The following is a 57,274-nucleotide window of genomic DNA, read 5'->3' on the forward strand; positions in this document are numbered from 1 at the left end:
TGCGCCTCGCCGCCTTGCGTGCCGCCATCGCCTGGGTGCCGCAGGAGCCCTTCCTGTTTTCCGCGTCGATCGCCGACAACATCGCCCTGGCCCGCCCGGAGGCCAGCCGTGAAGAGATCATGGCCGTAGCCGAGCTGGCCGCCGTGCATGACGACGTGGCCGCGCTGCCGCAGGGCTACGACACGCTGGTGGGCGAGCGCGGCGTGACCTTGTCCGGCGGCCAGCGGCAGCGGGTGGCGATTGCGCGCGCCCTGCTGGCCGGCGCTCCGCTGCTGCTGCTGGACGACGCCCTGTCCGCCGTGGACAGCGGCACCGAAACCGAGATCCTCGCCCACTGGCGCGAGCTGCGCCAGCAGCATCCGGAGCGGAGCCTGGCGGTGGTGAGCCACCGGCTCTCGGCGGTGATGGATGCCGACGAGATCGTGGTACTCAAGCAGGGCCGCATCATCGAGCGCGGCACCCATGCCTCGCTGCTCGCCCTGGACGGCTGGTACGCCAGCCAATGGCGCTATCAACAACTGGAGGCCAGCCTTGACGCAGCCTGAGGCCCGGGACGGCGCGTCCGACGGGCAGACGCAAGAACATTCCCCCCGCGAGGCGCTGGCCCTGCTGGCGCAGGCCGCCGCGCCCGAACGCCGGGGCCTGATCAAGGGTCTGGGCTGGCTGACGGTGGCCGCGGCGCTGGAGGCCATCGGACCTATCCTGGGCAAGCACTTCATCGACAACCATGTGCTGCCGCGGCAGTTCGACCTCGGCGCCATGGCCGGCCTGCTGGCCGCGATGCTGCTGGCCGGCTGGGTGGCGAGCCTGACGCGTTATGCGCAGTTGCGCCGCATGGCGGCGGTGGCGCGACGCTCGGTGCTGCGGCTGCGCGAGCAGGTCTATGCGCATGTGATGGCGCAGCCGATGGCCTTCTTCGACCGCAGCATCACCGGGCAACTGCTCAGCCGCATCACCAACGACACCGATGCGGTGAACAACCTCTACCGTCAGGTGCTGTTCGTGATGCTGGATTCCAGCATCGTTGTGCTGGGCGCCCTGGTGGCCATGGCCTGGCTGGACTGGCGGCTGATGCTGATCGTGCTGGCGCTGGTGCCGGCCAGCTCCGGCATCATCTGGCTGTATCAGCGCGCCAGCAGCGGGCCGGTGCAACGGGCCCGTGCGCTGCGGGCCGACCTCAATGCGCAGATGGCCGAGAGCATGGCCGGCATGGCGATGCTGCAGTCCGCCGGCGCGACGGCCCGCTTTGCGCAGCGCTATGAAGCGGTGAACCAGGCGCAGCTGCGGGCGCGAGTGCAGGAGCTGCGGGCCAACGCCTGGCTGCTGCGGCCGGCGCTGGACCTGCTGAATGTGCTGCTGATCGTCACCGTGATCTTCGGTTTTGGTCAGCGGGAACTGTCCGGCGTGGAGGTGGGGCTGCTGTATGCGTTCCTGGCCTACATCGCGCGGGTGGTGGAACCGCTGATCCAGATCACCATGCAGTTCAGCCAGTTGCAGCAGGCGCTGGTCGCGGCTTCACGAGTGCGGGCGCTGCTGCGGGAACCGGTGCCGATGCAGGACCAGCGGGCCGAGCTGACGGTGCCGCACGGGGCCATTCATTTTGACCACCTGAGCTTTGGCTACAAGACCGACCATCTGGTGCTGCAGGATCTGGATCTGAAGATCGAGGCCGGCAGTTTCGTCGGCATTGCCGGTCATACCGGCTCGGGCAAGTCCACCCTGCTGGCGCTGCTGCTGCGCTTCTACACCCCGCGCACCGGACGCATTCTGGTGGACGGACAGCCGCTGGATCAGTTGCCGGACGAGGCCTTCCATCAGGCGGTGGGACTGGTGCCCCAGGAGCCGTATCTGGTGGCGGGCACGGTGCGGGACAACATCCGCATGGGCCGGGCCATCAGCGATGAGCGGCTGGAAGCAGCCGCCAAGGCCGCACGGGCGCATGAGTTCCTGGCCGCGCTGCCGCAGGGCTGGGACAGCCGCCTCGGGGATGGCGGACTGGCGGTGTCGACCGGCCAGAAGCAGCTGATCGCCCTGGCACGTGCATTGGCCGGTGATCCGCGGATCCTGCTGCTGGACGAGGCGACCGCCAACATCGACAGCGCCACCGAGGCGCAGGTCAGCGAGGCGCTTCGCGCGCTGCGTGGACAGGTGACGGTGGTGGCGATTGCGCACCGGCTGTCCACCATCCGCGATGCCGATCAGATTGTTGTGCTGAACCACGGCCGTCTGGCCGAGCGCGGCACCCATGACGCGCTGATGGGCATCGACGGCGGGATCTATCAGCGGCTGGTGCAGTTGCAGGCGCTGGAGGACTGAGCGGGCGCCGGGCTTCCGGTCCTGAATCCGGCGAGTCTCGTGGCGATCAGCGGGCGTTCGCCAGCACCCCATCAGAGGGAGATTGGTAGCCGGCATGCTCGACGAAACCACCTTCGGGACGTGCGCCCGTCAGGGCGTCGTCGGGTGTGAGGGGCTCCGGGTGTGGACGGCAGTGCCAGCGTGGGTGGGAAGTACCGGCGTGACGGAGACAGTGACCAACCCACCGGCCGCCGCCATGGTCAGCGTTCGCGGCTGCGCCTGCGCGGTCATGGCTTCGAGTTGGTGAAGTCGCGCGATGCGCTCGCTTTTGGCCCGGAACTCGGAGGGTTTCAGAACAGCCGTCAGCGCCGAGGCGGCTGCAGCGCCGACCAGCACCAAGCCCACCACATCCAGAAGCCGTTCACTCGACACGTAGCGCATGTCAAATCCCCCCCGCCGTGGAACGGCGTCTCCCGAGGTGACCCGAAGCCGCACCGGTCTTGCATGGCGCGGAATGACCGGGCACAGCGTTCAGCCAGCCCATGCGAGCACTGTAGGCGGGTGCGCGGTGGGAGGAAAGTCCGGGTCAGCCTGAATTGGCTGTGCAGCAATTGCCTACAAAGCGCGCAATCGGGGGGAGCCGGAACGGTCAGAGCAGCTTCGCAAGCGTCTCCAGCACCAGCACCGCGAAGGCGCCAATGCCGGCAATGACGGTCCACTTGACCAGCACGATGCCGCGCCAGCGCCACACCGGATTACGGGTGCCGACATAGACCGCAAAGCACACCAGCCCGGCAGCCAGCAGCAGGCCGATCACCAAACGGATGATGGTCATCGGACACCCGCCTGTTCAGCGGCCATCACGGCCAGGGTCCGTCTGCTCACCATGCCGGGGCGAGTTCCGCAAAGCCGACCGGCGCTTCCCGCTCATCCTCAAAAGTGACGATGTCGTAAGCCTCGGAGTCCTTCAGCAGCTCCCGCAGCAGCAGGTTGTTCAGGGCATGGCCGCCCTTGAAGGAGGTGTAGGCGGCCAGCAGCGGATGACCCACCACCTGCATGTCGCCAATCGCGTCCAGGATCTTGTGCTTCACGAATTCGTCGTCGTAGCGCAGGCCTTCCGAGTTCAGCACTCGGTAGTCGTCCACCACGATCGCGTTGTCCATGCTGCCGCCCAGGGTCAGGCCACGCGAACGCATCAGCTCGATGTCCTTGGTCATGCCGAAAGTGCGCGCCCGGGCGATCTCGCGCTTGTAGCCGCCGCTGCCCATGTCGAAGACATATTGCTGGCCGGTCGCGGCCACCGCGGGGTTGTCGAATTCGATCTCGAAGCTGAGCGTGTAGCCGTGGTGCGGCACCAGCCGCGCCCACATCAGGTTCTTGCCTTCGCCGCGACGCACTTCCACCGGTTTCTTGACCCGCAGGAACTGCTTGGGCGCGTCCTGCAGCTCGATGCCGGCCGACTGCAGCAGGAACACATAACTCGCCGCCGAGCCGTCCAGCACCGGGACTTCATCGGCGTTGATGTCGATCATCAGGTTGTCCAGACCCAGGCCCGCGCAGGCGGAGAGCAGATGCTCGATGGTCTGCACCTTGGGCTGGCCGGGATCGCCCTCCGGGCTGATGGTGGTGGCCATCCGCGTGTCGCAGACGTTGGTCGTGCGCACCGGAATGTCCACCGGCTGGGCCAGGTCCACCCGGCGGAAAACGATGCCGGTGCCGGGGGCCGCTGGCCGCAGGGTGATTTCCACCTTCTGGCCACTGTGGATGCCCACGCCGACGGCTCGGGTCAGCGACTTGAGGGTTCGTTGCTTCAGCATGCCGTCATTGTCCCAAAAGCGCGTCAACCCTGCTGAACCGAAGGTTCGGGTTCCGTGCGTTCTACTGGAAGCCGCAGGGTGACAACGGTGCCGTGGCCCGGACTGCTGTCCACCCGCAGGCTGCCGCCGAGCTGGCGGGCCCGGCGCTGCAGGCCGCGCAGGCCGCGTCCGGCGACGATGTGATTGACGTCAAAGCCTTCGCCGTCATCCTCCACCCGGATCTCCACCTTGCGGCCCAGATCCCGGGTGACCACCCGCACGCGAGTGGCGCGCGCATGTTTGAGGGCGTTGGTCAGGGCTTCCTGCATCAGGCGCAGCACATGCAGCGCATCGGGCGGCTCCAGCCATTCCAGCACCGGCAGGTCGTGCACGTCCCACTCCAGACGCAGGCCGCCCAGCTGCAGGCGTTTGCCCAGGCGGTAACGCATGGTGGCGAGCAGCGACACCAGATCGTGGCCGACCGGTTCCAGCGAATCGATGACCAGGCGCAGGTCATCCACGCATTCGCGCAGCACGGTGACCACCTGGTCCTGCGGCATGGTGCCCTGCTCGACGGCGACCATGGCCGAGAGCAGCGAGGAGCCCAGGCCGTCGTGCATGTCCTGCATGATGCGCTGGCGCTCGAGCAGCAGGGCCTGCTGGCGCTCGACTTCCCGCAGCTTGTCATGCTGAGCCTTGAGCTGCTGGCTTTGCTCGAGCAGACGTTTTTCCAGTTCCTCATTGGCTTCTTCCACGCCGCGCAAGGCCTGGATGTAGCGGTACTGCACCGCATAGAGGAAGCTGGCCAGAATCACCAGGGTGGCGAACGGCATCAGGTAGATGTGCTCGGGCCACCACCAGCCGGCGAGCAGGCCGAGGTCGTGGATGGCCAGACCGATGCCGATGACCAGCGCGACCGCGATGAGCTTGAGTTCGCGGCTGCCCTGACGCCAGGCGATGTGGGTGACGAAGGCGGTGCCTGCCAGACCGACCACCGCATTGCAGATGTGCATGAGCACCAGCATGTCCAGGCCGCGGCCCCACAGCGGCAGGGAGACGATGCTGGCCACCAGCACGAAGGCGGTGATGGTGCGCTCGAAGCGGTCGAAGCGACGGCGGGCAAAGCGCAGCGCAAAGAGGAAGGTCAGCAGCATCACCCAGGACATCGACGCGTGGGTGATCCACCAGAACCATTCGAGGGCGTCGCGGGTGCGGGGCAGGTCGAGGTGGTAGTGGAGATTGCGGACCAGCCAGGCGACGCTGGCCAGGGCGAAAAGCAGGTAGGCCGGGTCTTCGCGACGCTTGATCCAGAGGACCAGGGCGAAGAGGCCGAGGGTGACCAGGGTCAGGCTGGTGGCCTGGGGCACGCCGATCTGCAGGACCCAGCGGCGGTCGTGGCGGGGTTCGAGGTCTTCACGGGCGCCGAGCCAGACGCTGGAGACAGCGTAGTACAGGCCCTGCATCACCGGGACGGCAATGACGACTTCGATTTCGCGTTCGTCGCGGAGTTCGGTGAGCGCGGCGGGCAGGACGACCCAGAGGGGGCGGACCCATTGTTCGCGGGCGCCGGACTGGTTGTCGAACACGGGGCGCCAGCCGTTGTCCGTCTTGACGAGGACGGCGGCGGCCTGGGCCACCAGGCGCGGCATGTAGAGCGCCACGCTCGTGGGCCAGCGGCCCTGCGGGGGGGCGTATCGAATGCGGTACCAGCGCATCTGGTAGCGAGCCTTGCCGGGGAGCTCCTGGGTGGCTTCGCGTTGGCGGACGTCCGGGAGGGTGACGGGGGTCCAGGACGCTTCAGCGTCAGGCGGGAGCAGCGATGCGGGGAGCTGGCCGTTGCCGCCGTCCATGGAGCGGAGGGCGCCTCGCCAGGCTTGCAGTTGGTCGAGGGACCAGTCGCTGGTGGCCACCAACGCCTCGGTGGCGCGTTGGGCGCCAGGGCCGTCGACAACGCCCGGGACGCTGGCAGCGCGGTCGGGCTGGGCGCCGGCGCTGGCAGCAGGGGTGGTCTCGGAGGCGAGCACGCCCAGCATGCCAGGTGGGGTGCGGGCGCCGACGTCCAGGCCGGGGGCGGCATGGGCGAGGGATGTTGCGAGCAGCGCGAAGAGCAGGAGCAAAACGCCATGCAGCAGCCAGCCAGGTAGCCACAAGCCAAGCAGCAATCTGCCATGCAGCAATCCGCCATGCAGCCGCAGGGCCGGCAAGGTGCCGAGGCCAGCGGCACGACGCCCGTCGACGTCGGCGTGTGTCCGCTCGGGAGAATCACCAGCAGTGAGGCGGATCACCTTCATCGGGACAATTGGACTGGGGTGGTCATGGGATTCTTTTCGAGGCTGCTGTTGATTTGCTGTTTAAAGGTTTGACTGGTCGTTGATCGGGTGATCGTTGCTGTGGCAGGCGTTGCTCTGGCGGGGAAAAGAACAGCTTGTGCGGCGGGGGACATTCTTTGACTTCGCTCGCACTCCAGGCCTCCGGGGGGCATTTGCTTCATGTCATTCCTGTCCGGCTTCGCCGGCCATTCCCTTCTTTACTTCCGCAAATACCCCCCATCGGCCCTGCGTCACTCGAATCTTCCACCGTCGCCACGCCAGGCCCTGTGGTACTCGAACCTTCCGCCTGCGTTTCACCAAGGCCGCGTCACTTGCACCCCGCCGCAGACGCTTCAACCCTGCGGCACTCGTGTCTTCTACCTACGCCTCGCCACGGTCTGCACCACTCAAACCTTCCATCTTCGGCTCCAGAATCCACCTGCGCCTCGACGATCCGCAGGTCTGTCTCCGCCCCATCCGATCAAGCACTGCATCGCTCTCCCGTCGCGGCCTCGGGTCCCACACCTCATTGGGCCGTACCGCTGCCCGCTTGCACGAGCGGCGGCCGGAGAGGCGCTTTGCGCTTCAAAGGCGTGGCGCGGCAACTATGCCCAACTTCCGGGGGTCACACGAGCCCGGAATTGCAACAAGTCCTCGCCGGACACCGTCCAATCGCGGGGGACAGGACTTCACACCCGCCCAGCGACACGAAGTAGGCAAGCCAACATTCCCCCCTCAAGGCTCTTTTAACCTCAGCCTGCCGTGGTGGTCGAGAGAGGAACAGTCTGGGTACAGATGGGATCAAGGCTTAGGAACGGTGCATCACCGTCCACCACCCGATACGGCCCAGTTGCCGACTTGCGGCTGAAGCACATGACAGCGCCGGGTCGATGGGGGCCGGCACTGCCGGGTCGCAGAAGCGGGATTGGGGCTGCTTGGCGGAGAGGCAGGCGCGCGCTTGGCAGGGGCGTGTCGGCTCGTGGGGATCAATGGAACTGCGCGCAGACGAAAAAAGGCCTTGCCGGTCAGGCAAGGCCTTCAATCGCTGATGGCAGAGGCCAGGCGTCGGGAGGGGCGTGCCGCTCCCGGGCCGGGCCCGGTCGGGATCAGTCCGCCTGCTTGCGCAGGAAGGCCGGGATCTCGATTTCGTCCATGCCGTTGGACGAGAGAGCTTCCACCTTGGCAGCCGCAGTGCGGCCATGACGCCAGACGCTCGGCACGTTCATGCTGCCGAAGTCCTGCGCCGTCATGGTGGCTGCCGGCATGGAAGCGCCCGTGCCCGTGCTCGCCGATGCAGAACCCGGCATGACCACCGGCTGCGTCAGCACCGGCATGTTGTCCGTGCCCGTGCGCAGCGTCGTGGTCTGCTGGACCACTTGCAGCGGCTGCTGGGCACGGCCGCGCTGGCACAGGCCGGTGGCGATGACCGTCACGCGCAGCTGGTCGCCCAGGCTTTCGTCGTAGGCCGTGCCGTAGATGATGTGTGCATCTTCGGCGGCGTAACGCTTGATGGTCGTCATCGCGTTGCGGCTTTCGGCCAGCTTGAAGTTGGCGCGGCTCGCAGCAATCAGCACCAGCACCCCACGAGCGCCGGAGAGGTCGATGCCTTCCAGCAGCGGGCAGGCCACCGCCAGCTCCGCTGCCTTGGTGGCGCGGTCCGGGCCGGCAGCGACTGCCGTGCCCATCATCGCCTTGCCCGGCTCGCTCATGACAGTCTTGACGTCTTCAAAGTCGACGTTCACCAGACCCGGCATGTGAATGATGTCGGAGATACCGCCGACCGCGTTCTTCAGCACATCGTTGGCATGCGCAAACGCCTGGTCCTGCGTGACGTCGTCACCCAGCACCTCCAGCAGCTTGTCGTTCAGCACCACGATCAGCGAATCCACATTCGCTTCAAGTTCGGCCAGGCCCAGGTCCGCCGCCTTCGAACGGCGCGAACCTTCAAATTCGAAAGGCTTGGTGACCACGCCCACCGTCAAGATGCCCATGTCACGGGCAACGCGGGCAATGACCGGTGCAGCACCGGTGCCAGTGCCGCCACCCATGCCAGCCGTGATGAACAGCATGTGGGCGCCTGCGATCGATTCGCGGATGCGGGCTTCGGCTTCCTCAGCCGCGCTGCGGCCCACTTCCGGCTTGGCACCAGCACCCAGACCGGTATGGCCCAGTTGCAGGAGCTGATCTGCCTTGGAACGGTTCAGGGCCTGGGCGTCCGTGTTCGCAACGACGAATTCCACACCTTGCACACCCTGCGCAATCATGTGTTCCACCGCGTTACCGCCGCCGCCGCCGACACCGATCACCTTGATCTGCGTGCCTTGATCAAACTCTTCGATCATCTCGATGGCCATATCAAACCTCCTGTCCATATTGTGCAACTACCATCAGCGAAAATGAAGTGGCTTGGCCACATTTTTGACACTCGTTCCGGGGCCAAATCCCGACGACTGATCCGGAACAAGTCAGGAAAAACTAGAAATTCCCAAGGAACCAGTCCTTGGCGCGTCCAAACAAGGTCTTGACCGAGCCGGCCTGCTGCGCCGCCTTGAAACCCCGCGTCCGCGACAGGCGGGCCTCTTCCAGCAAACCCATGACCGTCGCCGACCGCGGGTTGGCCACCATGTCAAACAAGGCGCCGCTATAGGTGGGGTTTCCCCGCCTCACCGGTTTCAGGAAAATGTCTTCCGCCAGTTCCACCATTCCCGGCATCACCGACGAACCACCCGACAGCACAATGCCGGACGACAGCAGTTCCTCATAGCCGGATTCCCGGATGACCTGGTGAACCAGCGAGAAGATTTCCTCAACCCGCGGTTCAATCACGCCGGCCAAAGCCTGCTTCGAGAGCATTCGGGGGGCCCGGTCACCCAAACCAGGGACTTCCACCTGATCTGCCGGATCCGCCAGCAATTGCTTGGCCACACCGTGCTCGACCTTGATTTCCTCCGCATCCTTGGTCGGCGTGCGAAGCGCCATGGCGATATCGCTGGTAATCAGGTCACCGGCAATCGGAATCACCGCGGTATGGCGGATGGATCCGCCCGTGAAAATCGCCACATCGGTGGTGCCGGCGCCGATGTCCACCAGCGCCACACCCAGGTCGCGCTCGTCTGAAGTTAGTGCTGCCAAACTGGAAGCGCTCGGATTCAGCACGAGCTGCTCCACCTCCAGGCCACAGCGGCGCACACACTTGACGATGTTCTCAGCCGCGCTCTGGGCCCCGGTCACGATATGGACCTTGACCTCCAGACGCCCGCCGCTCATGCCAATGGGTTCTTTCACCTCATGGCCGTCAATGACAAATTCCTGGGGCTCCACCAACAACAGGCGCTGATCATTCGGGATATTGATGGCCTTGGCAGTTTCCACCACCCTCGCCACATCCACCGGCGTGACTTCCTTGTCCCGCACGATCACCATGCCGGTCGAGTTCTGGCCGCGAATATGGCTGCCGGTAATCCCCGTGAAAACCCTCGAAATCCGGCAGTCGGCCATCATTTCGGCTTCTTTCAGCGCCTGCTGAATCGACTGCACCGTGGCATCAATATTGACCACCACCCCACGCTTGAGTCCGTGGCTCGGCGCAACCCCCAGACCGGCAATGCGCAATTCCCCATTGCCCATCACCTCGGCCACCACCGCCATGATCTTGGCGGTGCCGATGTCCAAACCAACGACCAAATCCTTGTATTCCTTGGCCATGCCAGTCCTCAATTCTTCTTGGTAGCGCCCTTGGGCGCATTGGAAACGGTGGTCACCCCAGCCAGCCGTACCGCGTAACCCTGCTCATGGCGCAGGTCCGCGGAAATCATCGATGTCTGATAGCGCGCCGTGATTCGGGGGATGCTGTCCATGAATTGGGAATATCGCGCCACCACGTCCGCTTCCGTGCCGCGACCCAGTTCCACCACCCCACCCTTGTCCAGCGTCACTTTCCAGGAACCCCGGCCCGACAAATCCAGCCGGTCCACGCCTTCATTCAGCCTGGCCCGGCTGATCGGGTCCAGTTGCTTCCACATGGCGAGCATCGCGGCCGAGGTTTTGGCCGGGCCCGACAGGGTGGGCAGATCCTCGTCTTCCACATCCCCGAGGTTGGCTTCGAAGACCTCGCCGAAGGTGTTGACCAGACGGGTGTCCACCACCGCGTCACTGTCGGCGTCCGCGTTGTCGGCCTTGGTCTCCCAGTACGCCGCCGGCCGGTGCTCTTCCAGATGGACCAGCAGCCGCCGCGGCCAGACCCGCTGCACCGTCGCCCGCCGCACCCAGGGCACCGACTCGAACGCCTGCCGCGCGGTCTGCAGATTCATGGTGACGAAGTTGCCGCGCAGCCGGGGCAGTGCATTCGCCCTCAGCGACGCGGTGCTGTTGCGGGTGACATCGCCCTCCACCGTGATGGCGCCCACCGCAAAAAACGGCTGCTGCACCAGCCACTGCAGGGCCAGGCCGACGGCGCCCAGCGTCACCGCCACAAACAGCAACGCCGCGACGCCGTTCATCACACGGATGTCCGGCGGCACGGGTGGCGGGGTGTGGGTGAAGGTGGCGCCCATGATGGAAGGTTGTTCGCGTCCTGAGTCCTCAGACGGCCGGTGTCAGCGACTCGGGCTGGTCCAGCGTCGCCTGGGACAGCAACCACAGGCACAGCTGCTCGTAGGCGATGCCGATGGCGGCCGCCGCCTTGGGCACCAGCGAATGCGAAGTCATGCCGGGGGAGGTGTTCATCTCCAGCAGGAAGGCCTTGCCGTCGCTCTTGCGCAGCATCAGGTCGGCACGGCCCCAGCCGCGGCAGCCCAGTGAGCGGTAGGCCTTCAGCACCAGCGCCTGGATGTCGGCCTGTTGCTGCGCGGGAAGCTGGCCGATCAGATACTGCGTGGTGTCGGTGAAGTACTTGTTCTGATAGTCGTAGTTGCCCTGCTCGGCACGGATCTCGATCACCGGCAACGCCTGCGCGCTGTCGCCTTCGCCCAGCACGGCGCAGGTCAGTTCCTGACCTTCGATGAATTCTTCGCACAGCACTTCGCGGTCGTACTTCGCCGCCAGTGCCACCGCCGCCTGCATGTCCGAGTAGCCCATCACCTTGCTGGCGCCCATCGACGAGCCCTCATGCGGCGGCTTGACGAACAGCGGCAGGCCCAACTCGTCCGGAACGGTGATCACACGTTCGCGTGCCAGCTCCGAGGACTTGAGCGACACCCAGCGCGGCGTCGGCAGGCCTTCCGCCACCCACACCCGCTTGGTGGTGATCTTGTCCATCGCAATGGCCGAGGCCATCACGCCCGAGCCGGTGTACGGAATGCGCAGCAGTTCCAGCGCGCCCTGCACCGTGCCGTCTTCACCATGACGACCATGCAGCGCGATGAAGGCGCGATCAAACCCTTCGTCCTTCAGCGCCAGCAGCGAACGCTGCGCCGGGTCGAAGGCGTGTGCATCCACACCGCGAGCGCGCAGCGCTTCCAGCACGCCGGCGCCGGACATCAGCGAGACCTCGCGCTCCGCCGATTCGCCCCCGAACAGCACGGCCACCTTGCCGAGCGCCTTTACATCGATGTTGAGGTCCAGTGTCATGGCCGGCCCTTCCCTTGCGTCATCAGTTCCACGGTGCGGGCCGGCACGGCGGCAATCGAACCCGCGCCCATCACGATCAAGACATCCCCGGCGCGCGCCTGCGCGGCGAGCGCCTGTGGCAGTTGCTGCCAGTCGCCTACATAAGCGGCCGGGCAGCCGTGCCCGTTGACCGCCTGCGCCAGACTTTCTCCGCTGATGCCGGGCAGCGGCGCCTCGCTGGCCGCATAGATGTCGGTCAGCAGGACCGCATCGGCCTGCGCCATCACCTCGGCAAAGTCATCGAAGCAGTCGCGGGTGCGGGTGTAGCGATGCGGCTGGAAGGCCAGCACCAGGCGGCGTCCGGGGTAGGCGCCCCGTGCGGCCTGCAGCACCGCGTTCATCTCGACCGGATGATGACCATAGTCGTCGATCACCAGCGCTGTGCCGCCGTCGACCGGCTGCTCGCCATACGACTGGAAGCGGCGGCCCACGCCACCAAAACTCGCCAGGCCCTGCAGCACCGCCTCGTCCGGCACGCCCAGCTCCATCGCCATGGCGATCACCGCCAGCGCATTGAGCACGTTGTGCCGGCCGGCCAGGCGCAACTGCACCGGCAGCGGCGGCAGGTCCTGTCCCTCACCGGGACGCTGGCCTTGACGCTTGCGGCGCAGCGCGGTGAAGCGCATCTGGCCGCCGGCATCCGCCTGGATGTCGATGGCGCGCACGTCATGGCCGGCCTCCAGGCCGTAGAGAATCACCGGGCGGGACAGCATCGGCAGGATGCTGCGGATGCCGTCATCATCACCGCACAGCACCGCCGCGCCCCAGAAGGGCATGCGGTGCAGGAAGTCGACAAACGCCTGACGCAGACGGGCCATGTCATGCCCGTAGGTGTCCATGTGGTCCGCGTCGATGTTGGTGACGATGGCCAGTTGCGGCAGCAGATGGAGGAAGGACGCGTCCGACTCATCCGCTTCCACAACCATGTGAGGGCCACGGCCCAGCGCCGCATTGGCGCCGCTGGCCAGCAGTTGTCCGCCGATGGCATACCCCGGCTCCAGGCCGGCCTGCAGCAGGACGGTGGTGAGCAGCGATGTGGTCGTGGTCTTGCCATGGGTGCCGGCCACGGCAATTCCCATGCGCGGACGCATCAGTTCGGCCAACATCTGGGCGCGCAGCAGCACGGGGATGTGCTGCTGATGCGCCGCCATCAGCTCGGGGTTGTCCGCCTTGATGGCGCTGGACTTGACCAGCACCTGCGCGGCACCGACGTGGTCCGCCGCATGACCGATCTGAACGGTGACGCCGAGCGAGCGCAGGCGACGGGTCGTGTCGCTCTCACCCTGGTCGGAGCCGCTGACCTGATAGCCCTGCGCCACCAGCAACTCGGCAATGCCGCTCATGCCAGCGCCGCCGATGCCGGTGAAGTGGATGCGTTGCAGCGCGTGTTTCATGCGCGGCCCTCCCGCTTCACCACCAGGGCTTCGATTTCGTCGGCCACCCGGGCCGCCGCGCGCGGCCGCGCCAGACTGCGAGCCTTGCTGGCCAGACGCAGCCAGTGCTCGCGCGGAGCTTGCAGCAATTCATGCAGCTTTTGCGCCGTCAGCTCCGGCTGCGGCAGATGCACGCCGGCTTCATGCTGCGCCATGTAGGCGGCGTTGTCGCGCTGATGCGAGGTGGTGCTCACCACCAGCGGCACCAGGATGCTGGCCACGCCAGCGGCGCACAGTTCGGAGACAGTGACGGCACCGGCACGGCAGATCACCACGTCTGCCTGCGCGAGACGCTCGGCCATGTCGTGGATGAAGGGCACCACCTCCGCCTGCACACCGGCCTTGGCATAAGCCGCCTGCACCAGCGGGAAGTTGGCTTCGCCGGTCTGATGGGTCACCCGCGGACGCTCGGCTTCCGGCCACAAGGCCAGGGCCTGCGGCAGCACATCGTTGATGGCGCGGGCGCCCAGGGACCCTCCGACCACCAGCACCCGCAAGGGGCCGCTGCGTCCGGCAAAGCGCAGCTCCGGTGCCGGCAGGTCTTCGATATCGGCGCGCACCGGGTTGCCGGTGACCACGCTCTTGCGCTGCTGCGCCGCAGCCAGACCGTCAAAGCCGAAGGCAATCTTGCGGGCCACTGGTGCCAGCGCCTTGTTGGACAGCAGCAGCGCCGCATCCGCATTGACCAGCAGCAGCGGACGACGCATCAGCCAGGCCATCAGGCCACCGGGCAGGCAGACATAGCCGCCCATGCCCAGCACCGCATCCGCACGGCGTTCGCCCAGCACGTGCGCGCTCTGTGCGAGCGCACGGAACAGACGGCCGATACCCAGCACCGCATGGCGCAACCCCTTGCCGCGCAGTCCGGCAAAAGCCAGCCGGTCGATTGGCAGGCCGGACGGCGGCACGAGCTTGTTCTCCATGCCCGCTTCGGTGCCCAGCCAGGACACGGTCCATCCGCGACGCTGCATTTCCGCGGCCACGGCGAGACCGGGGATCACATGGCCCCCGGTGCCCGCAGCCATCACCACGAGGTGGCGCGTGCTCATGCCCGCCCTCCCCGCATCAACTGCCGGTTCTCAATATCAATACGCAAAACGATCGCCAATGCCACACAGTTCAAAACAGTTGCGGAGCCGCCGTAACTCATCAGCGGCAGGGTCAGGCCCTTGGTCGGCAGCGCACCCAGGTTCACGCCCATGTTGATGAAGGCCTGTCCGCCCATCCAGATGCCGATGCCCTGGGCATACAGCCCGGCAAACACCCGGTCCAGCGCCACCGCCTGACGGCCGATGTGGAACAGCCGGCGGGACAGCCAGAAGAAGGCGAAGATCACCAGCGCCACGCCGATGAAGCCCAGTTCCTCGCCGATGACGGCGAGCAGGAAGTCGGTGTGGGCCTCGGGCAGGTAATGCAGCTTCTCCAGGCTGGAACCCAGGCCCTGACCAAAGAATTCGCCGCGGCCGAAGGCGATCAGCGAATGCGTCAGCTGGTAGGCCTTGCCCTGCGCATACTTCTCGTCCCACGGATTCAGGTAGGCAAAGATCCGCTCGCGGCGGAAATCGCTGAAGGTGATCATCAGCACGAACGCGCCGATCAGCACCGCCACGCTGAGGAAGAACATTCGTCCATTCACGCCGCCCAGGAACAGGATGCCCATGGCGATGGCCGCGATCACCATGAAGGCGCCCATGTCCGGTTCGGCCAGCAGCAGCACACCCACGAAGGCCAGCGCACAGGCCATCGGCCAGACCGCCTGGAAGAAGTTCTCCTTCACCTCCATCTTGCGGACCATGTAGTTGGCCGCATACATGGCGATGCCGAGCTTGGCCAGCTCGGACGGCTGGAAGTTCATCACGCCCAGCGGCAGCCAGCGGCGAGCGCCGTTCACACCCTTGCCCACATGCGGAATCAGCACGATGACCAGCAGCACCAGGGCCACCACGAAGATCTTGGGCGCATGCCGCTCCCAGACATTCACCGGCACCATCACCGTCAGCCAGCCGCCCAGCAGACCCAGCACCATGAAGAAGCTTTGACGCACGAAGAAGTGCATCGGCGAATACTTCGCAAAGCGGGGGCTGTCCGGCAGTGCGATGGAGGCGGAATACACCATCAGCAGGCCCAGGCTCATCAGGCACAGCACAACGAACACCAGCGTCAGGTCGAAACCCAGGATGCGGGTGGGCTGGCCGGCGGAGGTGGAGACCCAGTCCCGCACCGGCACGTCCATGCCGCCCGCGCCTGCGCCCGCACCGGCGGTGCCGCGCTGGCGACGGGCCATCAGGCCGCGCATGCGGTCGCCCAGGGTGCTGAGGGTGCTGGCCACGGCGTTCATCCGATCAACCCCTGGTCCTGGGCCAGCTCATGCACCGTCTGGATGAACACTTCCGCGCGGTGGGCATAGTTGCGGAACATGTCAAGGCTTGCACAAGCGGGACTCAGCAGCACGCTGTCGCCCGCATGCGCCTGCGCCAGCGCCCAGCGGGTGGCCGCTTCCAGCGACTCATGACGCTGCATCGGCACGCCGGTGTCGGCCAGCGCCGCTTCAATCTGCGCGGCGTCACGGCCGATCAGCGCCACGGCACGAGTATGAACGGCAATCGGCGTGGCCAGCGGCGAGAAGTCCTGGCCCTTGCCGTCGCCGCCGAGAATCATCACCAGCTGCGCTGGAGCGCGGTCCACGCCCAGCCCGAGGATGGCAGCGACGGTGGCACCGACGTTGGTGCCCTTGCTGTCGTCGTAGAAGTCCACGCCCTGGATGGAGGTGACGAATTCGACCCGATGCGGTTCACCGCGATATTCACGCAGCCCGTGCAGCATCGGCGCCAGCGGGCAATCGATGCTGCTGGCCAATGCGAGGGCCGCCAGGGCATTGGCGGCGTTGTGACGGCCGCGCACCCGCAGCGCGTCAGCCGGCATCAGGCGCTGCAGGGAGATCGGTTCTTCTTCCTCGCCCTTGCGGCGCTTGACGCCCTCTTCCAGTTCGCGCGCACGCACCAGCCAGGCCATGCCGTTTTCGACGACGAGGCCGAAGTCGCCGGGGCGGCGCGGGGCATCCAGGCCGAAGCGGACGACGTGGCGCTCCACCAGCTTGCTGGGGCGGCCACGGCCCTGCTTGACCTGCACCGGCGCAGGCACCAGCGCTTCGACCTCGGGGTCGTCGCGGTTGATGACCATCACGGCCTGCTCGCCAAAGATGCGGCCCTTGGCACGGGCATAAGACGGCATGTCGCCGTGCCAGTCCAGGTGGTCCTGGGTAATGTTGAGCACCGCGGCGGCCGACGGTTCGAAGCCCACGACACCGTCGAGCTGGAAGCTGGACAGCTCCAGCACCCAGACCTGCGGCAGGACGTCGAAGTCCGGGGCACGCGGGGGTGGCGGCTTGATGGGCAGCGGCGCTTCGTCGAGAAGTTCCGCGACGGTGTCGAGGACGTTGCGAGTGTCCGGCTCGGCGGCGGCGGGCGTCTCAACGCTTGCAGCCGAAGCATTGGCACTCTGAGCAAGCGCATCGGCGGGCGGAGCAGGCTCCGCCGCTGTGGCGTCAATGTCGGCATCCGCAGCATCGTCCGGCTGCACGGGTGCAGGCACAGCGACGGAGGCACGAGACGCCGCGTCGCTGCTCAGGGCGGCGCTTTGGAGATCGGCGGCGCCGGGCGTTTCGCTGGTGGGTGTATTTGCAGCACCAACGCTGGTTGCACTCGGCGCTTCTGTCGCCACAGCCGTGTCCGAGGACGGCGCGACTTCACCGACGGGGGCCTGTTCCAATGGGTCGATCGACTCGGCGGAATCGCCAGACGGCGTTGCTGCCGGAGCCGACGACGCGGCCTCGGCGGCGCGATCAGCTCCGGAATCAGTCACGGGTTCAGTGGCCGCCTCAGCGCTCGCCAATGCCTCGCTGGCGTCACCTGGCTCTGCATCCGCCGACGGCTGCTGCGGCTGGGGCTCACGGTCCAGCGCGTCCGCCAGCGTGCCCAGCAGCGTCGGTCCGATGTTGCCGGCCATCGCCACACGCCGTCCGGCGCGCTCCGCCAGCAAGGCGGTCATGCTTGTGGTGGTCGTCTTGCCGTTGGTCCCGGTAATGGCCAACACGCCCGGCGCATAGCGATACAACTGCTTCAGTTCCGCCAGGGCCTGCGCAAACAGATCCAGCTCGCCCTGCACCCGAAGGCCCAGCGCAGCCGCGCCTTCATACACCGGCTTCAGGCGTTCATCCAGCGGCGACAGGCCCGGGCTCTTGAACACCAGAGCCTGCGCATCCAGCAGCCCGCTGACCGTCTCGGCCGACAGCGCGCCGTGAATGAAATCCGCCTGCGGCAGCCGCTCGCGCAGCGTGACAAGTTGCGGCGGTTGCTCGCGGCTGTCCCACACGGTGACGCGCGCACCCAGACGCGCCGCCCAGGCGGCCATCGCCAGGCCGGAGTCACCCAGGCCCAGCACCAAAGCCGTCCTGTCCTGGAAGAGCGCGGGGAAGTCCATGGTGGCGTTCTGTCGCTCAGCGCAGTTTCAGGCTGGCCAGGCCGACGAGGCACAGCAGCATGGTGATGATCCAGAACCGGACGACCACCTGGGTCTCTTTCCAGCCCGACTTCTCGAAGTGGTGGTGCAGCGGCGCCATCTTGAAGATGCGCCGACCCTCGCCGTACTTCCGCTTGGTGTACTTGAACCAGGTCACCTGCAGCATCACCGACAGCACTTCGGCGACGAACACGCCGCCCATGATGCCCAGCACGATTTCCTGACGGGTGATCACCGCCAGCGTGCCCAGGCCGCCGCCCAGCGCCAGCGCGCCGACGTCGCCCATGAAGACCTGCGCGGGATGGGTGTTGAACCACAGGAAGGCCAGGCCCGCACCGGCCAGCGCTGCGCAGAAGATCAGCAGCTCACCGGCGCCCGGGATGTAGGGGAACAGCAGGTAGCGGCTGTAGACCGACGAGCCGGTCACGTAGGCAAACACGCCCAGCGCCGAGCCCACCATCACCACCGGCATGATGGCCAGACCATCCAGGCCATCGGTGAAGTTCACCGCATTGCTGGTGCCGACGATGACGAGGTAGGACAGGCCGATGAAACCGAAGACGCCCAGCGGATAGCTGATCGACTTGAAGAACGGCAGCATCAGGTCGGCCTTGGGCGGCAGCTCGGTGGAGAAGCCGCTGGAGACCCAGCGGAAGAACAGCTCCACCACGCTGTAGAAACTGGTTTCCGACACGCTGAAGGCCAGGTAGATGGCGGCGATCAGGCCGATGATCGACTGCCAGAAGAATTTCTCCCGGCTGCGCATGCCCTCGGGGTCCTTGTTGACCACCTTGCGGTAGTCGTCCACCCAGCCGATGGCACCAAATCCCATGGTGACCAGCATCACCACCCAGACAAAGCGGTTGGACCAGTCGAACCACAGCAGCGTCGACACGCCGATGCCGATCAGGATCAGCACGCCGCCCATGGTGGGGGTGCCGCTCTTGGAGAGGTGCTGCTGCACGCCGTATTCGCGGATGGGCTGGCCGATCTTCAGTTCCGTCAGGCGACGGATGACCCACGGGCCGAAGGCCAGACCGATCAGCAGCGCCGTCAGCGCCGCCATCACCGCACGGAAGGTGATGTAGTTGAAAACGCGCAGGAAACCCATTTCAGGGAAAAAGGTCTGCAGCCATTGGGCCAGACTAAGCAGCATGGGTTTCTCCTCGACCGCCGGACTGCAGGGCGGCCACGATCTGTTCCATCTTCATGAAGCGCGAGCCCTTGACCAGAATGTTCTGGACCTGGGGGGCTTCGCCCAGCGCCTGGATCAGCTGATCCACGGTGTCGAAGGCGCGAGCACCGGCGCCATAGGCGGCGGCGGCATCCTTGGCGGCGGCACCGGCCGTCCACAACGCGGCCAGGCCTTGGTCGGCCGCATGGGCGCCCACCTCGCGGTGGAAGGCCGGCCCCTGTTCGCCGACTTCACCCATGTCGCCCAGCACCAGCCAGGAAGTGCCCGGCAGTTCGGCCAGCACGTCGATGGCGGCCCGCACGCTGTCCGGGTTGGCGTTGTAGCTGTCGTCGATGAGGGTGATGCGGCGGCCCTGCCAGACGGCCGTCTGCAAGGCGGAACGGCCCTTGACCGGCTGGAAGCGCTCCAGCCCTTCGCGAATGGCCGACAGCGGCGCACCGGCCGCCAGCGTGCAGGCCGCGGCAGCCAGCGCGTTGCGCAGGTTGTGCTGGCCGGCCATGGCCAGCGCTACCGGCACGTCGCCAGCGGGGGTGTGGATGTCCAGGGCCCAGTGGCCGGCGTGTGAGGGACGGCCCACCGTCTCGGCCGGGGCCGCGGCTGCGTCCACCGCACCGCCCGCATCCAACTCCGACGGCGGCACCCACTGCGCCCGGCCCATCACATCGGCCTGCCCCTGCAGGGCGAAGGTCAGCATGCCGCGGCCGGCCGCCAGCGCATGCCACACCGGCGCGCACGGATCTTCGGCCGGGAACACCGCCACACCGGCAGGACCGAGCGCGCGGATCACTTCACCGTTCTCACGCGCCACCGCCTCGATGGTGTGCATGAACTCCTGATGCTCACGCTGCGCGTTGTTGACGAGCGCGACCGTCGGCTGCGCCATTGCAGCCAGCGGCGCAATCTCGCCCGGATGGTTCATGCCCAGTTCCACCACTGCGGCGCGATGCCACACGGTGTCGTCCTGACGCAGCCGCAGCAGCGTCAGCGGCACGCCGATCTCGTTGTTGAAGTTGCCTTCGGTGGCCAGCATGCCGGAGCCGCCCAGCCAGGCTCGCAGGATGGACGCAATCATCTGCGTCACCGTCGTCTTGCCATTGCTGCCGGTGACGGCAATCACCGGCAGATGCTTGCCGGCACGCCAGGCTTGCGACAGCAGGCCCAGCGCCTGCTTCGCATCCGGCACCAGCAGGCCGGGCAGGCCGCACTCCGCCAGACCGCGCTCGGCGATGGCGGCTACTGCGCCCGCAGCGCGTGCCTGCGGCAGAAACTCATGCGCGTCGAAACGCTCGCCGCGCAGGGCGACAAACAGGTCGCCCTCGCGCAGCTGACGGGTGTCGGTGCTCACCCGATGGATCGGGGTGGCGGCGTCGCCCAGCAGTTGCACCTGCGGCAGCAGCGGCTGCAGCAGGGCATGGGCCTGGCCGAGGGTCATCACAGGCCGGCCCTTTCGATCAGCGCCGCGCGGGCCGCCTGCACATCGGAGAACGGACGGCGTTCGCCGCGGATCTCCTGATAGTCCTCGTGGCCCTTGCCGGCGATCAGCACCACATCACGGGCACCGGCTTCCCGCACGGCCGTCGCGATGGCTTCGGCGCGGTCGGCCAGCACCAGACGGGCGGACTGGGCCGGCAGCCCGGCTTCGATGTCGGCCAGGATGCGGGCGGGGTCTTCGTCGCGCGGGTTGTCGCTGGTCAGCACCACATGTGGCGCCAGTCGTGCGGCGATGGCGCCCATCAGCGGACGCTTGCCGGGGTCACGGTTGCCACCGCAGCCAAACACCACCCGCAGCTCACCGCCACGCGCAGCGGCCAGCGGTTGCAGCGCCTGCAGGGCTTTTTCCAGCGCGTCAGGCGTGTGGGCGTAATCGACCACCAGCTGCGGCAGCTCGCGGCCATTGCCGACGCGCTGCATGCGGCCCGGCACCGGCGTGACCTGGGCGGCCACGCGGGCGATGTCGTCCAGCGCATGGCCGAGCGCACGCAGGCCGGCCATCACACCGAGCAGATTGGAGACGTTGTAGTCGCCGATCAGGCCGGTCTGCACCGGCACCGATTGCGCGCCTTCCCGCAGGGTGAAGGCCAGGCCCTGCGCTTCGTGGCGAAGGTCTTCTGCCCACAGGCGAGCGTCGCTGCGGTTCAGGCCGTAGGTCCACACGTCCAGGCCCGGAGCGGACGCGTCGAGCGCCGAGGAAGCCGACAGTTCAGCCGCCAGTTCGGCGCCCTTGGCATCGTCCAGATTGAGCACCGCCGCCCGCAGGCCCGGCCAGCTGAACAGACGCCGCTTGGCCGCCCAGTAGGCGTCCATGCTGCCGTGATAGTCCAGATGGTCCAGGGTGAAGTTGGTGAACAGCGCGACCTGGATGCGGGTGCCCGTCAGCCGATGTTCCTCGATGCCGATGGACGACGCCTCAATGGCGCAGGCGCCAAAGCCGTCATCCCGCATGCGGCGGAACGCTTCCTGCAGGCGCACCGGATCGGGCGTCGTCAGACCGGTGGCTTCGATCGAGCCGTGGGTGGACGCCCCCGGCACCGGCGGCTGGCCCACGCCCAGCGTGCCCACCACGCCGCAGCGCGAGCCCAGCAGGGTCAGCGCCTGCGCGATCCACCAGGCGCTGGAGGTCTTGCCATTGGTGCCGGTGACGGCCAGCACCTGCAGCTCGCTGCTGGGTTCGCCGTAGAAGGCGGAGGCAATCTGGCCGCAGCGCGCCTTCAGGTCCGGCAGGGACGCAATGCGCGCGTCGACAAAACCATACTCGGCCACGCCCTGGTCCTCGACCAGGCAGGTCGCGGCGCCGGCCGCCAGCGCGCCGGCCACGAACTGGCGCGCGTCCTTGGCATACCCGGGCCAGGCGATGAAGGCGTCACCCGCACCGACCAATCGGCTGTCGGTGCGCAGCTGGCCGCTCGGAGTCCATTCCTGCAGCCAGCGGGCGGCTGCTTCGGGGGATTTCAGATGCATCAACATGAGGCTGCCCGCTCAAAAACTCTCGTCCACGGCCTGGAGCTTCTGGGCCGCGACGATCTGTGGCTTGACTTCCAGGTCCGGCGGCTCACCCAGCAGACGCAGGGTCTGAGCCACCACCTGGCTGAAGACGGGGCCGGCCACGGCACCGCCGAAATACTGGCCGTTCTTCGGCTCATCCACCATCACCGCCACGATGATGCGCGGCTTGGAAATCGGTGCGATGCCCACGAACCAGGAACGGTATTTATGGCTGGCGTAGCCCTTGCCTTCCTGCTTGTGGGCCGTGCCGGACTTTCCGCCGACGCTGTAGCCGGGCACCATCGCCTGCGGCGCGGTGCCACCGGGGCCGGCCGCCATCTGCAGCATTTCGCGGATCTGCGCGGCCGTCTTGGGCGAGAAGACCTTGATGCCGGTCACCGGCTCGTCCGGTGCGCGCTTGGTCATCGTCACCGGGATGATGTCGCCTTCCCGCGCGAACACGGTGTAGGCACGGGCCAGCTGCAGCAGTGAGGCCGACAGGCCGTAGCCGTAGCTCATCGTGGCCTGCTCGATGGGCCGCCAGCTCTTGTAGGGACGCAGCTTGCCGGTCACCGCGCCGGGGAAGTTGATCTGCGGACGCTGCCCCAGGCCAATGGCCGTGAACATGTCGTACATCTCCCGCGGCTGCATCATCAGCGCCATGCGGGCGGCGCCGATGTTGCTGGATTTCTGGATGACCTGCTGAACGGTCAAGTCCCCGTGCGGATGGGAATCCGTCGGGGACCAGCCGGCAATCACCACGCTGCGGGGACCGGTGCTGAGCACCGTGTCCGGCCGCACCCGCCCGGTCTCCAGAGCCAGGCCGGTGGTGAAGGGCTTCATGGTGGAGCCGGGCTCGAAGACGTCGGTGAGCGCACGGTTGCGCAGCTGCTCGCCGGAGAGGTTCGTGCGGTGGCCGGGGTCGTAGCTGGGGTAGTTGGCCAGGGCGAGGATCTCGCCGGTGTGCGCGTCCAGCACCACCACCGAGCCGGCCTTGGCATTGTTCTCTGCCACCGCATCCCGCACCCGCTGATAAGCGAAGAACTGGACCTTGGCGTCGATGGAAAGTTCGATGTCCTTGCCGTTCATCGCCGGCACCTGCTCGCCGATGTCTTCCACCACGCGGCCCAGCCGGTCGCGCACGACCGAGCGCGAGCCGTCGCGGCCCTGCAGGTCCTTCTGGAAGGCCAGCTCCACACCTTCCTGGCCGCGTTCTTCCAGATTGGTGAAGCCGACGATGTGTGCAGCAGCTTCGCCTTCCGGATACTGGCGCTTGTATTCGCGGTCCTGGAAGATGCCCTTCAGGCCCAGGTCCTTGATCTTGGCGGCGGTCTGGTCGTCGGCCTGCCGGCGCAGGTAGACAAAACGATTGGACGGGTCCAGGCGCTTTTCGAGTTCCGAATAGCTGATGCCCAGGATCTTCGCCAGCTGCTTGCGCTTCTCGGGATCGTTGTCGACGTCCTTGGGGAAGGCCCAGATCGAAGGCACGGCGACGCTGGCGGCCAGCACCTGGCCGCTGCGGTCACTGATCTTGCCGCGGCTGGCCGGCACTTCCATCTTATGGGCGTACCGGGCTTCGCCCTGGCGCTGGAAGAAGTCTTCGCCGATCAGCTGGATGTAGGCGGCGCGTCCCAGCAGGCCCGTGAAGGCCAGGCCCACCAGCGCCACCAGGAAACGCGAGCGCCACGGCGGCGTCTTGGACGCCAGCAACGGGCTGCTCGAGTAGCTGACGCTGCGCGAGGCGGCATTGGAACGCTTGCGGCCGATCATCGCGTCACTCCGGCCACCTTGGCGCCGCTGGCCGCCTGGGCCGGTGCGTCGGGGTTGAAGGTGATGGCGGGGCTGATGGGCCGCATCTTCAGACGCTCGCGCGCCACCTGCTCCACCCGCAGGTTGGTGGCCTGGGCCTGGCGTTCAGCCAGGAGGCGTTGATAGTCGGCATCCAGGCGCCGGGCTTCGCTCTGCGAGCGGTCGAGTTCGGTGAACAGCCGCCGCGCCTCATAGGCGCTGCGCACCATATAGATGCCAGACGCCAGGACGGCGATCATCAGCAGCAGGTTCAACCGGGTCATCCGCGCCGCCCTCCCCGGCGCTGCTTGCCGGTGGATTCAGGCACGGGCGGGGGCAACGGCGCATCGGTGCGCTCTGCCACCCGCAGGATGGCCGAGCGGGACCGGGGATTGGCCCGCACTTCGCCTTCCGACGGCTTGATGCGGGCAATTGCCTGCAGGGCCAGCGGCTTGGGCGCGGCGAAAGGCGCGCGGCGGTCCACTTCATCCTTGCTGTGGGCATTGATGAAGTTCTTGACGATGCGGTCTTCCAGCGAGTGGAAGCTGATGATCGCCAGCCGGCCGCCGGTCACCAGCCGCGCCAGCGCGGCATTCAGCCCCTGCTGCAGCTCTTCAAGCTCGGCGTTGACGAAAATCCGTAGAGCCTGAAATGTGCGCGTTGCAGGATCCTGGCCCGGTTCGCGGGTTTTGACCGCACCAGCCACGACTTGGGAAAGCTCGGCGGTTGTTCGTACAGGACGCCCGCTTTCCCGGCGAGCCACAATCGCCTTTGCAATCGGCACAGCAAACCGTTCTTCCCCATAGTCTCGAATCACCGTTGCAAGTTGAGTGACATCCGCGCGCGCCAGGAACTCGGCGGCGCTTTCGCCCCGCGTGGTGTCCATGCGCATATCCAGCGGGCCGTCGAAGCGGAAGCTGAAGCCCCGCTCCGGATTGTCGATTTGTGGACTGGACACACCCAGGTCCAGCAGCACGCCATGGACCTGAGTGATCTGAAGGGCATCCAGCTGCGCGGCCATGTCGGCAAACGGGGCGTGGCAGATGGTGAAACGCGGGTCGTCGACCCGCGTCTCGCCGGAGGTGGCGGCCGCGACGGCTTCCGGATCGCGGTCGATCGCGATCAGCCGCCCTCGCTCGGACAGGCGGGAGAGCAGCAGGCGGGAATGCCCGCCACGGCCGAAGGTGCCGTCGACATAGATGCCGTCGGGGGAATTGAGGACGCCCTCCACCGTTTCCTGCAGCAGGACGGTGGTGTGGGTGAATGGGGTGGCGCTCATCAGAAGCTGAAATCCTTGAGCGCATCCGGCAGTTCGGACTGCATGACGGCGGCTTCGTGGGCGGCATAGGCTTGCGCGTCCCACAGTTCAAAGTGGCTGCCCATCCCGAGCAGCATGACGTCTTTCTGGAGGCCTGCGGCCAGGCGCAGCTCGGGGGCGACGAGCACGCGGGCGGCGGAGTCGATCTCGACATCCTGCGCATTGCCCAGAAACACACGCTTCCAGCCGGCGGCGGACATGGGCAGTGCGGCCACACGATCGCGGAATTGCTCCCAGGCTGGACGGGGGAAGACCATGAGGCAGCCTTCCGGGTGCTTGGTCAGCGTGAGCTGGCCGCTGCACAGTGCCTGCAGGACTTCGCGGTGCCGTGCAGGGACGGTCAAGCGCCCCTTGGCGTCCAACGCCAAGGCACTCGCCCCTTGAAACACGACATTCGCCACTTTGCCCCACCGAAATGCACTTTCTCCCACTTTAATGGCGCTTGGTGCTCCGGTCAAGAAAATCTGGCGTTTTTCCCAATCAAATCAACTACTTAGCAGCCTTTCTCAACTGATCCTCAAAAAAGAAAGTCCTTCAAAATGAAGGACTTAAATAGGTCTATGCAAGTGATGGATCAACAAATCGGCGGGATGTACCTGCAAGAAACAAGGGACCCAAGCTGTGAATAAGTGCGCGCGATGCCGTCAGACCGGGCCCTGCCACCACGCCTGTGTGGGCGCTGGCTGACGGATATCCACAGGTGCGCCCATCACCGGCGTCACGACCTCCACCGAGCGCAGCCGGGCCAGCGACAGGATGCGCTCGAACGGGTCCTGCCAGCGGTGCATGGCCAGGTCGAAGGTGCCATTGTGGATCGGCATCAGCCGGCGGCCGCGCAGGTCGAGGTGGGCCTGCAGCGTCTGCTCCGGCTGCATGTGCACATACGGCCAGCGGGGGTCGTAGGCCCCGGTCTCCATCAGGGTGAGGTCAAACCCACCGAAGCGTTCGCCGATGGCCTTGAAGCCGTCGAAGTAGCCGGTGTCGCCGCTGAAGAAGATCCGCAGGTCCGGCAGCTCCATCACCCAGGAGGCCCAGAGGGTGCTGTTGCGGTCCCAGGGCGTACGACCGGAGAAGTGCTGTGCCGGTGTCGCGGTGAAGGTGATGCCGTTGACGGCGGAGGATTGCCACCAGTCCAATTGCTGCACTTTTTCAGCCGGCACGCCCCAATCGATCAGCCGCTTGCCCACGCCCAGCGGCGTCAGGAAATGGCGCACCTTGGGTGCCAGCGCTTTGACGGTCGCTTGGTCCAGGTGGTCGTAATGATCGTGGGAGAGGATGACGGCCTCGAGTTCCGGCAGGTCTTCCAGCGCAATCGGCGGCGCGTGGAAGCGCTTCGGACCGGCAAAGGAGAACGGCGAGGCCCGCTCTGAAAAAACCGGATCCGTCAGGAAGAAGCGCCCCTGCAGCTTGAGCAGAATGGTGGAGTGGCCCAGCCGGTAAAGCGTGCGGTCCGGAGCGGCCTGGAGCTGGGCCAACGTCAGCGGCTGCACCGGAACCGCCTGCGTTCCACTCGGCGCGGTGCCGGCCGGCTTGCGGAACATCACGTCCCAGAACAGGCCCACGGTTTTCCAGAACCCGGTTTTGGGCTCGGACACTGGATTGTGGAAGGTGCCGTCGGCGTCGCGCCGGTAGGCGGTCGCTGCGGCCGAGGCCGAGGCAGAGGCCGAGGAGGCTGAGGATGCCGCCGATGCGGCGGACACCGCAGGCGGCGCGGAGACATCCGCGCCCATCTGGGCATGAGCGGAACGGGTCACGGTGAGGGAAGCAGTCACAGCAGCAACTCCTGCGGAACAGATGAGGGCTGCCCACGCCATGCGATAGGCGGATGGGCGGGCAGGGGCACATGCGGAAGGGACGGAACGGGCTGACAGACGGACCAGCAAACGACGCATCACTTCCCCAAAAATTGCACTACACAGTGTAGTTTCGACGCAGTCTAGGCACGCCTGTCGAAAAAGTAAACTGCTGCGTGTAACATTGCTGCATGTGCCCTGACCTCCCTGCCTCCGCGTCTGCCTCTGCTGCTTCCCTCGTCACATCGGAGGCGATGTCCGCCTCCATGCCGGACGCCACCGCTGACTCGACGGCTTCAACCGGCACGACCGATGACAGCCCGCTGCGTCTGACCGACCGCAAGCGCCAGGCCATCGTTGACGCCGCCATCGCCGAATTCCGTGAGCACGGCTTCGAAGTGGCCAACATGGACCGTATCGCGGCGCGGGCGCAGGTGTCCAAGCGCACCGTCTACAACCATTTCGCCGGCAAGGACGCCCTGTTTGAAGCCATCGTGGAGCGGCTGTTCCAATCCACCCAGACCCAGACCGACCTGCCCTACCAGCCGGACCAACCGCTGCGCCCGCAGCTGATTGCGCTGCTGGAGCACAAGCTGGGCATGATGAAGGACGAGCAGTTCATCAACCTCGCCCGGGTGTTGATCGCCGAGGCCATTCATACGCCGGAACGCGCCCGGGAGATGTTGGCGCGCCTGGGCACGAAGGAGGAAGGGCTGACCGTCTGGGTGCGGGCCGCTGCGGCGGACGGCCGGCTGACGGTGACTGATCCGCTCTTCGCCTCCGCCCAACTGCAGGCGCTGGTGAAGGGCTTCGCCTTCTGGCCGCAGATCACCATGGGGCAGCCGCCGCTGAGCGAGGCCGACCAGAAACGGATTGCGGCGTCCACCGCAGATCTGTTCCTGCGGACCTACCAGCGCGAGCCGGACGTGCAGGGCTGAAAAACACAAGGGCGCCGAATGGCGCCCCTGGAATCAGCCCGCGTGATCAGCGGTTGGGGAACCCGCCCTGTGCGCCACTCTCACCGCTCAGGCGGAAGGTGCCCACCACATCCGCCAGCCGCTGCGCCTGTTCCTTCAGGCTCTCCGCGGCCGCCGCCGATTCCTCCACCAGCGACGCGTTCTGCTGGGTCACCTGATCCAGCTGGGCAATCGCCTGGTTCACCTGGCCGATGCCGTGACTCTGCTCCCGCGACGTATGGCTGATCTCACCGATCATCTGCGCCACCCGCTGCACGCTGCTCACCACGTCACCCATGGTGTTCCCGGCAGTGCTCACCTGACGAGTGCCGGTCTCGACCCGCTCCACGCTCTGGGTGATCAGCGTCTTGATCTCCTTCGCTGCACCGGCCGAGCGCTGGGCCAGCGCCCGCACCTCCCCGGCCACCACCGCAAAGCCACGTCCCTGCTCGCCGGCACGCGCGGCTTCCACGGCTGCATTCAGCGCCAGGATGTTGGTCTGGAAAGCGATGCCATCGATCACGCCGATGATGTCGCCAATCTGCCGGGAGCTTTCGCTGATGGACTGCATGGTGGACACCACCTGCCCCATCGCTTCGCCGCCCTGCTGAGCCACGCGGCTGGCCGTGTCCGCCAGATCGCGCGCCTGGTTGGCGTTGTCGGCGCTGTGGCCGACGGTGCTGGTCAGCTCTTCCATCGAGCTGGCCGTTTCCTGCAGATTGCTCGCCGTCTGTTCCGTCCGCTGGCTGAGGTCGTGATTGCCCGCCGCGATCTGACGCGACGCCACCGCGATCGACTGGCTCGTCTCCCGCACCTGCAGCATCACCTGTTCGATCTTCTGCACGAACTGGTTGAAGCCTCGGGAGATGTCGGCAATCTCGTCGTCGCCGCGCACCAGCAGGCGCTGGCTGAGGTCGCCTTCCCCGGCGCCGATGTCGTTCATCGCGCGCTTGATGCCCGACAGGCCCTTGAGCAGCACGCCGACGGCGAAGGCCGCGAGCAGCGCCGACACGATGGTCACCGCCACCAGCGTCAGGCCGGCCAGTCGCAACACGCTCGACAGCGCCGACAGCGACTCCGCCCGGTCTGCCGCCACCACCAGCACCCAGTTCGTGCCAGCCACGTCCGCGGCCTTGAGGAAGTAGGTGTTGTCGCCAATGCTGGCTTCGGTCAGTTCGCTGCCGGCCGCCCGCTGCAGCAGCGTGTCGTCCAGGGCGGCGGACAGGTCCTTCACCGGCTTGAGCGTCAGCTCGGCATTCGGGTGGGCAATGATGTTGCCGGTCTTGTCCAGCAGCATCGCAAAGCCATGTTCAGTCGGCTTGATCGCCTTCATCGTGGCGATCACATCATCCAGCGCCACGTCGGCGCCGGTCACCGCCTTCAGCTCACCGCCCTGCTTCACCGCGCTGGCGAAGGTCACCACCAGCTTCTTGCTGGACGAGGCGACGTAAGGCGCGGTGAGCACCGGCTGGTCGCTGCCGGAGGCGAGCTTGTACCAGGGGCGCGCGGTCGGGTCGTACTCCGGCGGACGCTTGCGGTCCGGGATGGAAATCATGCGCTTGTCGGCACCGCCGACATACGCCAGGTCCAGACGGCCGCTCTGCAGGGCCTGGGTCAGCGCCGGGCGTGGGTCTTCCAGCGCGGCGGCGGGCGCCAGCGCGGCAACCACATCTTTTTGGGTTCGCACCCAGGCGGCGATGCCGGCGGCATGTGCGTCCGCGAGGCTGGACAGCTGGTCCTGCACTTCACGTTGGGTGTGGCTGCGGACCGTCAGATAACTGGCCAGCGTGGCCAGCGAAACGGCACCCACCACGATCAGAATGGTCAGGGCAATGAGCCGGGATTTGATGGTCTTCAACACGGAACGATCCTGTGACTGCTAAGGACGGATGACGGCGATCAAATTTCAGCTGGAAATATGCGCCTCTCGCCCATTTTGCGCACCTGTCGCATGCAATGCGAGGGTTTCCACGAAGGAAGATCGGGAACACGTGAATGCGTTCACAGCGCTTCAGGCACGCGCGTCACGCTCTGCGCACGCCGGATCGCAGAGCGGTCGATGTGACCGGTCCCATCCCCTCAGTTCGATTCCTTGATCAGCCGGCCGCTGCCCGCCTGCAAGGGTCGGGCATTCATCGGATAGAGCCGCGAGAAGATGGAAATCTGCTGGCCCGAGACCTGCACCGGCTGGCGCAGCACCATCCACAGCACACCCTCGCTGCACGGCGGGGTGGTGAGCGACCCCATGTAGGTGAAGTAGGCCTTGTCCTTCGGCAGCAACTGGTTGAGGTCGATGCTGACCGGCGCGTCGTAGCTGTCGCCGCGCTCCAGGGGCAGGTAGTTCCAGACGGTCTGCACCAGCGCCTGGTCCTGGCCCCGCTCCAGCAGCACGGCAATCACCGCCAGGCGGCCATCCGAATCCTTGTGGACCAGGTGGACCACCATGTCGTACTGGCGACCGTTGATGCGTTCCTCGCTGGGGCGATGGAAGTGGAACTGCAGCAGCTCAAACCGCCGTCCCATGATCTCGATGAAATTGCCGGACGACACATTCACCTGAATGGTGTGGCCGGTGTCCACCACCGAGAACCGGCTGGCGCGATAGTCGAAGCGGATGGCTTCCTGATCCACGCGGATGGTGTCGCGGATGTCGATCGGGCTCTGGCGGGTGCCGACGGCGCACTGCTTCCAGTCCGGCAACAGCTGGCCCCAGCGGTCCGGCCCGTTGTCGCCGGTGTAGGACCAGTGCACCTCCGGCCGGGCTGCGGAAGCGGCAATGGCGACCGAGGGCAAGGCGGTGGACTTGCCACCGGTGCGGCGCGGTTCCTTGTCTTTGTCCTTGCCGCTGCGGGGGCTGGTGATTTTGGCCGTGCTGCCGATGTCGTCCTTGAGCCGTTCGGCCAGGCGCTGGCGCAGCTGCTCGGGCGTCTCTTCCCCTTGCGCCCAGGCTTGCGCCACCGCGGCAGTGGCCAGGGTCAGCGCGAGCGCGACACCAACGGTGAGCAGGGCAGACAGCCAGGGGCGGTCGGCGGCAAACGGGAACATGGCGAGACTCCGGACAGCAGTCAGGCCCGACCGGAAGCGGTCAGACCGGGGCCGCCGGATGCGGGGCCCTGCCTGAATGTCGGCAGTCCAGCCCGCGACTTGAGTGGCAGGCGTTCGTTCAGCGGGTGAATGAGCAGGATTGCCGTTGATCGCTCACGCGACCTCGCGCCGGATCCAGGTCCAGGAGAACAGGCCGATGCACATCACCCCGGCGGAGGTCAGCGCCAGCACCGTGGTGGAATGCATCACCAGCGGCACCAGCACCCCGGCGACCAGGCCGTTGGCGGCGCTGCCCACGCAGGCCTGCAGCGACGAAGCCATGCCGCGCCGGTCCGGCGCCTGATCCAGCACCATCAGCGTGACGACCGGCGCCATCAATGCCCAGCCGAAGGCAAAACCGCCGATCAGCGGGAAGGACCACCAGGCACTTACCGGCAGCAGCAGGTTGCCCGCGACATTGAGCACCGAGGTGGTCACCATGATCACGAACCCACGCTTGATCTGGCGGGCCGGCGGCACGCGGCCGGCCACCCGCCCGCTCAGCCAGGCCCCGCCCATGATGCCGCCGATGGTGAACAGGAAGAAGATGAAGAACTGCGTCGGTGCCAGCCCCAGGTGCTCCCCCAGGAAGACCGGCGCCGCCAGCACATACAGGAACATGCCATTGAACGGAATGCCGCTGGCCAGCGTCAGCAGCAGGAAGCGCCGGCTGGTGACCAGGCTTCGGTAGCCGCGCATCAGCGCCCGCACGTTGAACGGCTGTTTGTGATCCTTGTGCAGGGTCTCGGGGAGCAGCCGCCAATTGGAGATGAACAGCAGCGCGCCGACGCCGCTGAGGAACCAGAAGATGGCGTGCCAGTCCGCGTGGGCGAACAGGAAGCCGCCGATCATCGGGGCGATGGCAGGCGCGAGGCCGAAGAAGATGGTCACCTGGGACATCACCCGCTGCGCTTCCGACGGCGGGAACATGTCCCGGATGATGGCGCGTGACACCACCACTCCGGCCCCGGCGGACAGGCCCTGCACCACCCGCCAGAACACCAGCTGCCCGATGCTGCCGGCCAGCGCGCAGCCCACCGATGCCAGTGTGAACACCGCCATGCCGGCGAGCACCACCGGGCGCCGTCCGAAGCTGTCGGACAAGGCACCGTGGAACAGGTTCATCACCGCAAAGCCCAGCAGATAACCGGACAGTGTCTGCTGCATTTCCACCGGCGTGGCATCCAGGGCACGCGCAATGCCGGAGAAGGCGGGCAGGAAGGTGTCGATGGAGAAGGGCCCCACCGTGGCCAGCGCTGCCAGAAGGATGGAGAGCGCCCAGCGGGGGGCGCGCCAGAGTTGGCTGGCTTGTGGATTCATCCGGGGTGGACCTGCAAGGTGGGGGCATGGAACATCGCCAGCCGGTCGGGCTGTGCGATTGCCGCCCATGCGGTTGGAACGGGTGTCAGCGGCGCACGGCAGTGTAGCGGCGGCCCCTACACTGCGACGGTTTGGCGGGCGAGGAGCAGCGGGCGTGCCTGGGGTTTTGAGTATTGGTGTGATCGGTTTGGGTGTGATGGGGCAGCGGATGCTGGCCCGTCTGGCGGGTCACGGCCGTCTGCGGGTGACCCGCGTCTGGGACGAAAACCCGGCCGTGCTCGCGCAGGCGCTCGGCCACTATCCCTTGCTCCGGGCAGCCACCAGCGCGCAGGCGCTGATGGAGGAGCCGGGGCTGCATGGGGTGTACATCGCCACGCCACCGGGTTCTCACATGGTGCTGACCGAGCAGGCGTTTGATGCCGGTCTCGCGGTGCTTTGCGAGAAGCCGCTGACCACGGATTTCGAAGCGGCCAAGGCGGCCATCTCCCGCATCCAGCGGGAACAGCGCCGGGCTGCAGTGAATTTTTCGCTGGCCTCCTCCACCGGACTGGCGGCCCTTCAACTCGCCTTCGGCGTGGGAGCGCGGCGCACCTTGGGCACGCTGCAGGAGGTGCGGATCGAAGCCCGCTTTTCGGCCTGGCCGCGTCCTTGGCAGAGCCATGCAGGATCCTGGCTGGCGCAACGCGGCGAAGGCGGCTTCACGCGGGAGGTGCTGTCGCACTTCGTGTTTGTGCTGCAGCGGGTATTGGGGCCGGCCGATGTGGTGTCCAGCCGCGTGACCTGGCCGGAGGACGGCGTGAGCGCCGAGACGGCGCTCGAAGCAGAACTGCAGGCCGGCGGTGTGCCGGTCACCATCCGAGCCGGCATCGGCGGCGACAAGGCCGATGACAACCGCATGTGGTGGCGCTCGACCGAAGGCGAGATCGAATTGCGTGACTGGTTCGGCGTGACGCAGCAGCGTCAGGGCGAGAAGGTGCAGAGCCTGGGCGATGCCGACATGCTGCGCATGACCGGCATGAACGACCAGCTCAGCCATTGGGCGGCGATGCTGGAAGGCCGCTCCCACAGCCTGCCGGGCTTCGCGGAAGCGCTGGCGGTGCAGCGGACCATTGAGCGGCTGCTGATGGGGGCGGGCTGATCTCTCCGGCGAGCGTCTCCGCATGACGCCGCCGTCAGCCGGCCGCCACTGGACTGAGCCGCGCACGCCGCGTCTGCACTTCCCTGCTGGCGCGGGAACGCATCATCAGCAGCAGGAACACGATGGTCGCGACCAGCACCGCCTGCACCGCTGACAACCAGAAGATCACCCGCCAATGCAGTTGAGCGCCCTGGATCACTGTCCAGGTGCCCTGCAAGATGGCCATGCCATCCGCGCCAAACACCCAGTGGAGCAACGCGGCCCAGACCGTCAGCCACAGCAGCACGCACAACGCGAGGAACATCGCGAGCCGTTTGAAGAACAGCCGCGCGCAATAGGCCCAGGGATCGTCATACGCGGTCATGCGCCGCTCCGGGTGATCCTGCGGGCGAGCGGTCCGGGGGCAAGCTTGCCGAGGACCGGACCGATCGGGGCGAAGAGTTGACATGCGCAATCCATGGGCGCTCCTGATGTGCGCCCATGAGTCCGCTGAAGAATGCCGGATGGTTCCTGCACTCCGTCGACATTCGGCCGACGTCACGCCACCATCACGCCGGCAGGAAACCTTCCACCGACAGATATCGCTCGCCGGTGTCGTAGTTGAAGCCGAGCACTCGCGGCTGGTCACCCAGCTCGGGCAACTTCTTCGCAATGGCTGCCAGCGTGGCGCCGCTGGAGATGCCCACCAGCAAGCCCTCCTCACGCGCGCTGCGACGGGCAAATTCCCGAGCCTCTTCCGCTTCGACCTGGATGACGCCGTCCAGGAGGTCGGTGTCCAGGTTCTTCGGGATGAAGCCGGCGCCGATGCCCTGGATCGGATGCGGGCTCGGAGCGCCGCCGCTGATGACTGGCGACGCGCTGGGCTCCACCGCAAACACCTTCAGCTTCGGCCAGGCCTTCTTCAGCACCCGCGCACAGCCCGTGATGTGCCCGCCGGTGCCCACGCCGGTGATCAGCACATCCAGGCCGTCCGGAAAGTCTTCCAGAATTTCCTGCGCAGTGGTGCGCACATGCACCTCCACGTTGGCGCCGTTTTCGAACTGCTGGGGAATCCAGGCCCCCGGCGTCTGCGCCGCCAGCTCTTCCGCACGGGCGATGGCGCCCTTCATGCCCTTTTCGCGGGGCGTCAGGTCGAAGGTGGCGCCGTAGGCCAGCATCAGGCGGCGACGCTCGACCGACATGCTGTCCGGCATCACCAGCACCAGCTTGTAGCCCTTCACGGCGGCCACCATGGCCAGACCAACGCCGGTATTGCCGGAGGTCGGTTCGATGATGGTGCCGCCCGGCTTCAGCACGCCACGGGCTTCGGCGTCTTCCACCATGGCCAGCGCGATGCGGTCCTTGATGGAGCCGCCCGGATTGCTGCGTTCGGACTTGATCCAGACCTGCGCCGGCTGGCCGGCGAACAGTCGCTGAAGACGGATGTGGGGCGTGCGGCCGATGGTGGCCAGGACGTTGTCTGCTTTCATGGGGGAAGTTCCTGCGGTGAAGCCCCCATGCTAGAGGAAATGGCCGCTCAGTTGCTCAGCCGCTTTTCCATGAAGACCAGTCGGGGATCCGGCGCATGCGGACCGAAGGGTTCGCGGCGGCCATAGCCCATGCGTTCATAGAGGGCCAGGGCTTCCGCCTGGTGCACGCCGGCTTCGAGCCGCACCAGTGGAATGCCCTGCGCCCGCAAATGGGCTTCGAGCTGTTCCATCAGTGCCTTGGACAGGCCCCGGCCGCGGAAGTGCGGTTGCACGAACATGCCCTTGATTTCGCCGTAGGGCTCGTCGCTGTCCTTGATGACCCGGACGGTGCCGCAGCCTGCCAGCCATTCCGCGAGCCAGACGCCCAGAAACAGCTCCTGGCCGGGGCTGGCTGCGGCGCGGGCCCCGGCGGGGCCGCCCTTGTCGGCAGTGCCGGCGCTCGCGGCATTACCGGCATTTTCGGCACTTCCAGCGGACGCGGCGGAAGCGGCGGACACGCCAAAAGAAGCCGACATGGCGGCCTCAGATTGTGCCAGCAGGGATTGGGCCGCCTGGCTGCGGGGGTCAAGGGCTACGATCTGCATGGCCGGACACAGGCAAGTCCCGTTCCTGACCGCGAGGCGCCGTGCTCCGGCATCACGTCCCGTTCGCTGCCCGGTCGGCCGGACACCTGCCGTCCCCTACAATGGCCAGGTGAAGCAAGCCAGACCGCCGCTGGTGCAATCGTGGAAACACGGCACTGGAGGAAGGTCCGGACTGCATAGAGCGGCGTAGCAGCTAACGGCTGCCCGGCGAAAGCCGAGGATCAGAGCAACAGAGACGAGTCGGACGGGGCCTGCCCTGTCCGGGTGAAACGGGCAATCTCTACGCGCAGCAACACCAAGTAGGCCAGCGTTGATGCGGCTCGCAGAGCTGGCGGGTAGGTGGCACCGAGCCGTGGCAGTGATGCCCGGCCCAGAGGAATGGCGGTCACGCAGGCAGGTCCGCAAGGACCCGCCTGTGCACAGAATCCGGCCTATCGGCTTGCTTCACACTTTATTCATCGTCCCCGGACAGCTGCTCCTGGTCGTTGCGCTTGCGGGCCTGCTTCTGCAGCGGGGCCTCCAGGCGTTGCAAGGAGTCCACGAAGCTGTCCACCGGCTTGGGCTGCACCAGGCGCAGTGCGGGCGGGGGCAAGGCGCTCAGGTAGTTGGGTCCCAGCCAGTGCTGCTGCTCGGTGCGGCGGCCAATGGTCAGCGCCAGACCGAGCACGGCCAGCGCGCCAATGCCCACCGCCAGGCGACGGCTGCGGCGCGGCCACACCACCGACGCATGCCACCACAGCAGCAGTGCGCCGCCGACGGACACCGCCAGGGTGTCAAGCACCATCAGGCGCGGCCAGGACAGCGCATAGGCCAGGACCGGCAGGGCCGCATCCAGCACCTGGAATGCCACCCCCACCACCAGCGCCCGCCATAGATGCGCGCCAAAGGCGAACCAGTGGCGGAACAGCTGGGTCACCAGGGCCCAGGAGGCCGCCCAGGCCAGGGCCAGACCCAGCGGCACCAGCACACCGCTGACGCTGTCCACCCAGCCGGCCGTACCGTCGGTCACCGACCAGTTGGTCAGCCATAGCAGGGCGAGCCACAGCACGATGACGGTGGGCAGTGCCCAGGCCGGACGTGCATCCCGGCGGCGCGGTTCTTCCGAGCGAGGGAGCAGTTGCTCTTCCGGCAACGGGTCGAGGGCGGTGCGCAGGCGCAGGCGGGTGCTGCCGAGCTGGAGCACCGCGTCGGACGTCCACGGGGCGGTGGCGCCGGCCGCGAGGCGCTGGGCGTCCAGCCAGCCACCGTTGCGGCTGTCCAGCAGTTCCAGGCGTGGGCCAGCCTCGGTCCAATGCAGCAGCGCGTGGGCGCCAGCCAGGTGGGGATCGGGCAGGACGAGGTCGGCGGATGGAGCGCGGCCGATCGTCATCGGCCATTGGCGGACCTTGTGGGTCTCGCGGCAGTGACCCTCGCGGTCCAGGATCTCGATTACCGCGGCGTGGTCCATGCGAATCCTTGCAGATAGTGGCGCGTCAGGCGGGTGGCGTTGGCGAAGCTGACGCCGCGGGCGTCGAAGCGGCCAAGCGCGCCCTGGGTGGGCGCATCCACATTGGTGACGAGCACCGAGACGTCGTAGAGCCCTTCCAGCTTGCGGTAGGCCCGCAGGCAGGCGACGGAGCGCAGGGGCGGACCGTCCTTCTGCTGCACAAAGTCTTCGGTGCAGTAGGGGGCGGTGCGGTCCTTGTCGGCGCCGCCGAGGCGTTCATTGCGGAAGCTCGCGGAGAACTGGCGGGAGAAGCGCAAGGCGCCGAGCTTGCTGCCGTCGTACGCCTCCTGGGTGACGCCCAGGTAGCCGGTCTGGAGTTCCTCGCTGATGAACAGCGCCTGTTCCATGCGGCATTGGGTGCGTTGCATCTGGAGGCCTTCGGCGTCCGCGGGGGAGGCGCTGCCCCAGCAGCGCATGTACTGTTCCTGCGGGATGGGGAGGCGGTAGCGGGGATGGTCCATGCTGCGCCAGGGCTGGGCGATGAAGTTGCGCACCAGCTCGTCCTGGTAGGCCATCAGCTGTTCCCGGATGCGCGGCCAGGCGGCGCCCTTCATCGGAGTGGCGGCGCGGCTGCGGGCGAGCAGCGCTGCGGCGTGGCCGCCGGGGACCAGGAAGCTCATCTGCTGGGAGAAGAACATGGTAGAGACGTTGACGCCCACGACTTCGCCCTCCTCGTCCAGCACCGGGCCGCCGCTCATGCCGGGGTTGATGGAGCCGGAGTAGTAGATGAGCGGGTCGAAGCTGCGTTCGACCAAACCGTTGTAGGTGCCTTCGACGACGGCAAAGGCCACATCGTGCGGGTTGCCCATGGAGTAAATGCGCTCACCCTTGCCGAGGGGGCGGTCAGCGGGACGGAAGGGCAAGGGCGCGGCGGTCATGCGGTGGACCAGCTCGGGCTTGCCGGAGAGGCGCAGCAGGGCGAGGTCGCGGCGGACGTCCACATCGAGCAGCTGCAGATCGCCGCTGTCACCGTCGGGGGTGGAAAACTGGAGGCGGTAGCGTTCGGGTTCGAGGGCGTGTTGACTGACGACGTGGTAGTTGGTGACCACGAGGCCGTCCGAGGTGACGACAAACCCCGACCCCACCGAGGCTTGGGCGCCGTTGAGCAGGGTGCGGACCTGCAGGAGTTGCGAGCGGGCGCGGTCGTAGAGGCGGCGGGCGCTGGCGGAGAACTGGGTGGGGTGTTTGTCGGGGGACAGGGGTTTGGCGTTGGCGTTGGCGTTGGCGTTGGCGTTGGCGTTGGCCGTGGCGTTCGGGGTGCCAGGCGTGGCAGACGCTGCAACCGTGGGTACGGAAGTGGGTGCGGCAGTGGGTGCGGCAGGGAGCGGAGTGGCTGCTGGACCGGCGGCCACAGGGGCCGCAATAGGCTGCTTTGGAGGCGGCTGCGTGGGCTGCGACGCCGGATTGGCCGCTTGCGCCCACATCGCCGCAGCACAAAGACTGAAGCTCAAGGCGATTCGGGGCCATCGCCTTTGCAGGCCGTGGCGAGAAGTGACGTCAGTGGACAGGTCAGACAAGCGACATTGCTCCTTCAAGCGGAATCCCCCTGCGCGGACACTCGATTGGTCCTCCATGCGGAGCTTTGAGCGAACGCGGAGGCCAGGGGTCCCCTGTTTCCTCCATGTCCCTTCTGCCCAGCTTCGCTGGTCATTCATTCCTAATACTTACGGAAACAGGGGACCCCTGCCCTCCGCTTCTCACCACCGAGGCCCGCGCTCGAGAAATACCGCGCACCCAAGTATCACCGAGCGCGCCCTTCCCCAAGCAACGCCCGCGGATCTGGCTCCGCCAGGCCGCTGGGTGGCGCCCCCTGGGGGCAGGAGCGGAGCGACTGGGGGGCCAAATCATTCCAGGCCGCTGGGTGGCGCCCCTTGGGGGCAGGAGCGAAGCGACTGGGGGGCCGACATTTCCAAAGCGACTGGGGGGCCTAAATTTCCATGCGCCAATGCATTGTTTCGCCGCCGCGAAGGGGCTTGAGCTGGGCAGCTTCGCCGAAAGGCACAGCCTCGGGCAGGGTCCAGTCCGTCTTGCGCAGGGTCACCCGGGTGGTGTTGCGCGGCAGGTCGTAGAAGTCCGGGCCATTGAAGCTGGCGAATGCCTCCAGCTTGTCCAGCGCGCCCGCCGCCTCAAACGCCTCGGCATACAGCTCCAGCGCCGACAGCGCCGTGAAGCAGCCCGCGCCGCAGACCGAGTTCTCCTTCATGACCGAGGCATGCGGCGCACTGTCCGTGCCCAGGAAGAATTGGGGGCTGCCCGAGGTCGCGGCCTTGATCAGGGCCAGGCGATGCTCCTCACGCTTGAGCACCGGCAGGCAGTAGTAGTGCGGACGCAATCCACCCATGAAGATGGCGTTGCGGTTGTAGAGCAGATGCTGCGGCGTGATGGTGGCGCCCGTGAAACGATCCGCATCGGTGACGTATTGCGCCGCTTCCTTGGTGGTGATGTGCTCAAAGACCACCTTCAGCTCCGGGAAGTCCTGGCGCAGCGGACGCATGATGCGGTCCACAAAAACAGCTTCCCGGTCGAAGACGTCCACGTCCGGATCGGTGACCTCACCATGCACCAGCAGCAGCAGGCCCGCCTTCTGCATGGCCTCCAGCGTGGTGTAGGTCTTGCGGATGTCGGTGACGCCCGCGTCGCTGTTGGTCGTGGCACCGGCCGGGTACAGCTTCAGCGCCACCACACCCGCGGCCTTGGCCGCCGCGATGTCCTCAGGCGTGGTGCGGTCGGTGAGGTACAGCGTCATGAGCGGCGTGAAGTCTACGCCCGCCGGCACCGCCGCCAGGATGCGCGCCCGGTATGCCTCGGCCTGCGCCGCCGTGGTGATCGGCGGCTTGAGGTTGGGCATGGCAATCGCCCGGGCAAATTGGCGGGCGGTGTAAGGGACCACACTCTGCAGCGCAGCGCCGTCGCGCAGGTGCACATGCCAGTCGTCCGGACGGATCAGGGAAAGGGTGTCGCTCATGAGCGCAGATTGTCGCACCGCCAATGAAAAAGCCTGCGGCCACAGGCGCAGGCTTTGGAGGTGAACGACTCGATCATGGCTTGATCCAGCCGCCTTGCCGGTGACAGACCGGCTGGATCAGTGCTGCAGGATCTTCGCCAGGAAGTCCTTCGCGCGGGGCGAGCGGGCATCCGGATTGTTGAAGAATTCGTCCTTGCTGCAGTCCTCGATGATCTTGCCGGCGTCCATGAAAATGACGCGGTTGCTGACCTTGCGGGCAAAGCCCATTTCGTGCGTGACGCACATCATGGTCATGCCTTCATTGGCCAGCTGCACCATCACGTCCAGCACTTCGCCGACCATTTCAGGGTCCAGCGCGGAGGTGGGTTCGTCGAACAGCATGACGATCGGGTCCATCGACAGCGCACGGGCAATCGCCACACGCTGCTGCTGGCCGCCGGAGAGCTGCCCCGGGAACTTGTCCTTGTGCGCCATCAGGCCCACCCGGTCCAGCATCTTCAGACCGCGCGCCTTGGCGTCGTCCTTGCTGCGGCCCAACACCTTGATCTGCGCCAGCGTCAGGTTGTCCGTCACCGACAGGTGGGGGAACAGCTCAAAGTGCTGGAACACCATGCCCACCCGCGAGCGCAACTTGGGCAGGTTGGTCTTCGGATCGGTCAGGCTGGTGCCGTCCACCACGATGTCGCCCGCCTGGATGGGCTCCAGCGCATTCACCGTCTTGATCAGCGTGGACTTGCCCGAACCGGACGGTCCGCACACCACAACGACCTCGCCCTTCTGGATGCTGGTCGTGCAATCGGTCAGCACCTGGAAGGGGCCGTACCACTTGGAGACATTCTTGATTTCGATCATGGCGCGGGGACCTCAGCGAATGATGGCGATCTTCTTCTGCAACCGGCGGACCAGCGTGGACAGGCTGAAGCAGATGACGAAATAAACGGCGGCAACCGCCAGGTAGGTTTCAATCGGACGCTGGATGTTCTTTCCGGCCGTCTCGAAACCCTTGAGCAGGTCATAGGCGCCGATGGCATACACCAGCGACGTGTCCTGGAACAGCACGATGGTCTGCGTCAGCAGCACCGGCAGCATGTTGCGGAAAGCCTGCGGCAGCACCACCAGGCCCATGGTCTGGCGGTAGTTCATGCCCAGCGCATAGCCGGCAAAGGTCTGCCCCTTGCTCACCGACTGAATGCCCGCGCGCATGATCTCGGAGTAATACGTGGCCTCGAACAGCGTGAAGGTGATCAGCGCCGTGGTCTCCGGGGCAAAGTTGCCCCAGCCCATCGCCTGGGTGGCATACGGCAGCAGCAGGTAGACCCACAGAATCACCAGCACCAGCGGAATGGACCGCAGGGTGTCCACATAGATGGCGGCAGGCACCTCCAGCCACTTGCGGCCGGACAGGCGCATCATCGCCAGCAGCGTGCCCAAAACGATGCCGCCCAGCATGGCCATCAGCGTCAGCTGGAAGGAGAAGATCAGGCCCTTGGAGACATACGCGCTCAGCGTCTCCCAGGTCAGCCGGGAAAAATCGAGATCGCTCATGTCACTTGGCCCCCAGGATGCCGGGCACGCGCACCGACACTTCAATCAGCTTGGCCACCCGGTTGATGGCAAAGCCGGAGACGAAGTACAAAAGGGTCACCGGCAGGAAGATCTGCAGGAAGCTGGACTGCTCGGACGCCTGCTGCGCATATTGCGTCAGCTCGGGAATGCCGATGGCAAAGGCCACGGCGGAGTTCTTGACGATGTTCATGCTTTCGCTGGTCACCGGCGGAATCACGATGCGCAGCGCCATCGGCAGCAGCACATGGCGGTAGGTCTGCGGCAGCGTCAGGCCCAGCGCCTGACCGGCGTACCGCTGGCCCTTGGGCAGCGTGAGGATGCCGGCCTTGACCTGCTCGGCAATCCGCGCTGAAGTGAAGAGTCCCAGCCCCACAAAGGCCAGCACCATCGGCGGCACCGCCTGCGCCGCAGGCAACAGCCGCGGCAGCACGTGATACCAGAGGAACAGCTGGACGATCAGCGGAATGTTGCGGAACAGCTCCGTCCAGGCCTCCCCCAGCCACGCCACCTTGCGGTTCGGCACCGTGCGCAAAATGCCCACGAGGATGCCCACCACCAGCGCCACCAGCAGACCCAGCAGTGCGAGGGTCATGGTCCAGCCCCAGGCATGCACCATCGCATCCAGGTAGGTCTCATAGCCCTTCGCGCCGAAGCATTTCGGTGCGACCTCTTCGGTCACCATGTCCGTGCAGTACAACTGCCAATCCCAGCTCATGGCCAGCCTCCATCATCCATACAAAAAGGGGCCGCCCCCAGGCCGCGGCCCCATCACACACCTTCCAGCGCTTGCGACAAGGCGCCCCGCAGGGCGCCTTGAGGCTCAGCCGAAAAGCCTTACTTCTTGGCGTACTCTTCGACCGGCTTGTCGTTCGGGTTCGCCCAGGCGGCCTTCGTTGCTTCGGAGGCCGGCATGTTCAGCTTGGCATTGACCGGGGGGATCGGCTGCACGAACCACTTGTCGTAGAGCTTGGCGATTTCGCCGGACTTCATCATGCCCTTCAGGCTGTCGTCCACGGCCTTCTTGAAGGCGGGGTCGTCCTTGCGGATCATGATGGCGATCGGCTCGACCGAGAGGGTTTCACCGACGATCTTGTAGTCCGACGGCGACTTGGACTTGGCGATGTTGCCGGCCAGGATCTGGCCGTCCATCACGAAGGCGTCGGCACGGCCCGATTCCAGCAGCAGGAAGCTGTCGGCGTGGTCCTTGCCCAGCACTTCCTTGAAGTCCACACCATTGGCACGCTCATGCTTGCGCAGCAGCTGCACAGAGGTGGTGCCGGTGGTGGTGGCCACGGTCTTGCCGTTCAGCTGCGAGATCGAGGTGATGCCGGAGTTGGCCTTCACCGCAATGCGCACTTCTTCCACGTAGGTGGTGACGGCGAAGGCCACATCCTTGGCGCGGGTGCTGTTGTTGGTGGTGGAGCCGCATTCGATGTCGACAGTGCCGTTCTGCACCAGAGGCACGCGGTTCTGCGAGGTCACCGGCAGGTATTTGATGTCCAGCTTGGCCATGCCCAGCTGCTTTTGCACATCGGCCAGCACGCGCTGGCAGACTTCCACGTGATAGCCCACGTACTTGCCGTCGCCCAGGGTGTAGGACAGCGCGCCCGAAGACTCACGCACGCCCATGGTCACACTGCCCGAGTCCTTGATCTTCTTCAGCGTATCGGCCTGAGCCACACCGGCCAGAGCGGCGCCAAGGGCCAGGACAAGCATTGCCTTCTTCATAAGTGCTCCTGCAAATTCGGAATCGAATTGTGTCTGTGAACGGGCGAAGCAGACCACGCGGGCGCAGTCTGCAGGGTAGGGAGTATTACGCATCTCTTGGTAGGTGCCCAGATGTCATGCACGCTTCATGCCACCCCGTTGCCGGGCTGGTTGAGAAACGACCACAGGGCCTGGGCCACCGGCTTGACCCGCCGTGTCGTGGCCTGCCGCTCCCGATACATGCGCAACTCCATGTTCAATTCGTAATGGCCGGGTTCCGCCGCACGGACCAGCCGGCGCGCCTTGACCTCTTTCTTCACCGAGCTGGCCGGCAGGAAAGCCAGCCCGTGGCCTTCCAGGGCCATGGCCTTGAGGCTTTCGGCCATGTCCGTCTCGAAGACGGATTCCAGGTTCAGCGGTAGTGCAGCGTCCTTGACGATCAGCTCCACCAGCCGGCCCAGGTAGGCGCCGGAGGCATAGCTCAGGAACGGAATTTTCTGTCCGGGATGGCCGGTGATGCGGAACATCGGCGCCCCCGCAGCGTCCGCCTTCGCATAGGCGGACAGGGTTTCGTGGCCCAGCGAGACCGACTCGTAGCGCTCCGGGTCCAGCTGCAGCGGCTGGCTGGGATGGTGGTAGACCACCAGCAGATCGCAGTTGCCTTCGCTAAGTTGCAAGGTAGCGTCATGCACATTCAAAGCGTTCAGCCGGCACTTGACCTCACCAAAGCGCTGGCGCAGCTCCATCAACCAGTGCGGAAAGAAGCTGAACGACAGGGAATGCGGGACGGCGAACTCGATCATGTCCTGACCGGCCGACTGGTGGCTGCGCAGCATGTTGCGCGTCGCCTGCAGGTTGCCCAGCAGATCCACCGCCTGGCCGAGCAGCGTCTCGCCGGCGGCCGTGAGGCGGGTGGGATAGGAGGAGCGGTCGACCAGATCGACCCCGGCCCAGGCTTCGAGCGCCTGGATGCGCCGCGAGAAGGCGGGCTGGGTCACGTGCCGGAGCTGGGCCGAGCGCGAGAAGCTCCGCGTCTCCGCCAAACTCACAAAATCTTCAAGCCACTTGGTTTCCACGATGCGGGATTATGCCTGCCCGTCCTGCTGCATCGACCACATCTGCGCATAACGCCCCTGCTGGGCCAGCAGCTGCGCATGGGTACCGCGCTCGACGATCTCGCCGTGTTCCATCACCAGGATCTCGTGGGCATCCACGATGGTGGAGAGCCGGTGCGCAATGACCAGCACCGTCTTGTTCTCCGCCGCGGCTTCCAGTTCGGCCTGGATGGCGCGTTCGTTGCGGGAATCGAGCGCCGAGGTCGCCTCGTCAAAGATCAGGATCGGCGGATTCTTCAGCAAGGTGCGGGCGATGGCCACGCGCTGCTTCTCCCCGCCGGAGAGCTTCAGGCCCCGTTCGCCCACCATCGTCTGATAGCCCTGCGGCAGGCTGGTGATGAAGCTGTGGATGTGGGCGGCGCGCGCGGCGGCCTCCACCTCCGCCTGGCTCGCCTCGGGCCGGCCGTAAGCGATGTTGTAGGCGATGGTGTCGTTGAACAGCACGGTGTCCTGCGGCACGATGCCGATGGCGCGGCGCAGGCTCTGCTGGGTCACCTGCACCACCGGCTGGCCATCGATGGTGATGCGGCCGCCGTCCACATCGTAGAAGCGGTAGAGCAGACGGGCGAGCGTGCTCTTGCCGGAGCCGCTGGGGCCCACCACGGCCACCTTGCGGCCGGCAGGAATCTCGAAGGACACGCCCTTGAGGATCGGCCGGTCCCGCTCATAAGAGAACACCACGTCCTCGAAGCGCACCGTGGCCCCCCGCACCTGCAGCGGCTGGGCCTGCGGCGTGTCCGCCACTTCCCGCTCCTTGGACAGCAGGCCGAACATCTTGTCCAGGTCGGTCAGGCTCTGCTTGATCTCCCGATAGATCACGCCCAGGAAGTTGAGCGGGATGTAGAGCTGGATCATGAAGGCGTTGATCATGACCAGGTCGCCCAGGCTCATGTGGCCCTCCACCACGCCTTGCGTGGCCCGCCACAGCATGGCCACCAGCGCCGAGGCGATGATGACCTGCTGGCCGCTGTTGAGCAGCGACAGCGTCGTCTGCGATTTCAACTGGGCGCGGCGGAGCTGCTCCAGGCTCTGGTCGTAGCGAGCCGCCTCGAAGTCCTCGTTGTTGAAGTACTTCACCGTCTCGTAGTTCAGCAACGAATCGATGGCCTTGCTGTGGGCGACCGAATCCAGCTCGTTGAGCTTGCGCCGGAACTGGGTGCGCCATTCGGTCACCATCACGGTGAAGCCGATGTAGAACACCAGCGCCGAGCCGGTGATCCAGGCGAACATCGCGTCGAACTTCACCGCCAGCAGGCTCAGCACCAGCACCACTTCCACCAGGGTCGGGAAGATGCTGTAGAGCGAGTAGGAGATCAGCGAGTGCACCGCGCGGGTGCCGCGTTCGATGTCCCGGGTCATGCCGCCGGTCTGGCGTTCCAGGTGGAAGCGCAGGCTCAGGTCATGCAGGTGGCGGAACACCTGCAGCGAGATGCTGCGGGAAGCGCCTTCGGTGGCCTTGGCGAAGATCAGCTCGCGGGCCTCGGTGAAGAGCGAGGTGCACAGCCGCAGCATGCCGTAAGCCAGCAGCAGGCCCACCGGCACGACCATCAGGGCCTGCGGGCTGCCGGGCTGCACGTCGAGGCTGTCCACCAGGCGCTTGAGCAGCAGCGGCACGCTGACGTTGGCGAATTTGGCGCCAATCATGAAGCCCAGGGCCAGGGCCACCCGCCAGCGATAGCGCCAGAAGTACGGCAGCAGCCGCCCCACGGTACGCCAATCGCCCCGGCGAGGGGCGTTGGGGTCGCTTGTGGGCGAAGAGGGAACAGGGTTGGGCAATGAAGAAGACCGGCGCATGGGTAGGGTCGTGTGCTCTGGCGCGTGCTGGACGACAATGGCGCCCATTCTCACCGTTGCTGATCATGAGCACTTCCACATCTCCATCGAAAGACACCCTGCCCGTCGCGGAAGCCCTCGGCCCCCGTGAACTGGTGATGCGGGTCATGCCCATGCCGGCGGATGCCAACGGCAATGGCGACATCTTTGGTGGCTGGATCATGGCGCAGGTGGACCTGGCCGGATCGGTGTTGCCGCTGCGCATCTCCCGGGGCCGGGTCGCCACCGTGGCGGTGAACGAGTTCATCTTCAAGCAGCCGGTGTCCATTGGGGACCTGCTGAGTTTCTATGCCGAGGTCAAACGCATCGGCCGCACCTCCATCACGGTGCACGTGGAAGTCTTCGCCGAGCGCAATCCGGCCAATCCGCATGTGGTGAAGGTGACCGAGGCCAATTTGACCTACGTGGCCATCGACCGGGAAGGCAAGCCGCGCGCGTTTGCCGAGAAGTCGGGCGAGACGCCTGCCGACAAGCCCTGAGGCTGCCCGCACGGGCATGAGACGGTGATCGAGGGTTCTCGCTGATTTCCGAGTGATTCATATCCGGGCCAAGGGGGCAGGTGTCCAGGACCTCCCTTTGGGCCTTTTCCATCCCCCAGGCGGTCCTGCAGTATCAAAAGCCGCCGTTTTTCCAGGAGACACCACCGATGCAGCCCATTCCCGCATCCACTGCCACCGCAGGCACGCCCGCCGTGCCTGTGCCTTTCTATAAACAGCTGTATGTGCAGGTGGTGGTGGCCATTGCCATCGGCGTGCTGCTGGGCTACTTCGAGCCGCAGTACGGCGTGGCGCTGAAGCCGCTGGGCGACGCCTTCATCAAGCTGGTGAAGATGATCATCGCGCCGGTGATCTTCCTGACCATCGTCACCGGCATTGCCAGCATGACCCACCTGAAGTCGGTGGGTCGCGTGTTTGGCAAGGCGATGCTGTACTTCCTGTTCTTCTCCACGCTGGCGCTGATCGTTGGCATGGTGGTGGCGCATGTGGTGCAGCCGGGTGCCGGCATGAACGTCAATGTGGCGGACCTGGACCAGAAGGAAGTGCGCAGCTATGTCGACAAGACGCATGAGCTGACGATCACCGGCTTCCTGATGGACATCATCCCGAAGTCCCTGCTGGGCTCGCTGTCGGACGGCAACATCCTGCAAACGCTGTTTGTGGCGGTGCTGTTCGGCGTGGCGTTGTCGCTGTCGGGTGATCGCGGCCGGCCGGTGCTGAACTTCCTGGAGTCGCTGACGGTGCCGATCTTCCGTCTGGTGCACATCCTCATGCGCGCCGCGCCCATCGGTGCGCTGGGCGCGATGGCCTTCACCATCGGCAAGTACGGCGTTGCGGCGCTGATCAACCTGGCCTGGCTGGTGGGCAGCTTCTACATCACCGCCCTGCTCTTCGTGCTGGTCATCCTGGGCCTGGTGGCGCGGCTGTGCGGCTTCTCCATCATCAAGCTGATCCGCTACCTGAAGGCGGAACTGCTGCTGGTGCTGGGGACGTCCTCGTCGGAATCGGCGCTGCCCAGCCTGATGGAGAAGATGGAGAAGGCCGGTTGCGAAAAGACGGTGGTGGGCCTGGTGGTCCCGACGGGTTATTCCTTCAACCTGGACGGCACCAACATCTACATGACGCTGGCGGCGCTGTTCATTGCGCAGGCCACCAACACCGAACTGACGCTGGGCCACCAGATCTCGCTGCTGCTCGTGGCGATGCTGAGTTCCAAGGGCGCGGCGGGTGTGACCGGCGCGGGCTTCATCACCCTGGCGGCGACGCTGTCGGTGGTGCCGGAAGTGCCGGTGGCGGGCATGGCGCTCATTCTGGGCGTGGACCGCTTCATGTCGGAATGCCGCTCGCTGACCAACTTCATCGGCAATGCGGTGGCCACCGTGGTGGTCTCGAAGTGGGAAGGCGCGCTGGACACGGCCAAGCTGCAGCAGGCGCTGAATTCAAAGGTGGATCCGGACGACGAACCGGTGGCTTGATGCGTAGACGCTGAGCGCGTCACCTTCACCGATCAACATCGATCGACACTGATCACGGGCCCTGCGGGGCCCGTCTTCATTTTGCGATCTCAGTTCCGAATGCAGGAACAAAAAAGACCCGCGGTGAGGCGGCGCAGTCAACGCTCCTCTTCGGTCGTAGCGGCAGGGGGAAGCTTGCGCCGCGAAGACCGCTAGGTGACCCGACACCTGCCTTCCCATTGCGCCACATAGGCTTTGAACGCCTCAAAGCCCGCTTCATCCGAGCAGACATCTATCGGCTGACGACCGTTGAAATACTCGTGGTTTGGCGTTGTCAGCCATTTCCAGACCTTTCCGTGTTCTCCCTTAAACACCGGCAAGCATATGTCGATGACGGCCTTCAAGATGTCAGGTCGATCGAACCAGCTCAGCGGCTTGATGGTGGGCTTCCTGCCTCCAAAAACGACCCGAGGCAGCTGAGCAGCGATGAGTTCGTCCGGCGGGATGCGCCTTTTTACCCAATGCGCATGCTTCACTAAATCTGTATTGGGATGTCCTTGCAACTTGATGGGCGTCACCACACCCACCCTGACCTTGGTCAGTTCTCGCACCATTTGTAGGGCAGGTGCAATGTCTGTGTCGTTGGTGACGACCACGACGTGGTCCACCTCTCCCAGCAGGGCGTCCCGGAGGATATGGAGCGCAAGATTGACATCTGACTGCTTTTCCTCCAAAGACCATATGGTGACCTCTTCACAGAGTCGAGGCCATTTAGTCGGCTGGTGCAGATCCAGAAGGCGGGCCCTTGCTGGCTGCTGAGCGTAATACCCTTCAATCAGCTGCAAGCGGTCGGCGTGGGTCTTGCGCAGCGCATTGTGATAGTGCCTCTGGCAAGCGACCGAATCGAGATCGCGTGCGGCGCTTTCAAGGATTTGCGCCGTGAAGAACTTCAGGGAGCATGGGAGCAGAACGGGCTTGCATGGACGTCCTTCATCGTCGGCAACAAGCACAGACGAGAGGATGTTCTCAATCAAACGAACAGGATCCAGCCACTTGTGGGCCGTCCCCTTGAGACAACCGTAGTAGAGGTTGTAACCATCAACGTAGGCACGAGTTCTCAGGGAAGTGGGTTCCTGTGCCCAGTCCATCAAGATCTCCACCAGAAGCGAAAAAACCGGCTTGCGCCGGCTTTTTCCCCCACCTACAAGCAACTCAACGGCTGACCGGTGAAGTGGGTTAGTTGTTACTGTGACTTTACCGCATGCCCGAAGACCTCGCAACGCGCACAGGGCTTCAGTGGGCTCAAGTGCGGCATGTGTTCTATGCTGATCCGCATGAACCGCTGTCTCGCCGTCCTCAGCCTCATCCCCGCGCTTGCCAGCGCATCGGAACTGCCCACGCCGGCTTCAGCAGCGCCACAGGCAGCCGCGTCTGAGTCATCGACAACGGCCCGCGTCTACGACGGCTACGACGCCTTCTTCCTCACCCTGCCGTCACGCCTCTTCGACGAAGCGGACAAGCGGCCGCACAAGGTCGTGGGCATGAACGAGCCGGCAGGTGATTTCTGGACCTGGACTTCAGCCGGCAAGGCGCATGTGCTGGAGATGCGAGAGGCGGATGCGCTGGTGGATGGTCGGCGCCTGCGCGCGGCCCGGGCCACGCGGTTTCCGGGCGAGTTCACCGCGCCTGCCCTGGGCAGCACCGCCAGGGTCTATGCGAACGACATCGCCGTCTGCATCGAAGGCGTGCCGGGCTCGGCCAGTGGCACCTCGGTGCGCCACATCCAGGTCTCGTTGATTCTTCAGCCCTACAGCCCCAAAGCCCGGCGCTACGAATTGGCCGGGCTGTTCGCCGGCTGCCTGAGCCTCACCCGAGTGCCGGAGGGCATCGGCTTCCTGCGCGGCGCCTACCGATGGCCGGAAGGAGCACCGTCGCCCCTGGGGGTCACCATGGAACAGTGGCGCCTCCAGGGCGCCACTTTTGTGCGGACCAGTCAGACCTGGTCGATGACGTTCACCGAGCCCGACAACGTCTACCGCTTCACCTCGCCCTGAGGAGGGAGGCAGGCATCACCGCCGCCTCCTGCACCTCATCAGAACTTCGAGAAGTCCGGCTGACGCTTCTGGAAGAAGGCCTGGAAGGCCTCGATCGCCTCGGGGCTGCGCAGGCGCGCACCGAAGATCTCCGCTTCCACCTGGATGGTGTTGAGCAGTTCTTCTTCGCTGCTGCGACGCATCAGCTTCTTGCTTTCGATCACGGCAGTCGGCGGCAGGCTGTTGAAGCGTTCAGCCACGCGACGCGCGTAGTTCACCACTTCACCGGCCGGCAGCACGCTGTTGGCGATGCCGTATTCCACCGCCTGCTCGCCGGTGAACGGATCGCCCAGCAGCAGCTTCTCGGCGGCGCGGCGCTGACCCATCAGACGCGGCACGATCAGGCTGGAGCCGAACTCCGGCACCAGGCCCAGGCTCACGAACGGCATGGCCAGGCGCGCGTCGTCCGCCACATAGACCAGGTCGCAATGCAGCAGCATCGTGGTCCCGATGCCGATGGCGGCACCGTTCACCGCCGCAATGATCGGCTTGTTGCAGCCGATCATCGCCTTCATGAACTGGAACACCGGCGCTTCTTCATCCCGGGGCGGGCTGGCCATGAAGTCTTCGATGTCGTTGCCGGACGTGAAGATGGCGGGCTGGCCCTGGATGAGCACCGCGCGCACGGTCTTGTCGTCATTGGCGGCCGTCAGCGCATCGGCCATGGCCTGGTACATCGCGCGTGTCAGCGCATTCTTCTTTTCCGGGCGCGCAATCTCGATCGTCAACACGCCGTTGACGATGGCGGACTTGATGCTCATGGAGCGACTCCTCTCAATACGAATGACATGATGCTAGCGACGTTTCGCCGCGCCTGTCAGGCCTGAACAGCAAAAGGGGAAAAGCAGCCCCGTTCCAGCGCATGGAACCGATGCTGCCTTCCCCCCTTGCGTGAAAGTGCCGGGACAAGTGCCGGGACAACTACCGACGCAAGTCCCGAAACAAGTGACTGGCTTACAGACGTTCGATGATGCCCGCAGCGCCCTGACCCGCGCCGACGCACATGGTGACCATGCCGTACTTGCCGCCGGTGCGACGCAGACCGTGAATCACCGACGCGGCGCGGATGGCACCGGTGGCGCCCAGCGGGTGACCCAGGGCGATGGCGCCGCCGTTGGGGTTCACCTTGCTGCGGTCCAGCACGATGCCCTTGCTGTCCAGATCGTTCAGCACGGCCAGCGACTGGGCGGCGAAGGCTTCGTTCAGCTCCACCCAGCCGAGGTCTTCGGCCTTGATACCGGCGAGCTTCAGCGCGGCGGGGATTGCCTCGATCGGGCCGATGCCCATGATTTCCGGCGGCACGCCACGCACGGCGAAGGAAACAAAACGCGCCAGCGGCGTCAGGCCGAAACGCTTCACCGCGGCTTCAGAGGCCACGATCAGCGCACCAGCGCCGTCCGAGGTCTGCGAGCTGTTGCCGGCGGTGACGCTGCCCTTGGCGGCGAACACCGGCTTGAGCTTGGCCAGGCCTTCCATCGACGTGTCCTTGCGCGGACCTTCGTCAATATCAACCATGCGCGACTTCACCAGCACGCCGTCGCCATTCAGATCGGGCTGACGATCCTTCACTTCGAACGGGGTAATCTCGTCCTTGAAGAAGCCGCCTTCGATGGCTGCCAGAGCGCGGCGATGCGATTCGAGCGCGAACTCGTCCTGCGCCTCGCGCGAGACCTTCCACTTCTCGGCGACCTTCTCGGCCGTCAGACCCATGCCATAGGCCAGGCCGATGTTTTCGTCGCGCTCGAAGATGGCCGGTGGGAAGGACGGCTTGTTGCCGCCCATCGGCACCATCGACATCGACTCCACGCCACCAGCGATCATGACTTCCGACTCACCGACGCGGATGCGGTCGGCCGCCATGGCCAGTGCAGTGATGCCCGAGGCGCAATAACGGTTCACCGTCACGCCGCCCACGGTATTGGGCAGACCCGACAGCACCGCCGCCACGCGGGCGATGTTCATGCCCTGCTCACCTTCCGGGAACGAGCAGCCGATGATGGCGTCCTCGATCACCGACGGATCCAGGCCCGGGGCCTGGGCCAGTGCGGCCTGGATCACGCGGGACAGCATCTCGTCCGGACGGGTGTTCTTGAAATAGCCCCGGCCCGACTTGCCGATGGGCAGACGGGTGGCAGCGCAGATGTAGGCGTCTTGAACTTGTTTGGTCATTTCTGATCCTTTCAACGATCAGCAAAAATCAATTGCGCACCGGCTTGCCGGTCTGCAGCATGCCCATGATCCGCTCCTGGGTCTTCGGATGCTCCAGCAGCGAGCAGAAGTGCTTGCGCTCCAGGGCCATCAGATATTCCTCGGTCACCAGGGCGCCGGCTTCCACTTCGCCGCCGCACACCACATCGGCGATGAGCGAAGCCAGATGGAAGTCGTGCTGGCTGATGAAGCCGCCATCGCGCATGTTGGCCAACTGGGCCTTCACGGTCGCGATGCCGGAACGGCCGGCCACCGGGAAGGCCGCCTTCAGCGGCGGACGGTAGCCGGAGTCGGCCATCGCCTTGACCTGGGCCGAGGCCACGAACAGCAGCTCGTCCTTGTTGGGCACGATCACGTCGCTGTCCAGCAGGTAACCCAGCTTGCGGGCTTCCAGGGCGGAGGTGGCCACCTTGGCCGTCGCGGCGTTGGTGAAGCCGTCCTTCAGGAAGGCGAAGATGTCGGCGTTGGCATTGCCGGCCGAGGCCATCTCGGCCGCACGGCGGGCGATGTAGGTCAGACCGCCACCGCCGGGGATCAGGCCGACGCCCACTTCCACCAGACCCACATACGACTCCATGTGGGCCACGCGGCGTGCGCAATGCACCGCCAGTTCGCAGCCGCCGCCCAGGGCCAGGCCACGCATGGCGGCCACCACCGGCACGTTGGCGTAGCGCACGCGCAGCATCATGTCCTGCAGCTTCTTCTCTTCCGGTGCGATGCCCTTGGCGCCCTTGGTCATGAAGACCGGCATCAGCGCTTCGAGGTTGGCACCGGCGGAGAAGACATCATCCGGCGACCAGATCACCAGACCCTTGTACTTCGCTTCGGCGATCTCGACCGCCTTCAGCAGCCCTTCGGTCACCGTCGGGCTGATCAGGTGCAGCTTGCAGTGGATGGAAGCGATCAGCACCTCGCCGTCCAGCGACCACACGCGGACTTCGTCGTTCTTGAACTCTTCGGTGCCGGCCTTCAGCGGCTCGACAGCGCCTTCGCCCACCAGGGATTCCGGGAAGGCCTGACGCTCATACACCGGCAGCTTGGCGCGCGGCTTGAACTTGCCTTCCGCGGCGCTCCACGAGCCGTCCTTGCTGTGCACGCCGCCGTTCTCGGCCACCGGGCCTTCAAACACCCAGGCGGGCAGCGGCGCCGACGACAGCGTCTTGCCGGCGTCGATGTCGGCCTTCACCCATTCAGCAACCTGCTTCCAGCCGGCGGCCTGCCACAGCTCGAAGGGGCCCTGTTGCGAGCCGAAGCCCCAGCGCATGGCGAAGTCGATTTCGCGGGCGGTGTCGGCCACGGTGTCCAGATGCACAGCCACGTACTGGAAGCTGTCGCGCAGGATGGACCACAGGAACTGCGCCTGCGGGTTGGTCGATTCACGCAGCAGCTTGATGCGGTCGGCGGCCGGCTTCTTCAGCATGCGGGCCACGATTTCGTCGGCCTTCTTGCCGCCGGCGACGTAGTCACCGGTGGCGAAGTCCAGACGCTGGATGTCCTTGCCGACCTTCTTGTAGAAGCCTGCGCCGGCCTTCTGGCCCAGGGCGCCCTTCTCGATCAGACCGGCCAGCACCTTCGGCGTGGCATAGGTCGAGTAGAACGGGTCGTCCTTCAGGTTGTCCTGCATCGTCTTGACGACGTGCGCCATCGTGTCCAGGCCCACCACGTCCGCGGTGCGGAAGGTGCCCGACGATGCGCGGCCCAGCTTCTTGCCGGTCAGGTCGTCCACCACGTCCACGCTCAGGCCGAACTTCTCGGCCTCGATCATCGTGGCCATCATGCCGGCGATGCCCACGCGGTTGGCGACGAAGTTGGGCGTGTCATTGGCACGCACCACACCCTTGCCGACGGCGGTGGTCACGAAGCTCTCGAGCTGGTCGATCACTTCCGGACGGGTCGTCGGCGTGTTGATCAGCTCCACCAGGTACATGTAGCGCGGCGGATTGAAGAAATGGATGCCGCAGAAACGCGGCTTGATTTCTTCCGGCAGCACTTCGCTGAGCTTGGTGATCGACAGGCCCGACGTGTTGGACGCCACGATGGCGTGCGGGGCGACGAACGGGGCGATCTTCGTGTAGAGATCCAGCTTCCAGTCCATCCGCTCGGCGATCGCCTCGATGATCAGGTCGCAGTCCTTCAGCAGTTCCAGATGCTCTTCGTAGTTGGCCTGCTGGATCAGCGCGGCATTCTCGGCCACGCCCAGCGGGGCCGGCTTGAGCTTCTTCAGGCCTTCGACCGCCTTGGTCACGATCCCGTTCTTGGGGCCTTCCTTGGCCGGCAGGTCGAACAGCACGACCGGCACTTTCACGTTGACCAGATGGGCGGCGATTTGCGCGCCCATCACGCCGGCGCCGAGCACGGCCACCTTGCGAACTTGGAATCGACTCATGGTTTCTCCAATGAACATCTCTGCGATGTAAATAATCCGGCGGAGCTTATTCAGCTCTCACCCAGGTCTGTGTACGCCCCAACAAAGGCATGCCGATGAAACCGCGCACTTCCAGCTTGCGGCCGCCTTCCACCGGGCGCAGACGCACCTTGTAGACCTTGCCGTTGGCCGGGTCGAGGATGTCCCCGCCGTCCCACAGTTCGGTGTCACCGCTGCTCTTCTTGACGTTGCGGATGATGGTCATGCCCAGGATGGGCTGGCCCTTGCGGTCGTCGCTGCATTCCTCGCAGACGGCCGTCTGCTTGGCCGGGTCATTGATCTTCTCGATCTTGCCGACCAGCACGCCGCCCACGTCGCTGATGCGGACGGTGGAGCGCTCCTGGCGGGTTTCGTCGTCGATGGTCTTCCAGACACCGACCGGCGAGCTGTTCTGGGCCAGGGCCACATTGACGGACATGCTCAGGCCCAGGGCCATGGCGGTCGCGATCAGCGGTTTCATCGTGTCTCTCTCCTGCTTTTCTGGTGATTGGATGCGATGGTGAGCAAACCGCGCCCGGGCGTCAAAACCCGGGCACGTGCTGGGGGCATCCACTGGGGCCTCCGATGGACACCCGCGGGGACGATCAGAACAGGGCTTCGTCCATTTCCATCAGCGAGCTCAGGCCGGCGCGGCAGGAGCGGATCAGACCGGCGGTTTCGGGCAGCAGCTTGGCGAAGTAGAAACGCGCGGTGGCCAGCTTGGCGGTGTAGAACGGATCGCCGCTGTCCTTCTTGTCCAGGGCCAGGCGGGCCATGCGGGCCCACATGTAGGCGAAGGTCAGGTGGCCGACGACACGCAGGTAATCCACGGCGGCGGCGCCGACTTCGTCCGGATTCTGGAAGGCCTTCATGCCGATTTCGGTGGTCAGCTTGGTAACCTTGTCGCCGATGTCGGCCAGCGGGTTGATGAACTCCTGCATCGCCTCGTTGGTGCCCTCTTCCTCGACGAACTCGGCGATCTTCTTGCCGAACTTCTTCAGGACAGCGCCGTTGTTGGCGAGGATCTTGCGGCCCAGCAGGTCCAGCGCCTGGATGGTGTTGGTGCCTTCATAGATCATGTTGATGCGGGAGTCCCGCACGAACTGCTCCATGCCCCATTCGTGGATGAAGCCGTGGCCACCGAACACCTGCATGCAGTGCGAGGTGGCGATCCAGCCGTTGTCGGTGATGAAGGCCTTGATGATCGGGGTCAGCAGGGCGACTTCGTCCTCGCAGGCCTTGCGCTCATCAGCGTCGTCGCTGGACAGGGCCTTGTCCAGCTGCAGGGCCACGTAGCCGGTCAGGGCACGACCGCCTTCGGCGTAGGCACGAGCGGTCAGCAGCATCTTGCGCACGTCCGGGTGCACGATGATCGGGTCGGCCGGCTTGTCCGGCGCCTTCGGGCCCGACAGGGCGCGCATCTGGATGCGGTCCTTGGCGTAGGCCACCGCGTTCTGGTAGGCCACTTCGGTCAGGCCGAGGGACTGGTTGCCGACGCCCAGGCGGGCGGCGTTCATCATCACGAACATGGCCTGCAGGCCCTTGTTGGGCTGGCCCACCAGCGTGCCGACGGCGCCGTCCAGCACCATCTGGGCGGTGGCGTTGCCGTGAATGCCCATCTTGTGTTCCAGGCCGCCGCAGTAGATGGCGTTGCGCTCGCCCACCGAGCCGTCGGCGTTCACATGGAACTTCGGCACGATGAACAGCGAGATGCCCTTGGAACCGGCGGGTGCGTCCGGCAGGCGGGCCAGCACCAGGTGAACGATGTTCTCGGCCAGGTCGTGTTCACCGGCGGAGATGAAGATCTTCTGGCCGGTGATCTTGTAGGTGCCGTCGGCCTGGGGTTCGGCCTTGGAGCGCAGCAGGCCCAGGTCGGTACCGCAATGCGGCTCGGTCAGGCACATCGTGCCGGTCCAGACGCCAGAGGTCAGCTTGGGCAGGTAGAGCTTCTTCTGCTCGGGCGTGCCGTGGGCATGCAGGGCTTCATAAGCGCCGTGGCTCAGGCCGGGATACATCGTCCAGGCCTGGTTGGCCGAGTTCAGCATCTCGTAGAAGGCGTTGTTCACGACCACCGGCAGGCCCTGGCCGCCGTATTCCGGGTCGCACGACAGGGCAGGCCAGCCGCCTTCCACATACTGGGCGTAAGCTTCCTTGAAGCCCTTGGGCGCCTTCACTTCGTGGGTGGTCTTGTCCAGCACGCAGCCTTCGGCGTCGCCCGACAGGTTCAGCGGCGCAATCACCTCAGCGGCGAACTTGCCGCCCTCTTCCAGCACCGCATTGATCGTGTCCTCATCCACCTCGGCGTGGGCCGGCAGCATCTTGAGTTCGTCAGCGGCGTGCAGCAGCTCGTGCAGAACGAAC

48 protein-coding genes and 1 other RNA gene (2 of these 49 running past the window's edge) are annotated in these 57,274 nt (G+C 65.9%); 8 read left to right on the forward strand and 41 right to left on the reverse strand.

Annotation, left to right across the window (positions count from 1 at the left end):
* Both FHS28_RS22570 and FHS28_RS22575 read left to right on the forward strand, forming a co-directional pair.
* Positions 1-545, forward strand: the final stretch of a protein-coding gene (locus tag FHS28_RS22570; RefSeq protein WP_088454090.1) for an ABC transporter ATP-binding protein. It extends 1,207 nt beyond the left edge of the window; the window shows 545 of its 1,752 coding nt (coding positions 1,208-1,752); the start codon falls outside the window, past its left edge; the stop codon is at positions 543-545.
* Positions 532-2,316 (forward strand): ABC transporter ATP-binding protein, encoded by a 1,785-nt coding sequence (locus FHS28_RS22575; RefSeq protein WP_246410476.1) that lies wholly within the window; start codon positions 532-534, stop codon positions 2,314-2,316. Before FHS28_RS22570 ends, FHS28_RS22575 begins: the two co-directional genes overlap by 14 nt.
* A gap of 129 nt (positions 2,317-2,445) precedes the next feature.
* Here the strand turns inward: FHS28_RS22575 and FHS28_RS22580 are convergent, their stop codons facing one another.
* The 20 genes from FHS28_RS22580 to FHS28_RS22675 form a co-directional block, all read right to left on the reverse strand.
* Complete coding sequence (locus FHS28_RS22580; RefSeq protein WP_088454092.1) at positions 2,446-2,736, reverse strand: hypothetical protein; 291 nt, start codon at positions 2,734-2,736, stop codon at positions 2,446-2,448.
* A 208-nt stretch (positions 2,737-2,944) separates the two neighbouring features.
* Positions 2,945-3,130 (reverse strand): hypothetical protein, encoded by a 186-nt coding sequence (locus tag FHS28_RS22585; RefSeq protein ID WP_088454093.1) that lies wholly within the window; start codon positions 3,128-3,130, stop codon positions 2,945-2,947.
* Between the two features lie 46 nt (positions 3,131-3,176).
* Positions 3,177-4,112: a UDP-3-O-acyl-N-acetylglucosamine deacetylase gene (gene lpxC / locus FHS28_RS22590; RefSeq protein WP_088454164.1), complete on the reverse strand. Its 936-nt coding sequence runs from the start codon at positions 4,110-4,112 to the stop codon at positions 3,177-3,179.
* A 23-nt stretch (positions 4,113-4,135) separates the two neighbouring features.
* On the reverse strand, positions 4,136-6,382 hold the full coding sequence (locus FHS28_RS22595; protein ID WP_088454094.1) for a sensor histidine kinase: 2,247 nt from the start codon (positions 6,380-6,382) through the stop codon (positions 4,136-4,138).
* 1,124 nt (positions 6,383-7,506) lie between these two features.
* Positions 7,507-8,754 carry a cell division protein FtsZ gene (ftsZ, locus tag FHS28_RS22600; protein WP_088454095.1) on the reverse strand — a complete coding sequence of 416 codons (1,248 nt, stop codon included), beginning with the start codon at positions 8,752-8,754 and terminating at the stop codon, positions 7,507-7,509.
* A 121-nt stretch (positions 8,755-8,875) separates the two neighbouring features.
* Positions 8,876-10,105 (reverse strand): cell division protein FtsA, encoded by a 1,230-nt coding sequence (gene ftsA, locus FHS28_RS22605; protein ID WP_088454096.1) that lies wholly within the window; start codon positions 10,103-10,105, stop codon positions 8,876-8,878.
* 8 nt (positions 10,106-10,113) lie between these two features.
* On the reverse strand, positions 10,114-10,953 hold the full coding sequence (locus FHS28_RS22610) for a cell division protein FtsQ/DivIB (RefSeq protein ID WP_088454097.1): 840 nt from the start codon (positions 10,951-10,953) through the stop codon (positions 10,114-10,116).
* A gap of 28 nt (positions 10,954-10,981) precedes the next feature.
* Positions 10,982-11,968, reverse strand: a complete 987-nt coding sequence (locus FHS28_RS22615; RefSeq protein ID WP_088454098.1) for a D-alanine--D-alanine ligase — start codon at positions 11,966-11,968, stop codon at positions 10,982-10,984.
* A complete protein-coding gene (murC, locus tag FHS28_RS22620; RefSeq protein WP_088454099.1) occupies positions 11,965-13,401 on the reverse strand; it encodes a UDP-N-acetylmuramate--L-alanine ligase in 1,437 nt (478 codons plus the stop codon). Before murC ends, FHS28_RS22615 begins: the two co-directional genes overlap by 4 nt.
* Positions 13,398-14,489: an undecaprenyldiphospho-muramoylpentapeptide beta-N-acetylglucosaminyltransferase gene (murG, locus tag FHS28_RS22625; RefSeq protein ID WP_088454100.1), complete on the reverse strand. Its 1,092-nt coding sequence runs from the start codon at positions 14,487-14,489 to the stop codon at positions 13,398-13,400. Before murG ends, murC begins: the two co-directional genes overlap by 4 nt.
* Positions 14,486-15,778: a putative lipid II flippase FtsW gene (gene ftsW / locus FHS28_RS22630; protein ID WP_088454101.1), complete on the reverse strand. Its 1,293-nt coding sequence runs from the start codon at positions 15,776-15,778 to the stop codon at positions 14,486-14,488. The genes murG and ftsW overlap by 4 nt, the downstream gene beginning before the upstream one ends.
* Positions 15,775-17,919, reverse strand: a complete 2,145-nt coding sequence (gene murD, locus FHS28_RS22635; RefSeq protein ID WP_088454102.1) for a UDP-N-acetylmuramoyl-L-alanine--D-glutamate ligase — start codon at positions 17,917-17,919, stop codon at positions 15,775-15,777. The genes ftsW and murD overlap by 4 nt, the downstream gene beginning before the upstream one ends.
* Positions 17,920-17,935: 16 nt before the next feature.
* Positions 17,936-19,114, reverse strand: a complete 1,179-nt coding sequence (gene mraY, locus FHS28_RS22640) for a phospho-N-acetylmuramoyl-pentapeptide-transferase (RefSeq protein WP_088454103.1) — start codon at positions 19,112-19,114, stop codon at positions 17,936-17,938.
* Positions 19,104-20,585 (reverse strand): UDP-N-acetylmuramoyl-tripeptide--D-alanyl-D-alanine ligase, encoded by a 1,482-nt coding sequence (locus FHS28_RS22645; protein ID WP_088454104.1) that lies wholly within the window; start codon positions 20,583-20,585, stop codon positions 19,104-19,106. The genes mraY and FHS28_RS22645 overlap by 11 nt, the downstream gene beginning before the upstream one ends.
* Positions 20,585-22,117 carry a UDP-N-acetylmuramoyl-L-alanyl-D-glutamate--2,6-diaminopimelate ligase gene (locus FHS28_RS22650; protein ID WP_088454105.1) on the reverse strand — a complete coding sequence of 511 codons (1,533 nt, stop codon included), beginning with the start codon at positions 22,115-22,117 and terminating at the stop codon, positions 20,585-20,587. Before FHS28_RS22650 ends, FHS28_RS22645 begins: the two co-directional genes overlap by 1 nt.
* Positions 22,118-22,129: 12 nt before the next feature.
* Positions 22,130-23,905, reverse strand: coding sequence for a peptidoglycan D,D-transpeptidase FtsI family protein (locus FHS28_RS22655; RefSeq protein ID WP_088454106.1), 1,776 nt, complete (start codon positions 23,903-23,905; stop codon positions 22,130-22,132).
* The gene (gene ftsL / locus FHS28_RS22660; RefSeq protein ID WP_088454107.1) at positions 23,902-24,207 is read right to left on the reverse strand and encodes a cell division protein FtsL; all 306 of its coding nucleotides are present in this window, start codon (positions 24,205-24,207) and stop codon (positions 23,902-23,904) included. Before ftsL ends, FHS28_RS22655 begins: the two co-directional genes overlap by 4 nt.
* The gene (gene rsmH / locus FHS28_RS22665) at positions 24,204-25,202 is read right to left on the reverse strand and encodes a 16S rRNA (cytosine(1402)-N(4))-methyltransferase RsmH (RefSeq protein WP_088454108.1); all 999 of its coding nucleotides are present in this window, start codon (positions 25,200-25,202) and stop codon (positions 24,204-24,206) included. Before rsmH ends, ftsL begins: the two co-directional genes overlap by 4 nt.
* On the reverse strand, positions 25,202-25,630 hold the full coding sequence (mraZ, locus tag FHS28_RS22670; RefSeq protein ID WP_088454165.1) for a division/cell wall cluster transcriptional repressor MraZ: 429 nt from the start codon (positions 25,628-25,630) through the stop codon (positions 25,202-25,204). The genes rsmH and mraZ overlap by 1 nt, the downstream gene beginning before the upstream one ends.
* A 255-nt stretch (positions 25,631-25,885) precedes the next feature.
* Complete coding sequence (locus FHS28_RS22675) at positions 25,886-26,971, reverse strand: MBL fold metallo-hydrolase (RefSeq protein WP_088454109.1); 1,086 nt, start codon at positions 26,969-26,971, stop codon at positions 25,886-25,888.
* Positions 26,972-27,288: 317 nt separating this feature from the next.
* Here FHS28_RS22675 and FHS28_RS22680 point away from each other — a divergent pair, with 317 nt between their 5' ends.
* Positions 27,289-27,972 (forward strand): TetR/AcrR family transcriptional regulator, encoded by a 684-nt coding sequence (locus FHS28_RS22680; RefSeq protein ID WP_375140794.1) that lies wholly within the window; start codon positions 27,289-27,291, stop codon positions 27,970-27,972.
* A gap of 46 nt (positions 27,973-28,018) precedes the next feature.
* Here the strand turns inward: FHS28_RS22680 and FHS28_RS22685 are convergent, their stop codons facing one another.
* The 3 genes from FHS28_RS22685 to FHS28_RS22695 all read right to left on the reverse strand — a co-directional run bounded on the left by FHS28_RS22685 (position 28,019) and on the right by FHS28_RS22695 (position 32,394).
* Positions 28,019-29,851 (reverse strand): methyl-accepting chemotaxis protein, encoded by a 1,833-nt coding sequence (locus FHS28_RS22685; protein ID WP_088454110.1) that lies wholly within the window; start codon positions 29,849-29,851, stop codon positions 28,019-28,021.
* 218 nt (positions 29,852-30,069) lie between these two features.
* Positions 30,070-31,035 (reverse strand): carbonic anhydrase, encoded by a 966-nt coding sequence (locus FHS28_RS22690; RefSeq protein ID WP_088454111.1) that lies wholly within the window; start codon positions 31,033-31,035, stop codon positions 30,070-30,072.
* Positions 31,036-31,188: 153 nt separating this feature from the next.
* Positions 31,189-32,394 carry a multidrug effflux MFS transporter gene (locus tag FHS28_RS22695; RefSeq protein WP_088454112.1) on the reverse strand — a complete coding sequence of 402 codons (1,206 nt, stop codon included), beginning with the start codon at positions 32,392-32,394 and terminating at the stop codon, positions 31,189-31,191.
* Positions 32,395-32,548: 154 nt separating this feature from the next.
* On the opposite strand from FHS28_RS22695, the gene FHS28_RS22700 reads away from it, so the two are divergent.
* Positions 32,549-33,532, forward strand: coding sequence for a Gfo/Idh/MocA family protein (locus FHS28_RS22700; RefSeq protein WP_184295454.1), 984 nt, complete (start codon positions 32,549-32,551; stop codon positions 33,530-33,532).
* 34 nt (positions 33,533-33,566) lie between these two features.
* Here FHS28_RS22700 and FHS28_RS22705 read toward each other — a convergent pair whose 3' ends face one another.
* The 3 genes from FHS28_RS22705 to FHS28_RS22715 form a co-directional block, all read right to left on the reverse strand.
* Positions 33,567-33,896, reverse strand: coding sequence for a hypothetical protein (locus FHS28_RS22705; protein ID WP_088454114.1), 330 nt, complete (start codon positions 33,894-33,896; stop codon positions 33,567-33,569).
* Between the two features lie 184 nt (positions 33,897-34,080).
* Positions 34,081-35,001 (reverse strand): cysteine synthase A, encoded by a 921-nt coding sequence (cysK, locus tag FHS28_RS22710; protein ID WP_088454115.1) that lies wholly within the window; start codon positions 34,999-35,001, stop codon positions 34,081-34,083.
* Positions 35,002-35,048: 47 nt separating this feature from the next.
* Positions 35,049-35,516: a GNAT family N-acetyltransferase gene (locus tag FHS28_RS22715; RefSeq protein WP_246410480.1), complete on the reverse strand. Its 468-nt coding sequence runs from the start codon at positions 35,514-35,516 to the stop codon at positions 35,049-35,051.
* Positions 35,517-35,696: 180 nt separating this feature from the next.
* Between FHS28_RS22715 and rnpB the strand changes: the two genes are divergently transcribed.
* Positions 35,697-36,035: RNase P RNA component class A (gene rnpB / locus FHS28_RS22720), an RNA gene on the forward strand.
* Between the two features lies 1 nt (position 36,036).
* Here the strand turns inward: rnpB and FHS28_RS22725 are convergent.
* The 9 genes from FHS28_RS22725 to FHS28_RS22765 form a co-directional block, all read right to left on the reverse strand.
* Complete coding sequence (locus FHS28_RS22725; RefSeq protein ID WP_088454117.1) at positions 36,037-37,032, reverse strand: FHA domain-containing protein; 996 nt, start codon at positions 37,030-37,032, stop codon at positions 36,037-36,039.
* Positions 37,014-38,423 carry a S1 family peptidase gene (locus tag FHS28_RS22730; RefSeq protein WP_184295457.1) on the reverse strand — a complete coding sequence of 470 codons (1,410 nt, stop codon included), beginning with the start codon at positions 38,421-38,423 and terminating at the stop codon, positions 37,014-37,016. Before FHS28_RS22730 ends, FHS28_RS22725 begins: the two co-directional genes overlap by 19 nt.
* A gap of 575 nt (positions 38,424-38,998) precedes the next feature.
* Positions 38,999-40,036: a dihydroorotase gene (pyrC, locus tag FHS28_RS22735; protein ID WP_088454119.1), complete on the reverse strand. Its 1,038-nt coding sequence runs from the start codon at positions 40,034-40,036 to the stop codon at positions 38,999-39,001.
* Positions 40,037-40,153: 117 nt separating this feature from the next.
* The gene (locus FHS28_RS22740; RefSeq protein ID WP_088454120.1) at positions 40,154-40,888 is read right to left on the reverse strand and encodes an amino acid ABC transporter ATP-binding protein; all 735 of its coding nucleotides are present in this window, start codon (positions 40,886-40,888) and stop codon (positions 40,154-40,156) included.
* Positions 40,889-40,900: 12 nt separating this feature from the next.
* Entirely contained in the window at positions 40,901-41,581 is a 681-nt protein-coding gene (locus FHS28_RS22745; RefSeq protein WP_088454121.1) for an amino acid ABC transporter permease, read from the reverse strand.
* A 1-nt stretch (position 41,582) separates the two neighbouring features.
* On the reverse strand, positions 41,583-42,317 hold the full coding sequence (locus FHS28_RS22750) for an amino acid ABC transporter permease (protein ID WP_088454122.1): 735 nt from the start codon (positions 42,315-42,317) through the stop codon (positions 41,583-41,585).
* A 119-nt stretch (positions 42,318-42,436) separates the two neighbouring features.
* The gene (locus FHS28_RS22755; protein WP_088454123.1) at positions 42,437-43,330 is read right to left on the reverse strand and encodes an amino acid ABC transporter substrate-binding protein; all 894 of its coding nucleotides are present in this window, start codon (positions 43,328-43,330) and stop codon (positions 42,437-42,439) included.
* Positions 43,331-43,455: 125 nt separating this feature from the next.
* Positions 43,456-44,385: a LysR substrate-binding domain-containing protein gene (locus tag FHS28_RS22760; protein WP_088454124.1), complete on the reverse strand. Its 930-nt coding sequence runs from the start codon at positions 44,383-44,385 to the stop codon at positions 43,456-43,458.
* 9 nt (positions 44,386-44,394) lie between these two features.
* Positions 44,395-46,218: an ABCB family ABC transporter ATP-binding protein/permease gene (locus FHS28_RS22765; RefSeq protein WP_088454167.1), complete on the reverse strand. Its 1,824-nt coding sequence runs from the start codon at positions 46,216-46,218 to the stop codon at positions 44,395-44,397.
* A 65-nt stretch (positions 46,219-46,283) separates the two neighbouring features.
* Here FHS28_RS22765 and FHS28_RS22770 point away from each other — a divergent pair, with 65 nt between their 5' ends.
* Positions 46,284-46,736 carry an acyl-CoA thioesterase gene (locus FHS28_RS22770; protein ID WP_088454168.1) on the forward strand — a complete coding sequence of 151 codons (453 nt, stop codon included), beginning with the start codon at positions 46,284-46,286 and terminating at the stop codon, positions 46,734-46,736.
* Between the two features lie 167 nt (positions 46,737-46,903).
* Positions 46,904-48,229 (forward strand): dicarboxylate/amino acid:cation symporter, encoded by a 1,326-nt coding sequence (locus FHS28_RS22775; RefSeq protein ID WP_088454125.1) that lies wholly within the window; start codon positions 46,904-46,906, stop codon positions 48,227-48,229.
* A gap of 191 nt (positions 48,230-48,420) precedes the next feature.
* Here FHS28_RS22775 and FHS28_RS22780 read toward each other — a convergent pair whose 3' ends face one another.
* Positions 48,421-49,356 carry an NYN domain-containing protein gene (locus FHS28_RS22780; protein WP_088454126.1) on the reverse strand — a complete coding sequence of 312 codons (936 nt, stop codon included), beginning with the start codon at positions 49,354-49,356 and terminating at the stop codon, positions 48,421-48,423.
* Between the two features lie 165 nt (positions 49,357-49,521).
* On the opposite strand from FHS28_RS22780, the gene FHS28_RS22785 reads away from it, so the two are divergent.
* Positions 49,522-50,262 carry a hypothetical protein gene (locus FHS28_RS22785; protein ID WP_184295460.1) on the forward strand — a complete coding sequence of 247 codons (741 nt, stop codon included), beginning with the start codon at positions 49,522-49,524 and terminating at the stop codon, positions 50,260-50,262.
* Between the two features lie 38 nt (positions 50,263-50,300).
* On the opposite strand, the gene FHS28_RS22790 is transcribed toward FHS28_RS22785, so the two are convergent.
* From FHS28_RS22790 to FHS28_RS22810, 5 genes are all read right to left on the reverse strand, one after another.
* The gene (locus FHS28_RS22790; protein WP_088454128.1) at positions 50,301-51,062 is read right to left on the reverse strand and encodes an enoyl-CoA hydratase; all 762 of its coding nucleotides are present in this window, start codon (positions 51,060-51,062) and stop codon (positions 50,301-50,303) included.
* Between the two features lie 193 nt (positions 51,063-51,255).
* Positions 51,256-52,470 (reverse strand): acetyl-CoA C-acyltransferase, encoded by a 1,215-nt coding sequence (locus tag FHS28_RS22795; protein WP_088454129.1) that lies wholly within the window; start codon positions 52,468-52,470, stop codon positions 51,256-51,258.
* Between the two features lie 28 nt (positions 52,471-52,498).
* The gene (locus FHS28_RS22800) at positions 52,499-54,895 is read right to left on the reverse strand and encodes a 3-hydroxyacyl-CoA dehydrogenase/enoyl-CoA hydratase family protein (protein ID WP_088454169.1); all 2,397 of its coding nucleotides are present in this window, start codon (positions 54,893-54,895) and stop codon (positions 52,499-52,501) included.
* 46 nt (positions 54,896-54,941) lie between these two features.
* Positions 54,942-55,394: a DUF2147 domain-containing protein gene (locus tag FHS28_RS22805; RefSeq protein ID WP_088454130.1), complete on the reverse strand. Its 453-nt coding sequence runs from the start codon at positions 55,392-55,394 to the stop codon at positions 54,942-54,944.
* 124 nt (positions 55,395-55,518) lie between these two features.
* Positions 55,519-57,274: the 3' portion of an acyl-CoA dehydrogenase C-terminal domain-containing protein gene (locus FHS28_RS22810; RefSeq protein ID WP_088454131.1), read on the reverse strand. It continues 35 nt past the right edge of the window; only the last 1,756 of its 1,791 coding nucleotides appear in the window; the start codon falls outside the window, past its right edge; the stop codon is at positions 55,519-55,521.

The organism is Roseateles terrae (assembly GCF_014192155.1).
GTDB classification, from domain to species: domain Bacteria; phylum Pseudomonadota; class Gammaproteobacteria; order Burkholderiales; family Burkholderiaceae_C; genus Roseateles; species Roseateles terrae.

Excerpts from the sequence above, each read along its gene's own strand:
- FHS28_RS22580 (WP_088454092.1), bottom strand. The coding sequence starts at position 2,736 with ATGCGCTACGTGTCGAGTGAACGGCTTCTGGATGTGGTGGGCTTGGTG.
- FHS28_RS22585 (WP_088454093.1), bottom strand. The coding sequence starts at position 3,130 with ATGACCATCATCCGTTTGGTGATCGGCCTGCTGCTGGCTGCCGGGCTG.
- lpxC (WP_088454164.1), bottom strand. The coding sequence starts at position 4,112 with ATGCTGAAGCAACGAACCCTCAAGTCGCTGACCCGAGCCGTCGGCGTG.
- FHS28_RS22595 (WP_088454094.1), bottom strand. The coding sequence starts at position 6,382 with ATGAAGGTGATCCGCCTCACTGCTGGTGATTCTCCCGAGCGGACACAC.
- ftsZ (WP_088454095.1), bottom strand. The coding sequence starts at position 8,754 with ATGGCCATCGAGATGATCGAAGAGTTTGATCAAGGCACGCAGATCAAG.
- ftsA (WP_088454096.1), bottom strand. The coding sequence starts at position 10,105 with ATGGCCAAGGAATACAAGGATTTGGTCGTTGGTTTGGACATCGGCACC.
- FHS28_RS22610 (WP_088454097.1), bottom strand. The coding sequence starts at position 10,953 with ATGGGCGCCACCTTCACCCACACCCCGCCACCCGTGCCGCCGGACATC.
- FHS28_RS22615 (WP_088454098.1), bottom strand. The coding sequence starts at position 11,968 with ATGACACTGGACCTCAACATCGATGTAAAGGCGCTCGGCAAGGTGGCC.
- murC (WP_088454099.1), bottom strand. The coding sequence starts at position 13,401 with ATGAAACACGCGCTGCAACGCATCCACTTCACCGGCATCGGCGGCGCT.
- murG (WP_088454100.1), bottom strand. The coding sequence starts at position 14,489 with ATGAGCACGCGCCACCTCGTGGTGATGGCTGCGGGCACCGGGGGCCAT.
- ftsW (WP_088454101.1), bottom strand. The coding sequence starts at position 15,778 with ATGAACGCCGTGGCCAGCACCCTCAGCACCCTGGGCGACCGCATGCGC.
- murD (WP_088454102.1), bottom strand. The coding sequence starts at position 17,919 with ATGGACTTCCCCGCGCTCTTCCAGGACAGGACGGCTTTGGTGCTGGGC.
- mraY (WP_088454103.1), bottom strand. The coding sequence starts at position 19,114 with ATGCTGCTTAGTCTGGCCCAATGGCTGCAGACCTTTTTCCCTGAAATG.
- FHS28_RS22645 (WP_088454104.1), bottom strand. The coding sequence starts at position 20,585 with ATGACCCTCGGCCAGGCCCATGCCCTGCTGCAGCCGCTGCTGCCGCAG.
- FHS28_RS22650 (WP_088454105.1), bottom strand. The coding sequence starts at position 22,117 with ATGTTGATGCATCTGAAATCCCCCGAAGCAGCCGCCCGCTGGCTGCAG.
- FHS28_RS22655 (WP_088454106.1), bottom strand. The coding sequence starts at position 23,905 with ATGATCGGCCGCAAGCGTTCCAATGCCGCCTCGCGCAGCGTCAGCTAC.
- ftsL (WP_088454107.1), bottom strand. The coding sequence starts at position 24,207 with ATGACCCGGTTGAACCTGCTGCTGATGATCGCCGTCCTGGCGTCTGGC.
- rsmH (WP_088454108.1), bottom strand. The coding sequence starts at position 25,202 with ATGAGCGCCACCCCATTCACCCACACCACCGTCCTGCTGCAGGAAACG.
- FHS28_RS22675 (WP_088454109.1), bottom strand. The coding sequence starts at position 26,971 with ATGGGCGCGGATGTCTCCGCGCCGCCTGCGGTGTCCGCCGCATCGGCG.
- FHS28_RS22680 (WP_375140794.1), top strand. The coding sequence starts at position 27,289 with ATGTCCGCCTCCATGCCGGACGCCACCGCTGACTCGACGGCTTCAACC.
- FHS28_RS22690 (WP_088454111.1), bottom strand. The coding sequence starts at position 31,035 with ATGTTCCCGTTTGCCGCCGACCGCCCCTGGCTGTCTGCCCTGCTCACC.
- FHS28_RS22695 (WP_088454112.1), bottom strand. The coding sequence starts at position 32,394 with ATGAATCCACAAGCCAGCCAACTCTGGCGCGCCCCCCGCTGGGCGCTC.
- FHS28_RS22705 (WP_088454114.1), bottom strand. The coding sequence starts at position 33,896 with ATGACCGCGTATGACGATCCCTGGGCCTATTGCGCGCGGCTGTTCTTC.
- cysK (WP_088454115.1), bottom strand. The coding sequence starts at position 35,001 with ATGAAAGCAGACAACGTCCTGGCCACCATCGGCCGCACGCCCCACATC.
- FHS28_RS22715 (WP_246410480.1), bottom strand. The coding sequence starts at position 35,516 with ATGTCGGCTTCTTTTGGCGTGTCCGCCGCTTCCGCCGCGTCCGCTGGA.
- FHS28_RS22725 (WP_088454117.1), bottom strand. The coding sequence starts at position 37,032 with ATGGACCACGCCGCGGTAATCGAGATCCTGGACCGCGAGGGTCACTGC.
- pyrC (WP_088454119.1), bottom strand. The coding sequence starts at position 40,036 with ATGAGCGACACCCTTTCCCTGATCCGTCCGGACGACTGGCATGTGCAC.
- FHS28_RS22740 (WP_088454120.1), bottom strand. The coding sequence starts at position 40,888 with ATGATCGAAATCAAGAATGTCTCCAAGTGGTACGGCCCCTTCCAGGTG.
- FHS28_RS22745 (WP_088454121.1), bottom strand. The coding sequence starts at position 41,581 with ATGAGCGATCTCGATTTTTCCCGGCTGACCTGGGAGACGCTGAGCGCG.
- FHS28_RS22750 (WP_088454122.1), bottom strand. The coding sequence starts at position 42,317 with ATGAGCTGGGATTGGCAGTTGTACTGCACGGACATGGTGACCGAAGAG.
- FHS28_RS22755 (WP_088454123.1), bottom strand. The coding sequence starts at position 43,330 with ATGAAGAAGGCAATGCTTGTCCTGGCCCTTGGCGCCGCTCTGGCCGGT.
- FHS28_RS22765 (WP_088454167.1), bottom strand. The coding sequence starts at position 46,218 with ATGCGCCGGTCTTCTTCATTGCCCAACCCTGTTCCCTCTTCGCCCACA.
- FHS28_RS22770 (WP_088454168.1), top strand. The coding sequence starts at position 46,284 with ATGAGCACTTCCACATCTCCATCGAAAGACACCCTGCCCGTCGCGGAA.
- FHS28_RS22775 (WP_088454125.1), top strand. The coding sequence starts at position 46,904 with ATGCAGCCCATTCCCGCATCCACTGCCACCGCAGGCACGCCCGCCGTG.
- FHS28_RS22780 (WP_088454126.1), bottom strand. The coding sequence starts at position 49,356 with ATGGACTGGGCACAGGAACCCACTTCCCTGAGAACTCGTGCCTACGTT.
- FHS28_RS22785 (WP_184295460.1), top strand. The coding sequence starts at position 49,522 with ATGTGTTCTATGCTGATCCGCATGAACCGCTGTCTCGCCGTCCTCAGC.
- FHS28_RS22790 (WP_088454128.1), bottom strand. The coding sequence starts at position 51,062 with ATGAGCATCAAGTCCGCCATCGTCAACGGCGTGTTGACGATCGAGATT.
- FHS28_RS22795 (WP_088454129.1), bottom strand. The coding sequence starts at position 52,470 with ATGACCAAACAAGTTCAAGACGCCTACATCTGCGCTGCCACCCGTCTG.
- FHS28_RS22800 (WP_088454169.1), bottom strand. The coding sequence starts at position 54,895 with ATGAGTCGATTCCAAGTTCGCAAGGTGGCCGTGCTCGGCGCCGGCGTG.
- FHS28_RS22805 (WP_088454130.1), bottom strand. The coding sequence starts at position 55,394 with ATGAAACCGCTGATCGCGACCGCCATGGCCCTGGGCCTGAGCATGTCC.